This window comes from Affinirhizobium straminoryzae (assembly GCF_007004135.1).
Lineage (GTDB): Bacteria > Pseudomonadota > Alphaproteobacteria > Rhizobiales > Rhizobiaceae > Neorhizobium > Neorhizobium straminoryzae.
Genome location: NZ_VJMG01000021.1, coordinates 111,161 through 165,369 on the forward strand (window position 1 = coordinate 111,161; position 54,209 = coordinate 165,369).

General features: G+C 64.1%; 61 protein-coding genes and 1 pseudogene (2 of these 62 running past the window's edge). 31 read left to right on the forward strand and 31 right to left on the reverse strand.

The annotated features are described in order from the left end of the window. The 4 genes from FNA46_RS09465 to FNA46_RS09480 form a co-directional block, all read right to left on the reverse strand. A protein-coding gene (locus FNA46_RS09465) for a histidine phosphatase family protein (protein WP_143124941.1) crosses the window boundary here: on the reverse strand, window positions 1-558 show its 5' portion. It extends 33 nt beyond the left edge of the window; 558 of the gene's 591 nt are visible here — the first part of the coding sequence; its start codon is at window positions 556-558; the stop codon falls past the left edge of the window. A 23-nt stretch (window positions 559-581) separates the two neighbouring features. Then, the gene (gene fabI / locus FNA46_RS09470) at window positions 582-1,400 is read right to left on the reverse strand and encodes an enoyl-ACP reductase FabI (RefSeq protein WP_143124942.1); all 819 of its coding nucleotides are present in this window, start codon (window positions 1,398-1,400) and stop codon (window positions 582-584) included. A 133-nt stretch (window positions 1,401-1,533) separates the two neighbouring features. Further along, entirely contained in the window at window positions 1,534-2,760 is a 1,227-nt protein-coding gene (locus FNA46_RS09475; RefSeq protein WP_143124943.1) for a DnaJ C-terminal domain-containing protein, read from the reverse strand. A 287-nt stretch (window positions 2,761-3,047) separates the two neighbouring features. Continuing rightward, window positions 3,048-3,500 carry an RT0821/Lpp0805 family surface protein gene (locus FNA46_RS09480; RefSeq protein WP_425468698.1) on the reverse strand — a complete coding sequence of 151 codons (453 nt, stop codon included), beginning with the start codon at window positions 3,498-3,500 and terminating at the stop codon, window positions 3,048-3,050. Between the two features lie 64 nt (window positions 3,501-3,564). Between FNA46_RS09480 and pdxH the strand changes: the two genes are divergently transcribed. Then, window positions 3,565-4,185: a pyridoxamine 5'-phosphate oxidase gene (gene pdxH, locus FNA46_RS09485; protein WP_143124945.1), complete on the forward strand. Its 621-nt coding sequence runs from the start codon at window positions 3,565-3,567 to the stop codon at window positions 4,183-4,185. A gap of 21 nt (window positions 4,186-4,206) precedes the next feature. Here the strand turns inward: pdxH and FNA46_RS09490 are convergent, their stop codons facing one another. Then, complete coding sequence (locus tag FNA46_RS09490; protein ID WP_143124946.1) at window positions 4,207-5,271, reverse strand: polysaccharide deacetylase family protein; 1,065 nt, start codon at window positions 5,269-5,271, stop codon at window positions 4,207-4,209. A gap of 140 nt (window positions 5,272-5,411) precedes the next feature. Next, entirely contained in the window at window positions 5,412-6,203 is a 792-nt protein-coding gene (locus tag FNA46_RS09495; protein WP_143124947.1) for a sulfite exporter TauE/SafE family protein, read from the reverse strand. Between the two features lie 155 nt (window positions 6,204-6,358). Between FNA46_RS09495 and FNA46_RS09500 the strand changes: the two genes are divergently transcribed. Beyond that, window positions 6,359-6,661, forward strand: a complete 303-nt coding sequence (locus FNA46_RS09500; protein ID WP_143124948.1) for a pyrophosphohydrolase domain-containing protein — start codon at window positions 6,359-6,361, stop codon at window positions 6,659-6,661. Here the strand turns inward: FNA46_RS09500 and FNA46_RS09505 are convergent. From FNA46_RS09505 to FNA46_RS09530, 7 genes and pseudogenes are all read right to left on the reverse strand, one after another. Then, the gene (locus tag FNA46_RS09505) at window positions 6,648-7,334 is read right to left on the reverse strand and encodes an HAD family hydrolase (protein ID WP_342782386.1); all 687 of its coding nucleotides are present in this window, start codon (window positions 7,332-7,334) and stop codon (window positions 6,648-6,650) included. The genes FNA46_RS09500 and FNA46_RS09505 overlap by 14 nt on opposite strands. A 139-nt stretch (window positions 7,335-7,473) precedes the next feature. Continuing rightward, window positions 7,474-7,872 (reverse strand): type II toxin-antitoxin system VapC family toxin, encoded by a 399-nt coding sequence (locus tag FNA46_RS09510; protein WP_143124949.1) that lies wholly within the window; start codon window positions 7,870-7,872, stop codon window positions 7,474-7,476. After that, a complete protein-coding gene (locus FNA46_RS09515; RefSeq protein WP_143124950.1) occupies window positions 7,869-8,120 on the reverse strand; it encodes an AbrB/MazE/SpoVT family DNA-binding domain-containing protein in 252 nt (83 codons plus the stop codon). Before FNA46_RS09515 ends, FNA46_RS09510 begins: the two co-directional genes overlap by 4 nt. A 40-nt stretch (window positions 8,121-8,160) precedes the next feature. Next, window positions 8,161-8,622 (reverse strand): bleomycin resistance protein, encoded by a 462-nt coding sequence (locus tag FNA46_RS25990; RefSeq protein ID WP_185969789.1) that lies wholly within the window; start codon window positions 8,620-8,622, stop codon window positions 8,161-8,163. Window positions 8,623-8,634: 12 nt separating this feature from the next. Next, window positions 8,635-9,102: pseudogene (locus FNA46_RS09520) on the reverse strand (GrpB family protein); the annotation flags it as partial. A gap of 9 nt (window positions 9,103-9,111) precedes the next feature. After that, complete coding sequence (gene tldD / locus FNA46_RS09525) at window positions 9,112-10,527, reverse strand: metalloprotease TldD (protein WP_143124951.1); 1,416 nt, start codon at window positions 10,525-10,527, stop codon at window positions 9,112-9,114. 105 nt (window positions 10,528-10,632) lie between these two features. Continuing rightward, window positions 10,633-11,214, reverse strand: coding sequence for an invasion associated locus B family protein (locus FNA46_RS09530; RefSeq protein WP_143124952.1), 582 nt, complete (start codon window positions 11,212-11,214; stop codon window positions 10,633-10,635). 318 nt (window positions 11,215-11,532) lie between these two features. Here FNA46_RS09530 and coxB point away from each other — a divergent pair, with 318 nt between their 5' ends. The 14 genes from coxB to FNA46_RS09600 all read left to right on the forward strand — a co-directional run bounded on the left by coxB (window position 11,533) and on the right by FNA46_RS09600 (window position 22,397). After that, window positions 11,533-12,411 carry a cytochrome c oxidase subunit II gene (coxB, locus tag FNA46_RS09535; protein WP_143124953.1) on the forward strand — a complete coding sequence of 293 codons (879 nt, stop codon included), beginning with the start codon at window positions 11,533-11,535 and terminating at the stop codon, window positions 12,409-12,411. 14 nt (window positions 12,412-12,425) lie between these two features. Further along, on the forward strand, window positions 12,426-14,120 hold the full coding sequence (ctaD, locus tag FNA46_RS09540) for a cytochrome c oxidase subunit I (RefSeq protein WP_143124954.1): 1,695 nt from the start codon (window positions 12,426-12,428) through the stop codon (window positions 14,118-14,120). A 63-nt stretch (window positions 14,121-14,183) separates the two neighbouring features. Beyond that, complete coding sequence (locus FNA46_RS09545) at window positions 14,184-15,140, forward strand: heme o synthase (RefSeq protein WP_143124955.1); 957 nt, start codon at window positions 14,184-14,186, stop codon at window positions 15,138-15,140. Continuing rightward, window positions 15,137-15,274: a hypothetical protein gene (locus tag FNA46_RS09550; protein WP_185969792.1), complete on the forward strand. Its 138-nt coding sequence runs from the start codon at window positions 15,137-15,139 to the stop codon at window positions 15,272-15,274. The genes FNA46_RS09545 and FNA46_RS09550 overlap by 4 nt, the downstream gene beginning before the upstream one ends. 22 nt (window positions 15,275-15,296) lie before the next feature. After that, the gene (locus FNA46_RS09555) at window positions 15,297-15,917 is read left to right on the forward strand and encodes a cytochrome c oxidase assembly protein (protein WP_143124956.1); all 621 of its coding nucleotides are present in this window, start codon (window positions 15,297-15,299) and stop codon (window positions 15,915-15,917) included. 58 nt (window positions 15,918-15,975) lie between these two features. After that, a complete protein-coding gene (locus FNA46_RS09560; RefSeq protein ID WP_143124957.1) occupies window positions 15,976-16,851 on the forward strand; it encodes a cytochrome c oxidase subunit 3 in 876 nt (291 codons plus the stop codon). Window positions 16,852-16,944: 93 nt separating this feature from the next. Next, window positions 16,945-17,328 (forward strand): DUF983 domain-containing protein, encoded by a 384-nt coding sequence (locus FNA46_RS09565; RefSeq protein ID WP_143124958.1) that lies wholly within the window; start codon window positions 16,945-16,947, stop codon window positions 17,326-17,328. Then, window positions 17,297-18,082: an SURF1 family protein gene (locus tag FNA46_RS09570; protein WP_143124959.1), complete on the forward strand. Its 786-nt coding sequence runs from the start codon at window positions 17,297-17,299 to the stop codon at window positions 18,080-18,082. The genes FNA46_RS09565 and FNA46_RS09570 overlap by 32 nt, the downstream gene beginning before the upstream one ends. A 51-nt stretch (window positions 18,083-18,133) precedes the next feature. Then, window positions 18,134-18,499, forward strand: coding sequence for a DUF1304 domain-containing protein (locus tag FNA46_RS09575; protein WP_143124960.1), 366 nt, complete (start codon window positions 18,134-18,136; stop codon window positions 18,497-18,499). Window positions 18,500-18,509: 10 nt separating this feature from the next. Next, entirely contained in the window at window positions 18,510-19,508 is a 999-nt protein-coding gene (ispH, locus tag FNA46_RS09580) for a 4-hydroxy-3-methylbut-2-enyl diphosphate reductase (RefSeq protein ID WP_425468701.1), read from the forward strand. 457 nt (window positions 19,509-19,965) lie between these two features. After that, a complete protein-coding gene (locus tag FNA46_RS09585) occupies window positions 19,966-20,937 on the forward strand; it encodes a homoserine kinase (RefSeq protein ID WP_143124962.1) in 972 nt (323 codons plus the stop codon). Further along, on the forward strand, window positions 20,934-21,374 hold the full coding sequence (gene rnhA / locus FNA46_RS09590; protein WP_143124963.1) for a ribonuclease HI: 441 nt from the start codon (window positions 20,934-20,936) through the stop codon (window positions 21,372-21,374). Before FNA46_RS09585 ends, rnhA begins: the two co-directional genes overlap by 4 nt. Before the next feature lie 41 nt (window positions 21,375-21,415). Then, window positions 21,416-21,724: a Dabb family protein gene (locus FNA46_RS09595; protein ID WP_143124964.1), complete on the forward strand. Its 309-nt coding sequence runs from the start codon at window positions 21,416-21,418 to the stop codon at window positions 21,722-21,724. 202 nt (window positions 21,725-21,926) lie between these two features. After that, entirely contained in the window at window positions 21,927-22,397 is a 471-nt protein-coding gene (locus tag FNA46_RS09600) for a GNAT family N-acetyltransferase (RefSeq protein WP_143124965.1), read from the forward strand. Window positions 22,398-22,471: 74 nt separating this feature from the next. On the opposite strand, the gene FNA46_RS09605 is transcribed toward FNA46_RS09600, so the two are convergent. From FNA46_RS09605 to FNA46_RS26530, 4 genes are read right to left on the reverse strand one after another with little or no spacing between them, the layout of a single operon-like run. Beyond that, the gene (locus FNA46_RS09605) at window positions 22,472-23,371 is read right to left on the reverse strand and encodes a metal ABC transporter substrate-binding protein (protein WP_143124966.1); all 900 of its coding nucleotides are present in this window, start codon (window positions 23,369-23,371) and stop codon (window positions 22,472-22,474) included. A 19-nt stretch (window positions 23,372-23,390) separates the two neighbouring features. Beyond that, window positions 23,391-24,263, reverse strand: coding sequence for a metal ABC transporter permease (locus FNA46_RS09610; RefSeq protein WP_143124967.1), 873 nt, complete (start codon window positions 24,261-24,263; stop codon window positions 23,391-23,393). After that, window positions 24,260-25,030, reverse strand: a complete 771-nt coding sequence (locus FNA46_RS09615) for a metal ABC transporter ATP-binding protein (RefSeq protein WP_143124968.1) — start codon at window positions 25,028-25,030, stop codon at window positions 24,260-24,262. The genes FNA46_RS09610 and FNA46_RS09615 overlap by 4 nt, the downstream gene beginning before the upstream one ends. Beyond that, entirely contained in the window at window positions 25,027-25,149 is a 123-nt protein-coding gene (locus FNA46_RS26530; RefSeq protein ID WP_280177820.1) for a hypothetical protein, read from the reverse strand. Before FNA46_RS26530 ends, FNA46_RS09615 begins: the two co-directional genes overlap by 4 nt. Window positions 25,150-25,269: 120 nt before the next feature. On the opposite strand from FNA46_RS26530, the gene FNA46_RS09620 reads away from it, so the two are divergent. Together FNA46_RS09620 and FNA46_RS09625 are read left to right on the forward strand one after the other, a co-directional pair. Continuing rightward, window positions 25,270-25,683, forward strand: a complete 414-nt coding sequence (locus FNA46_RS09620; RefSeq protein WP_143124969.1) for a MarR family winged helix-turn-helix transcriptional regulator — start codon at window positions 25,270-25,272, stop codon at window positions 25,681-25,683. A gap of 126 nt (window positions 25,684-25,809) precedes the next feature. Next, window positions 25,810-27,105 carry an MFS transporter gene (locus FNA46_RS09625; protein ID WP_143124970.1) on the forward strand — a complete coding sequence of 432 codons (1,296 nt, stop codon included), beginning with the start codon at window positions 25,810-25,812 and terminating at the stop codon, window positions 27,103-27,105. A 73-nt stretch (window positions 27,106-27,178) separates the two neighbouring features. On the opposite strand, the gene FNA46_RS09630 is transcribed toward FNA46_RS09625, so the two are convergent. From FNA46_RS09630 to FNA46_RS09640, 3 genes are all read right to left on the reverse strand, one after another. After that, complete coding sequence (locus tag FNA46_RS09630; RefSeq protein WP_143124971.1) at window positions 27,179-29,122, reverse strand: methyl-accepting chemotaxis protein; 1,944 nt, start codon at window positions 29,120-29,122, stop codon at window positions 27,179-27,181. A gap of 297 nt (window positions 29,123-29,419) precedes the next feature. Continuing rightward, on the reverse strand, window positions 29,420-29,905 hold the full coding sequence (locus tag FNA46_RS09635; RefSeq protein ID WP_143124972.1) for a peroxiredoxin: 486 nt from the start codon (window positions 29,903-29,905) through the stop codon (window positions 29,420-29,422). A gap of 60 nt (window positions 29,906-29,965) precedes the next feature. Continuing rightward, window positions 29,966-30,811: a protein-disulfide reductase DsbD domain-containing protein gene (locus tag FNA46_RS09640; protein WP_143124973.1), complete on the reverse strand. Its 846-nt coding sequence runs from the start codon at window positions 30,809-30,811 to the stop codon at window positions 29,966-29,968. Between the two features lie 243 nt (window positions 30,812-31,054). On the opposite strand from FNA46_RS09640, the gene FNA46_RS09645 reads away from it, so the two are divergent. The 3 genes from FNA46_RS09645 to FNA46_RS09655 all read left to right on the forward strand — a co-directional run bounded on the left by FNA46_RS09645 (window position 31,055) and on the right by FNA46_RS09655 (window position 33,108). Further along, window positions 31,055-31,660, forward strand: a complete 606-nt coding sequence (locus FNA46_RS09645) for a YqgE/AlgH family protein (RefSeq protein ID WP_143124974.1) — start codon at window positions 31,055-31,057, stop codon at window positions 31,658-31,660. A 107-nt stretch (window positions 31,661-31,767) separates the two neighbouring features. After that, window positions 31,768-31,959, forward strand: coding sequence for a CsbD family protein (locus FNA46_RS09650; RefSeq protein ID WP_143124975.1), 192 nt, complete (start codon window positions 31,768-31,770; stop codon window positions 31,957-31,959). 87 nt (window positions 31,960-32,046) lie between these two features. After that, a complete protein-coding gene (locus FNA46_RS09655) occupies window positions 32,047-33,108 on the forward strand; it encodes a zinc-binding metallopeptidase family protein (protein ID WP_143124976.1) in 1,062 nt (353 codons plus the stop codon). A 168-nt stretch (window positions 33,109-33,276) separates the two neighbouring features. On the opposite strand, the gene FNA46_RS09660 is transcribed toward FNA46_RS09655, so the two are convergent. The 4 genes from FNA46_RS09660 to thrC form a co-directional block, all read right to left on the reverse strand. Continuing rightward, entirely contained in the window at window positions 33,277-36,177 is a 2,901-nt protein-coding gene (locus FNA46_RS09660; RefSeq protein ID WP_185969790.1) for an EAL domain-containing protein, read from the reverse strand. A gap of 2 nt (window positions 36,178-36,179) precedes the next feature. Further along, window positions 36,180-36,794: a GNAT family N-acetyltransferase gene (locus tag FNA46_RS09665; protein ID WP_143124978.1), complete on the reverse strand. Its 615-nt coding sequence runs from the start codon at window positions 36,792-36,794 to the stop codon at window positions 36,180-36,182. Between the two features lie 61 nt (window positions 36,795-36,855). Further along, a complete protein-coding gene (locus tag FNA46_RS09670; RefSeq protein WP_143124979.1) occupies window positions 36,856-38,154 on the reverse strand; it encodes a M16 family metallopeptidase in 1,299 nt (432 codons plus the stop codon). A 26-nt stretch (window positions 38,155-38,180) separates the two neighbouring features. Continuing rightward, on the reverse strand, window positions 38,181-39,587 hold the full coding sequence (thrC, locus tag FNA46_RS09675; protein WP_185969791.1) for a threonine synthase: 1,407 nt from the start codon (window positions 39,585-39,587) through the stop codon (window positions 38,181-38,183). Between the two features lie 209 nt (window positions 39,588-39,796). On the opposite strand from thrC, the gene FNA46_RS09680 reads away from it, so the two are divergent. Together FNA46_RS09680 and FNA46_RS09685 are read left to right on the forward strand one after the other, a co-directional pair. Continuing rightward, a complete protein-coding gene (locus FNA46_RS09680) occupies window positions 39,797-40,423 on the forward strand; it encodes a PilZ domain-containing protein (RefSeq protein ID WP_246102982.1) in 627 nt (208 codons plus the stop codon). A gap of 342 nt (window positions 40,424-40,765) precedes the next feature. Next, window positions 40,766-43,474: an autotransporter outer membrane beta-barrel domain-containing protein gene (locus FNA46_RS09685; RefSeq protein ID WP_143124981.1), complete on the forward strand. Its 2,709-nt coding sequence runs from the start codon at window positions 40,766-40,768 to the stop codon at window positions 43,472-43,474. Window positions 43,475-43,486: 12 nt separating this feature from the next. Here the strand turns inward: FNA46_RS09685 and FNA46_RS09690 are convergent, their stop codons facing one another. After that, on the reverse strand, window positions 43,487-44,176 hold the full coding sequence (locus FNA46_RS09690) for an HAD family hydrolase (protein ID WP_143124982.1): 690 nt from the start codon (window positions 44,174-44,176) through the stop codon (window positions 43,487-43,489). A gap of 115 nt (window positions 44,177-44,291) precedes the next feature. Beyond that, a complete protein-coding gene (locus FNA46_RS09695; RefSeq protein ID WP_143124983.1) occupies window positions 44,292-44,990 on the reverse strand; it encodes an ArsR/SmtB family transcription factor in 699 nt (232 codons plus the stop codon). Window positions 44,991-45,064: 74 nt separating this feature from the next. On the opposite strand from FNA46_RS09695, the gene FNA46_RS09700 reads away from it, so the two are divergent. Beyond that, on the forward strand, window positions 45,065-45,394 hold the full coding sequence (locus tag FNA46_RS09700; RefSeq protein ID WP_143124984.1) for an NIPSNAP family protein: 330 nt from the start codon (window positions 45,065-45,067) through the stop codon (window positions 45,392-45,394). Beyond that, entirely contained in the window at window positions 45,391-45,762 is a 372-nt protein-coding gene (locus FNA46_RS09705; protein WP_143124985.1) for an antibiotic biosynthesis monooxygenase family protein, read from the forward strand. Before FNA46_RS09700 ends, FNA46_RS09705 begins: the two co-directional genes overlap by 4 nt. On the opposite strand, the gene FNA46_RS09710 is transcribed toward FNA46_RS09705, so the two are convergent. Together FNA46_RS09710 and FNA46_RS09715 are read right to left on the reverse strand one after the other, a co-directional pair. Then, complete coding sequence (locus FNA46_RS09710; protein WP_185969785.1) at window positions 45,678-46,085, reverse strand: HepT-like ribonuclease domain-containing protein; 408 nt, start codon at window positions 46,083-46,085, stop codon at window positions 45,678-45,680. The two genes, FNA46_RS09705 and FNA46_RS09710, sit on opposite strands and share 85 nt — an antisense overlap. After that, window positions 46,085-46,381, reverse strand: coding sequence for a nucleotidyltransferase family protein (locus FNA46_RS09715; protein WP_143124987.1), 297 nt, complete (start codon window positions 46,379-46,381; stop codon window positions 46,085-46,087). The genes FNA46_RS09710 and FNA46_RS09715 overlap by 1 nt, the downstream gene beginning before the upstream one ends. A 148-nt stretch (window positions 46,382-46,529) precedes the next feature. Here FNA46_RS09715 and FNA46_RS09720 point away from each other — a divergent pair, with 148 nt between their 5' ends. Further along, the gene (locus tag FNA46_RS09720; RefSeq protein WP_143124988.1) at window positions 46,530-47,660 is read left to right on the forward strand and encodes a site-specific DNA-methyltransferase; all 1,131 of its coding nucleotides are present in this window, start codon (window positions 46,530-46,532) and stop codon (window positions 47,658-47,660) included. 563 nt (window positions 47,661-48,223) lie between these two features. Here FNA46_RS09720 and FNA46_RS09725 read toward each other — a convergent pair. The 3 genes from FNA46_RS09725 to mutY are packed head-to-tail and all read right to left on the reverse strand — an operon-like array spanning window position 48,224 to window position 50,305. Then, window positions 48,224-48,526, reverse strand: coding sequence for a putative quinol monooxygenase (locus FNA46_RS09725; protein WP_143124989.1), 303 nt, complete (start codon window positions 48,524-48,526; stop codon window positions 48,224-48,226). Window positions 48,527-48,544: 18 nt separating this feature from the next. Next, window positions 48,545-49,153 (reverse strand): HAD family hydrolase, encoded by a 609-nt coding sequence (locus FNA46_RS09730; protein ID WP_143124990.1) that lies wholly within the window; start codon window positions 49,151-49,153, stop codon window positions 48,545-48,547. Between the two features lie 42 nt (window positions 49,154-49,195). Further along, window positions 49,196-50,305: an A/G-specific adenine glycosylase gene (gene mutY, locus FNA46_RS09735; protein WP_425468699.1), complete on the reverse strand. Its 1,110-nt coding sequence runs from the start codon at window positions 50,303-50,305 to the stop codon at window positions 49,196-49,198. A 67-nt stretch (window positions 50,306-50,372) separates the two neighbouring features. On the opposite strand from mutY, the gene FNA46_RS09740 reads away from it, so the two are divergent. The 5 genes from FNA46_RS09740 to FNA46_RS09760 all read left to right on the forward strand — a co-directional run. Continuing rightward, the gene (locus FNA46_RS09740) at window positions 50,373-51,122 is read left to right on the forward strand and encodes a glycosyltransferase family 25 protein (protein WP_143124991.1); all 750 of its coding nucleotides are present in this window, start codon (window positions 50,373-50,375) and stop codon (window positions 51,120-51,122) included. 165 nt (window positions 51,123-51,287) lie between these two features. Next, entirely contained in the window at window positions 51,288-52,523 is a 1,236-nt protein-coding gene (locus tag FNA46_RS09745) for an O-antigen ligase family protein (RefSeq protein WP_143124992.1), read from the forward strand. A gap of 18 nt (window positions 52,524-52,541) precedes the next feature. After that, window positions 52,542-53,039, forward strand: a complete 498-nt coding sequence (locus FNA46_RS09750) for a DUF721 domain-containing protein (RefSeq protein WP_246102984.1) — start codon at window positions 52,542-52,544, stop codon at window positions 53,037-53,039. 154 nt (window positions 53,040-53,193) lie between these two features. After that, window positions 53,194-53,898 (forward strand): DsbA family protein, encoded by a 705-nt coding sequence (locus tag FNA46_RS09755; protein ID WP_143124994.1) that lies wholly within the window; start codon window positions 53,194-53,196, stop codon window positions 53,896-53,898. Between the two features lie 105 nt (window positions 53,899-54,003). After that, a protein-coding gene (locus FNA46_RS09760) for a chromosome segregation SMC family protein (protein ID WP_143124995.1) crosses the window boundary here: on the forward strand, window positions 54,004-54,209 show its 5' portion. 3,256 nt of this gene lie beyond the right edge of the window; only the first 206 of its 3,462 coding nucleotides appear in the window; it begins with the start codon at window positions 54,004-54,006; the stop codon falls past the right edge of the window.

Consider the following 54,209-nt stretch of genomic DNA (forward strand, 5'->3'; position numbering starts at 1 on the left):
GATGATCAGCACGCGGTCCTGATGGATGTCGCAGCGTGCCGCGTCCAGCTCGTTCCAGCCGCCGACCAGTTTCAGCACGGAGCGGATGACGCCGCCATGGCTGACGCAGACGGTCGGCTGTTCCACCGCCTGCAGAAAGGCCGCGACCCGCCAGGAGAGGATTTCATAGCTTTCCGCATCGACTCCGGGCGGAATGAAGTTCCATTTCTGCCGGGAACGCTCCTTCAGCCGTTCCGGTGCGAGCGCCCGGATTTCGTCCAGCGTATGGCCTTCCCAATCACCGAAGGACAGTTCGACGAGCCGCTCGTCGGTACGATAGGCCAGCGGATCGAGACCGATGGCCGTTCGCGCGATCTGCATGGTCTCGCGCGTGCGGGAGAGAGGGGAGGCCACGAAATCGAAGGCCTCCACCTGATCGGCAAGCAGCGTGCGCAGCGTCTCGCCGTTGTGGCGCGCCTGGGCGCGCCCCGTGTCATTGAGGCCGATATCCTTCTGGCCCTGCAACCTGCCTTCGGCATTCCAGTCGGTCTGTCCGTGACGGATCATATAGATGAGCACGGCGGCCGCTCCAGCGGTTGGCGTCAATCCTTGGCGACGGAAATATCCGGCGCATCGACCGCCTTCATCCCGACGACGTGATAGCCGCTGTCGGCATGGTGGACCTCGCCGGTCACCGAGCGCGACAGATCGGACAGCATGTAGAGGCCGACATCGCCGACTTCCTCGATGGTGACGGTGCGGCGCAGCGGCGCATTGTACTCGTTCCACTTCAGAATATAGCGGAAATCGCCGATGCCGGAAGCCGCCAGCGTCTTGATGGGGCCGGCCGAGATCGCGTTGACGCGGATGTTCTTCGGGCCGAGATCGACGGCGAGATATTTCACGCTCGCCTCGAGCGCGGCCTTGGCAACGCCCATGACATTATAGTTCGGCATCACCTTCTCGGCGCCGTAATAGGTCAGCGTCAGCATGGAGCCGCCGTCCGTCATCAGCTTTTCGGCGCGACGGGCGACCGAGGTGAAGGAAAACACCGAGATCTGCATGGTCTTGGAAAAGTTTTCCGGGGTCGTGTCGATGTAGCGGCCGGTCAGTTCGTCCTTGTCGGAAAAACCGATGGCGTGCACGAGGAAGTCGATCTTGCCCCAGCGCTGCTCGATCTCGGAAAAGACGGCATCGATGCTCGCCTCGTCGCTGACATCGCAGTGGCCGGCAAGCGTTGCGCCGAGTTCCGCTGCCAGAGGCTCGACACGCTTCTTGATCGCATCGCCCTGGTAGGTGAACGCCACTTCGCCGCCCTGTGCATGAATGGCCTTGGCAATTCCCCAGGCGATCGAACGATTGTTCGCCACACCCATAATGATGCCGCGTTTGCCTGCCATGAGGCCGGTTGCCTGAGCCATACTCTATCCTCTGAGACTTTAGACGAATTTTGCCTATGGCATAGCCCGCCCCCGCGTTCAAGCTTGACGCAGATCATCTCCTGTAAGGCTCCGTAACAATGGGTGCGCGACCTTGGATAACGTCGCAAAAGCGTCACACGAAGAGGCCATAGCGCATGTGGCGCATCAGGTCGATCACCTTCGGGTCCGGCTTTTCCCAGAGAATGACGCGCACCTCCACCACGAGGTCGCCCCGTTCGCCGGCGCTCGCATGCAGGCCGAGCCGTTCGATGCGCACGCTCTGGTCCGAACCCGTCCAGGCGGGAATGGACACAGGCACCCGTCCGCCCGGTGTTTCCACCTCGGCTTCCGTGCCGAGCACCGCGTCCTCCAGAGAGATCGGCAGTACCGTGTGCAGGTCAAAGCCCTCGACGCGGAAGCGCTCGTCGCGCGCCACCTTCAGCGTCACCACCAGATCGCCGCGCGGGGCGCCCGGAATGCGCAGGCCCTGACCCGAAAGGCGGATCACATGACCATCGGTCATGCCGGCTTCCAGGGCAAAGCGCACATCGCGTCCGTCCGATAGCGACACGGTGACCGGCGCCAGCTGCAGCAGGTCGTTCAGCGACACGGTGGCCGTCGCCAGCAGGTCCGGCGCCTTTTCCGGCGGCGTCGGGTTGCCGCGGATGCGGCGCATCAGGCCGGTCAGAAGTTCTATCGCCTGAAGGGGAAGCGGCGGCTGCGGCTTCTGCGGTGCCGTCTGGCCCGTCTCAGGCTTTGCCTCCGCGCCGCCCGGGGCGCTGGCCGTTGTCTCGGCGGTTGTCTCCGGGGGTGGCGGCGCCTGCCGCGCCTTGCCCTGGGAGGCGCCCGGTGTCTGGGAGTGTGTCTGGGACCGCGCCTGTGACTGTGATCCGCCGGCCTGCGCGGAGGCTGGTCCGGCGCCCTGGCCCGCTCCGAAGATGCGGTTGATCATGTCCTCGGGGCTTTCCTGATCGCGGCCCATGGTGCTTGCACCGCTGCTGCCCTGATCATGGGCCTGGTTCTGGGCCTGGGCGCGCTGCGCATTGGCGCGCGCCAGTTCCTCCATCACCCGTTCGGCATTGGCGCGGGCGGCGCGGGCGCGTTCCTCTGCCTGACGGGCCGCCTCGCGCTGCTGCATGATGGTCTGCTGCGTTTCGAGCGCGCGGTCGTAGCGCCGGCGACGTTCCGGATCCTTCAATACCTCATAGGCTTGCCCTACCTCGGCGAAGCGGCGGCTCGCCAGCGGGTCGTCCCGGTTGTGATCCGGATGCAGGGTCTTGGCCTTGGAGCGCCAGGCAGCCTTGATCTCGTCGGGTCCTGCGTCTTTCTGAACGCCAAGGAGGGAATAGGGGTCGCGCATCAATATCCACCAACTCGGTTTCCTGGCACGCGCGCCGCATGACGGGCCGCATGACAAGGTCAAACAACTCGTGCCGGCCCGGACCGTTCCCGTGGAAACGTGGCAGGACATCGGCTTATGCGAGGAGAATAGAGGCGGGAGTCTCTAAAGAGGATTTACGTCGCGATGACAGTAGAATTAAGCTTAAGAGAACGTAACACGTCGGCCTGCATTGCGCCGATCAGGCGCATGACAAAGTGGCCGCCAAAGAAACCGCGGGCTGCGCCGTCCTTGCGACAGGGGCACCGTTACTGGCGTTCGAAGGAGGTCAGCAGCCAGTCACCGCTGTCGGCCATGCAGGCCTGCCCGGTGAACTTGGCAATGCCTTCGTAGGAATGGCGGGTGGTCACGAAACCGCGGCACAGCTGGCCGGCCACCCGTGCCTCGCGGATCTTCGAGACGACGCCGGCGCTGCCGGTGGCGGTGTTGGCCCAGGGAAGCGGATTGGCTCCCATCTTCGACAGGTCGGCAGAGGTTACGGCATTGCGCACGGTCACCTCGTCGGATACCGCTTCTTCCGACCGCTTCGGGATGGTCGATGTGGAAAGGCTGCGGTCCACCTTGGGCGAGGTGTCGAACAGGTCGAAGGCACCGCTCGTGCATCCGGAAACGGAGCCGGCGAGGAGGACGACAAGGGCTGTTTGAAGCATAAGCGACAGCGGTGTCCGGGTGCGGTTGTTTGTCTTTGCTGTCACTTCCACCTTGCGTCCAGTTCGGAAACGGTTCACGAGTCGATTTGACCAGATCGGGAGCATTTTAGTCAATATGTCTGAAGATGGGTTAACAAGCGGTGACTTTACCGAGGAAAGCGAGCCCTTCGCCCTGTTCGCACAATGGCTGAAGGACGCGGAAGGTTCCGAAATCAATGATCCGAATGCGGTGGCACTGGCGAGCGTCGATGAGCAGGGCCTGCCCAATGTGCGCATGGTGCTCCTGAAGGGTTTTGATGCGCGGGGCTTTGTTTTCTATACGAATTTCGAAAGCCAGAAGGGTCGCGAGATCCTTGGCCAGCAGAAGGCGGCCATGTGCTTCCACTGGAAATCGCTGCGCCGGCAGGTGCGTCTGCGCGGACCGGTGAGCGTCGTTTCCGACGAGGAAGCGGATGCCTATTATGCATCGCGCCCGCGCGGCAGCCGCATCGGGGCATGGGCGTCGAAGCAGTCGCGACCTCTGGAAAGCCGCTTTGCGCTGGAAAAGGCGGTGGCTGAATACACCGCACGCCATGCGATCGGCGAGATCCCGCGGCCCGCGCACTGGTCCGGTTTCCGCATCGAGCCGACCTCCATCGAGTTCTGGCACGACCGGCCCTTTCGCCTGCACGACCGCGTCGAATTCCGCCGGCCGGCGCCGGATGGCGACTGGTCGAAGGTGCGCATGTATCCCTGAGCGATCACGGCACGGGCATCCTCAGGGTGCCCGCTGCCCCGTCAGCCGGAAGGGAATGCCCGCCGCAAGCGCCGTCACGTAGCGCGGCCTCTGATAATAGCCGTTCAGTGAAATTCGGGGCAGGGCGGTCAGCTGCGCCGCATGTGCGCGCGTCACCACGCCGGGCTGTGTGGTCACTGCAGCCGTGAAGCCGGCCGTCCGGGCAAGATCCGGTTCGCGTGCCGAGAGGGTGGCGGCAGAACCATAGGGATAGGCAAGCGTTGCCGGACGCCGGCCGGTCAGCGCTGCCAGCCAGTCTGCCGACCCCTGCATTTCCGCCCGCGACTCGTCCTCGGCCAGACGTCCGAGTGCGCGGTGGCTGAGGGTGTGGGCGCCGAGCGTGACCAGCGGATGGCGCGCCAGTTCAGCGAGCTCGCCGCCATCGAGCGTCAGGCGCCGGGTGATCTCCAGCGGATCGATCCCGTGCCGGCTTGCCAGCCCATCCAGCCATGCCACCGTCTCGGTTTCGTCGCCCTGCCGCAGCCGGCGGGCAAACCGGTCGAAGGCATCCAGCCTCGCCTTGGCGGTGGAAAGGTTGATGTCTTCTTCGCCGCGGCCGAGATCTGCGCGCAGCCTGGTCCTTGCGTTCAGCAGGTCCGCCAGCGTTTCCCACCAGATACTGTGGGTGCGTTCCGCAAAACCGCGCGTGACGAACAGCGTGAAGGGCACGCCATGCCGTTCGAACACCGGCAGCGCATGGTCGCGGTTGTCGCGGTAGCCATCGTCCAGCGTGAAGCAGGCAAACGGACGGGACTGCGGCGTGGTGAGCCGCTGCGGCACGTCCTCCAGCCGGATGACGTCATATCCCTCTTGCGCCAGCCGGCATATCACCGACTCCAGGAAATCAGGCGTGATCTCGAGATGCCGGTTGGGTGCGCTTGGTCGCTGCTCAACGGGGCGGACGTGATGGAGGGCGAAGATGGCGCCCGCTCCGCCGAAGCGCTTCCCGATGCCGGCACGCGCCAGCAGGGCAGATGCTTCCAGCCCGCAGACGATCAGCCCGCGGCGGAGGCGGCGGCGCCAGAGCGCATCAATGCTGTTCCTCATGCCTGCGCCGCTTTCCGCACTGATCCTGCCTGCCTTCGTGTCGGGAGAGCCCGCCGGGCATGGCTCATGCCGGACCTTATCGCGTGCAGACTTAAGTCTTCCTGAAAAATGAAGGGGCAGAAGCCGGGCCTGCCGGGCCGTCAGTGCAGCAGCCCGTCCAGCGCCGGCAGGCTGACGATGCCCGCACTGGCGATCAGCGTGTAGCAGATGCGGCGGAAGGTGGTTTCGCTCGCCAGTCCGAACAGGCGCGCGCCGATGGCGATGCCGAGCCCGTAGCCGGGGCCGACCACGGCGGCAAGCATGAGCGTATCCAGCCGCAACAGGCCGGCCGCGACATAGGAGGTGCCCGATATCACGGAGGAGAGCGCGAAATAGACCACCAGATTGGCCCGGACTGTCAGGCGGTCGATGGCGCCGCCGAGCCAGTAGGCGACCACCGGCGGGCCGGAGAGTTGCGCAACGCCCCCGAACAGGCCCGCCATGACACCCGTCGCGATGCTGAGCGCCGGTTTCGGTTGCCCTCGATAGCGCCAGCCGGAGATGAGGAAGGCAAGAAGCGCGAACACGATCAGCGAAATGCCCCAGCGCAGGCCAAGCTGCGGCGCAAACGCCAGAAGCGCCGTTCCGGCGGGTACGCCGGCAAGCGCCCCGATCAGCATGGTGCCCACCTCGCGCCGGTTGGCGCGCCGCCAGGCATCCGGCAACAGGCCGAGCGTCATGATGAAATCGATCACCAGCAGCAGCGGCGAGGCCACCTGCGGGCCGGCCACGGCCCCTGCCAGCGGCACGAAGATCAGCGCGCCGCCGAAGCCGGAAAAGCCGCGCGCCAGCCCTCCGATGAGCGCGGCTGCGACCAGCACGAGGATCTGGGCGGGCGGATGCAGCGCCAGAAAGGTCTGCGCCTGGGCGGCAAGGAGATCGGTGACGGACATTAACGTGGAACCGGCTGATAAAGCGCTTGTCTGGAGGGCTCCCCACGGCCTGTCAAGCCGGCTCACGCCACGATGTCGCGTCTCCATGCTGTTCCGGCAGGTGTGGACCTTTCTGCCGAATCGGGTTCATCTGACGAAAACAAATGGAGAACGAAATGCTGGATGACCTGATGAAGGCTTTTGACGCGGCCTCCCGCCGCTATGCCGAGGCCCATGGCCTGACGCGCGATCCCGACTGGTTCGTGCTGAAGCTGCATGAGGAGGTGGGGGAACTGACCCAGGCCTGGAACCGGCTCAGCGGGCGCGGCCGGCCCAAGGGCCGCAGTGTTGAGGACATGCAGCGGGACCTTGCCGACGAGGCCGCCGATGTGCTCGGCCACATCCTGCTGCTTGCCCATGCCAACGGTCTCGATCTTGCCGCGGCGGTGGAGCGCAAATGGCTGTTCAGGCCGGCGTGACGACGGCCGGATGACGATCGAAGAAGGCGCGGCAATGGTCAAGACTGTCGGCCACGGCCGCGCAGAGCGCCCGGATTTCCGCTGTCGGCTGCAGCATGTCGGGCACCATCACCGCCATGGTGCCGGCGGTGGCGGCGCTGCGGATGCCGTTGTAGGAATCCTCCAGCGCCAGACAAAGCGCCGGCGCGACGCCGAGCCGTGCCGCGGCCGTCAGATAGGGATCGGGCGCCGGCTTGCCGCGGGCATAATCGCCATGCGCCACCACATGGTCGAAGCGCCCGAGAATGCCGAGTTCGCCGAGGTGATGCTTGACCTGGAAATGGGCCGAGGAGGTGCAGACGGCGCACGGAATGGAGAGGGTATCGAGCAGATCCAGCATCTGCGTCACCCCCGGCTTCAGCCGCAGGTCGGTTTCCAGCAGCCGGTCGAAATGCGCAAGCCACACCGCCCGGAAGCCATCGGCATCGAACGCTTCGCCGTAATGCTCCCGCAAAAGATCGGCGATGCTGACCCAGGGCCTGCCCAGCATGCCCTCATAGATCGAGGGACCGATCGGCAGGCCTTTCTCCGTGGCGGCGGAAATGATCGAGCGGCGATAGAGGATTTCGGTATCGAGCAACAGGCCATCCATATCGAAGATGACGGCCTGCGGCAGGCGGGGAAGTATCGGCATATCGGTCCTGTATCGAAGGCGTCTGCGGCAAAGGGGGTTGCCTGGAACGCCCGGTTTCACTGTTCACGTTCTGCTCCGGCTACCATGCCGGTGCCCGTTCTCGCGCGGATGCGCTTATCGGCACAGCACTGCAAGCGGGTCAGGAAGCAAGGCGTGCCAGGCGGCCCTGTGCCTCTAGCACTTCGACAGCCTTCTGATCAAACGACACGAAGGTCTCACCGCCGAGCCACTGTCCCTCATGGGCGATGACGCCGTCTGCGAAATCGCCGCCCGCTTCCAGAACCGCCAGTCCGGCCTCCACGGCCGGGCGATCCATCGCGACATTGCCGGCCTCCAGCAGGTCGCGAAGGGAGCGCGCAACCTCCTGCCGGGAAAGTCTCGCGCCGCGCAACAGCACCCAGACAAATTCGCAGAGACAGGATGACGAGATCGCAATCAGCGAGGCCTCCTGCAACAGACGAGCCGCGGCAGCACCTTGCACCGCATCGTCCTGCAGCACGGCGCGCACCAGAATGTTCGTGTCGACGGCAATCTTCATTCCTCGCCAGCCCAGCCGGCGGCGGCTATCCGGTTCATCTCCTCGATCGACAGGGGTCTTGCCGCCTTGCCGGCATGGCGCCCGATAAAGCCTCCGATGCTGCCGGTCGGCCGCACGGCCTTCAGACGCAGTTCTCCGCCCGGAAGCCTGTCGAGTTCGATCTGTTCCCCCGGCCGGACACCCAGATGGTTCAGAAGCTCCCGCCTGAGGGTGATCTGCCCCTTGGCGGTCACGGTCAAAGAGGCCATGGCACATCTCCTTTTGGCTTTAAGGTAATGGAATTTTTCCTTACCGCAAGCCGTCCGGTGCGTCTCCGGTGCGAAGGCGACGGCCAAGATCCTCGAAGGGCCGCAGGAGGTAGCCGTCGGGATCGGCGACGAGGCACTGGCGGTTGCCGACCTCGTGGTCGTCGCGGCGATACCATGTGTCCTCGACCGGAAGGACGAGCGGATGGCCGGCGCGTTCCAGACGTTTGACGAGGGCCGAAAGGTCCGGCACGCGAAGTTGCAGGTTGAGGCCGCGGCCGAGCGGGGGCGTGAGCGGTGTCGCGTCATCGAAGGTGCGGCCGGTGCCGATCTGGTCGATCATCAGCTGGGCGTTTCCGAGCGTCAGAAAGGAAAAGCTCTCGTCCGGGCGCTCGTAGAGAACCTGAAAACCGATGAGATCCACGTAGAAGGCGCGGCTGCGCCGAAAGTCCGTCACCGCGAGTTCCGGAACCAGCGCGTTTTCGGAGGCGGTTGTCCCGGCTATGGCGTCGCGGATGAAGTCGCCCTTGGCGGCGGTGTAGCGGTCGCCGTCCTCTGCATAAAGGCCGGCCAGCTCCTGCTTCAGGACGCGATAGGCAAAGGCGAGATGCGGATTGGCCCGCAGGGCATCGCGGAAGGTGACGCGCTCGCGATGGGTCTGGCTGTCGGGCGGACAGAGATAGACCCGCCGGCCGGGATCACCCGGCATCAGGAAGGCGAAGACACCGTCGCCGTGGCGCGATCCGCGCGGCTGGTATCCGGCGTTTTCCAGGCGTGTCGCAAGATCCGGAATGGTGCCCGGATCCGCCACCGTCACATCGATGTCGATCAGCGGCTTGGCGGCAAGGCCGGGCACGGCCGTGCTGCCGACATGCTCGATTGCCGAGGCCGGCAGGGACAGAAGCCGTTGCAGTTCCCCGCCTGCCCGTTCGAATGCCAGCGGCCAGGCGGGGTCGTAATCGATGATCCTAACCCGCGTCGCCATGGCGCTCCGTCAGGCCTTGGTGCCGCCGACGGTGATCTGGTCCATCCGCAGATGCGGCTGGCCGACGCCCACCGGCACCCATTGGCCGGCCTTGCCGCAATTGCCGATGCCGGTATCGAGCTTGGAATCGTTGCCGACCATCGAGACGCGCTTCATCGCATCCGGGCCGTTGCCGATCAGCATGGCGCCCTTGATGGGCGCGCCGATCCGGCCGTTTTCGATCAGATAGGCTTCCGTGCAGCCGAACACGAACTTGCCGGAAGTGATGTCCACCTGCCCGCCGCCGAAGGAGACGGCATAGATGCCCTTCTTCACGGAGGCGATGATTTCCTCCGGCGTCTTGTCGCCCGAGAGCATATAGGTATTGGTCATGCGCGGCATCGGCTGGTGGGCATAGCCCTGGCGGCGGCCGTTGCCGGTCGGCGTCATGCCCATCAGGCGGGCGTTCTGCCGGTCCTGCATGTAGCCCACAAGCTTTCCGTTCTCGATCAGCACATTGTAGGCGGACGGCGTGCCCTCGTCATCGATGGTGATCGAGCCGCGGCGGTTGTCGATCGTGCCGTCATCGACCACGGTGACGCCGGGGGCTGCCACCATTTCGCCGAGCAGACCGGCAAACGCGGATGTCCTCTTCCGGTTGAAATCGCCTTCCAGCCCGTGGCCGACGGCCTCGTGCAGCATCACGCCCGGCCAGCCGTTGCCGAGCACCACATCCATGGTGCCGGCCGGCGCCTCGATGGCCTCCAGATTGACCAGCGCCTGCCGCAGCGCCTCGTCGGCGCCCGCCTGCCAGTTTCCGCCGGTGACGAAATCGCCGAAACCGATGCGGCCGCCGGTGCCGAAGGAGCCGCTTTCCTGCCGGTCGCCGTCGCCGGCCACCACCGAAATGCTGATGCGCGTCATCGGCCGCACGTCCTGCACGCGGTGACCATCGGCGCGCAGGATATCCACCACCTGCCAGCTGGCGGCAACGGTTGCCGTCACCTGCCGCACCTTCGGATCCTTGGCGCGCAGATAGGCGTCGATCTCGGTCAAAAGCGCCACCTTCTGTTCGAAGGAGGGCTGGCCGATCGGGTTCTCGTCGCCATAGAGCTTCTTGTTGGTGCGCTGGGGCGCTGCGCCATAGGAGCCGGAATAGCCGCGGGTGACGGCGCCGACCGCATCGGCCGCGCGCGACAGGGCGGCGGCGGACAGTTCGCCCGCATGCGCATAACCCACCGCTTCGCCGGCCACGGCGCGCAGGCCAAAACCCTGGTCGGTGTTGAAGGAGCCGCCTTTCAGGCGGCCATTGTCGAAGGAGAGCGATTCGGCCTGCGCATGTTCGATGAACAGCTCTCCGTCATCCGCGCCAGTAAGCGCGTCGGCAAGGATCCGGCGCAGGCGCGTCTCGTCGCAATCGAAGAGGGAGATCAGGTCGGTGGTCATCGGCAGCTCCTTGGTGCCGGATGCTTCGCCCGGCCGTGTTGTCCGATGTAGGACTGCCGGCGGCGGGACGCAACCCCGCAGGACCGGCGCGGCCGCTGCGCCGGATCAGGGAAGCGCGTCGTAGCCTTCGCCGAAGCCGCTGAGTTCGATCGGGATGCCGATGCGGTCCTGGTCGGCCGATTCGCGCAGCGCGAAGACGGCGCCCTTGCCGGCGCGCAGGATGCGCATCAGCTCGTCATCGATGCCGACTTCCACATAGCAGCCCTCGGAAAAGCAGCGGGTGAAGCCGGCGCGGCCAATGTTCTTGCCATCGACGTAAAGCTCCATGCCGTCCGTCAAAAGCACGCCAAGCGGGGCGAGGATGCGCAGGATGCGCGCCTTGCGGTCGGCAGTCTTCAGGATGACGACGGAGAGGCCCACTTCCGGCCGGTCGTCGGCCACCACGTTCTGCATCAGGGCGCACTGCTCCACCGAGGAGCCGGCGGGCTTGTCGCAGAGGATGGACCACGCGCCATGATTGCCGCGCACATTGCCCTGCTGCTGCGGAGAGAGCGGCTGCGGCTGGGCGGTCTGCGCACGAGGCTGCTTGTCTCCCGCAGGCGGCGTTTGTGCCAGGGCCACGTGGGCAAGCAGGAGCCCCGGAACGAGGGCTGCCAGCGTGGCGGCACGCAGGAAGGGAGAACGCATGAATACCTCTGTCTTTCGAATCAGTCGTGCTATTCTTGTCGCCGGTCCGGATAATGAAAAGCCCTGACGTCTTTTCAGCCGAGTGCGGCGAAAATACGGAGCCCGCGGCAAGCTTGCGGCAACCGCCATGAACCATCCTTCCCGTGCATTCCGGCGGCCTGAATTGACAACGCGCAAAAATGCCGCACGGACCAACGGGGATGAACCCTCTGGCGCATATTGCGGCAGTTGGCAAACTGTGATTGAACCAATAGGCTATAGCTTGGGAATATGCGTGGCGATCTGATCCAGATCAAACGCTTGGGGAGAGAAATCGTGATGAACAGAGCCTTAGCAGCCTTTGCTGCGACGATCTGTCTGCTCTTCGCTTCGGGGGCGGGAGCGGACCAGCCTGTACCGTGGCAGCTGGACCTGCAGCAGCCGGTAACGCCGATCATGCATGAGATCAAGTGGTTCTCGCATTATACACTCTGGTTCATCGTGCCCATCACGCTGCTGGTGCTGGCGCTTCTGGTCTGGGTCGTCGTGCGCTATCGCGCCAGCGCCAACCCGGTGCCTTCGCGCACCAGCCACAACACCACGATCGAGGTGGTGTGGACGCTCGGCCCGGTGCTCGTGCTGCTGTTCCTCGCCATTCCCTCCTTCAACCTCCTGAACGCCCAGCTCACCATGCCGGAAAAGCCCGACGTGACGGTGAAGGCCACCGCTACCCAGTGGTTGTGGAGCTATGAGTATCAGGGCATGGAAAATCCGGTCGGCTTCGACAGCTACCTGCTGCCGGACAAGGATCGCGAAAAGGCCGGCAAGGTCGACAAGGCGCGCTATCCGCGCCTGCTCGCGGTGGACAACGAGCTGGTGCTGCCGGTCAACAAGACCGTGCGCATGCTGGTGACGGCCGCTCCCACCGACGTGATCCACGCCTTCGCCATGCCCGCCTTCGGCATCAAGATCGATGCCGTGCCGGGCCGCCTGAACGAGACCTGGTTCCGCGCCGAGAAGGAAGGCCTCTATTATGGCCAGTGCTCCGAACTCTGCGGCAAGGACCATGCCTTCATGCCGATCGCCATCCGCATCGTCTCCGACGATCAGTACCAGGCCTGGCTTGCCTCGGCCGGTTCCGATCTGCCCGGCGCCTATCGCAAGCTGATGGCGGCAACCGATGCGCCGGCACGTACCGTCGCCGTCGCGTCCAAGTAAGGGGAGTGAGGACAATGGCTGGACATTCGACCGATCACGGTCATCACGCCCGCGTCGCGGACGGGGCGCACGCACATGACGATCATCACGATCACAAGCTGAGCTTCTTCGAGCGCTGGTTCAAGTCGACCAACCACAAGGACATCGGCACGCTCTACCTGATCTTCGCGATCTTCGCGGGCATCATCGGCGGCCTCTTGTCGGTGGCCATGCGCATGGAACTGCAGGAACCCGGCATCCAGATCTTCCACGGCCTTGCCGCCATGGTCTACGGTTTCGAAGGCGATGCGGCGATCGACGGCGGCAAGCACATGTACAATGTGTTCACCACAGCGCATGCGCTCATCATGATCTTCTTCATGGTGATGCCGGCGATGATCGGCGGCTTCGCCAACTGGATGATCCCGATCATGATCGGGGCACCGGACATGGCCTTCCCGCGTTTGAACAACATTTCCTTCTGGCTGATCGTGCCGGCCTTCATCCTGCTGCTGCTCTCCATGTTCGTGGAAGGTCCGGCAGGCGCCTATGGCGTGGGCGGCGGCTGGACGATGTATCCTCCGCTTGCCACCTCCGGCCATCCGGGCCCTGCGGTCGATCTTGCGATCTTCGCCCTGCACATCGCCGGTGTGTCCTCGATCCTCGGCGCGATCAACTTCATCACGACGATCCTCAACATGCGCGCCCCTGGCATGACGCTGCACAAGATGCCGCTGTTTGCCTGGGCCGTGCTGGTCACCGCCTTCCTGCTTCTGCTGTCGCTTCCGGTTCTCGCCGGCGGCATCACCATGCTGCTGACGGACCGCAATTTCGGCACCACCTTCTTCGCACCGGAAGGCGGCGGTGACCCGATCCTCTACCAGCACCTGTTCTGGTTCTTCGGTCATCCGGAAGTCTACATCCTGATCCTGCCGGGTTTCGGCATCATCAGCCACATCATCTCGACCTTCTCGAAGAAGCCGGTCTTCGGCTATCTCGGCATGGCCTATGCGATGGTGGCAATCGGTGCCGTCGGCTTCATCGTCTGGGCGCATCACATGTACACGGTCGGCCTGTCGCTTGATGCGCAGCGCTACTTCGTGTTCGCCACCATGGTGATCGCCGTTCCGACGGGCGTGAAGATCTTTTCCTGGATCGCGACGATGTGGGGCGGCTCGCTCTCCTTCCGCACGCCGATGATCTGGGCGATCGGCTTCATCTTCCTGTTCACCGTCGGCGGCGTCACCGGCGTCCAGCTCGCCAATGCCGGCCTCGACCGCTCGCTGCACGACACCTATTACGTTGTGGCCCATTTCCACTACGTTCTGTCGCTCGGCGCCGTTTTTGCCATCTTCGCGGCCTGGTACTACTGGTTCCCGAAGATGACCGGCTACATGTATTCCGAAAAGCTCGGCAACCTGCATTTCTGGGTGATGTTCGTGGGCGTGAACCTGGTGTTCTTCCCGCAGCACTTCCTCGGTCTTGCCGGCATGCCGCGCCGCTACATCGACTATCCGGATGCCTTCGTCGGCTGGAACTACGTCTCCTCGATCGGTTCCTACATCTCCTTCGTCGGTGTGCTGATCTTCCTCTTCTCCGTCTGGGAAGCCTTCGCCAAGAAGCGCGTCGCCGGCGACAATCCGTGGGGCGAAGGTGCGACCACGCTGGAATGGCAGCTGTCCTCGCCGCCGCCCTTCCACCAGTGGGAGCAGCTTCCCCGCATCAAGTAAACGAAGTCCGGCGCGGGTGTTGCAGCCCGCGCCGCTGAACGACGACAAACAGCAGGAATGACCATGGTCACCATCGACAATCACGCAGATCTCCGGGCAGAGGAGCAGGTTCGTCTCTCCGAAGCCGGGGCGCGCGATTTCTTCGAGCTTCTGAAGCCGCGCGTGATGTCGCTGGTGGTGTTCACCGCCTTTGCCGGGCTGCTTCTGGCGCCCGGCAGCATCAATCCGGTGATCGGGGCCATTGCCATTCTCTGCATCGCGGTGGGGGCAGGGGCCTCCGGCGCGCTCAACATGTGGTACGATGCCGATATCGATGCGGTGATGACGCGCACGGCCCGTCGTCCCATTCCTGCCGGCCGCATCCGGCCGGAAGAGGCGCTGGCCTTCGGCCTGACGCTCTCGACCTTTTCCGTGGCGATCCTCGGCCTGGTGGTCAACTGGTTCGCGGCCGGGCTGCTCGCCTTCACCATCTTCTTCTATGCCGTCGTCTATACGATGTGGCTGAAGCGTTCGACGCCGCAGAACATCGTGATCGGCGGGGCATCCGGCGCATTTCCGCCGATGATCGGCTGGGCCTGCGTGACGGGCGGCGTGTCTCTCGACAGCGTCGTGCTGTTTCTCATCATCTTCCTGTGGACGCCTGCGCATTTCTGGGCGCTTGCCCTCTTCAAGATGCGCGATTACGGCTCCGTCGGCATTCCGATGATGCCGAATGTCGCCGGCGAGCGGGCTACCAAGCACCAGATCGTCGCCTATGCCGTGCTGACCGCTGCCGTCGCCGTCGTACCCGCCATGACCGGGCTTGTCGGCTGGGGCTATGGCCTGTTTGCCGCAGCCCTTGGCGCCGTCTTCATCGTCTGTTCCATCGCCGTCTGGCGCATGCCGGATGGCGACCAGAAGATGATCGCCGCCAAGCGCATGTTCGCCTATTCGGTGCTCTATCTCTTCGCCATCTTCTCCGCGCTGATTGCCAGCCATTACGCCGAACTGCTCGTCGGCCGCTTCGGAGGGATGCTGTGATCGAGACTATCAAGCCGACGGAGGCGCAGAAGAAATCGCGGCGCGGGCGCAATGTGGCGCTCGGCGTCGTGCTTGCAGCACTGGTGGCCCTCTTCTACGTGGTCACCATCATCAAGCTGGGCGGAATGGGCTGAACGGGACGGGGAGGAGAACGGGATGGCCAATCAGCAGCAGGACACGGCAAACGGGGCGGCCAAGGGGAAGGTCAGCAATGGCGTGATCCTGGCAAGCTGCGTCGTCTTCGTCTGCGGCATGGTGGGGGCTGCCTTCGCATCCGTGCCGCTCTACCGGCTGTTCTGTCAGGTCACCGGCTATAACGGCACCACGCAGCGCGTCGAACAGTATTCGGAGACGGTGCTGGACCGCACGATCCGCGTGAGCTTCGATGCCAACACCTCCAGCGGCCTGAACTGGGACTTCAAGCCGGTGGACAGGATGGTGGAGCCGAAGATCGGCGAAACGATCCAGATCAGCTACAAGGCGACCAACCGTTCCGCGACGCCCACCACGGGCACGGCCGTGTTCAATGTCACGCCGATGGAAGCCGCCGTCTATTTCAACAAGGTGCAGTGCTTCTGCTTCACCGAAACCACGCTGCAGCCGGGCCAGACGCTCGACATGCCCGTGGTGTTCTTCGTCGATCCCGAGATCGTCAAGAGCGAGGAAACCAGGAACATCAAGAATATCACGCTGTCCTACACCTTCTATCCCAGCCAGGGGGCAAAGCCGGTTGCCGGCTTGAAGGGCGAGAAGGCCGACAGCGCGAAGAAGTTGTGAGAGAGGGTCCTGCCGCGCGAGCGGGAGGGCTTGAGGAGAAACATCGGGGACTGATCACATGGCGCAAGCGCACCAGAAACAACACGATTACCACATCATAGACCCGAGCATCTGGCCGCTGATGGCCTCGATCGGCGCCTTTGTCGTCACGTTTGGCGGTGTCGGCTACATGCGCTACCTGCATGGCGGCACGTTCCACATCTTCGGCCTGAACCTTGCCAATCCGTGGCTGTTCTTCATCGGCCTCGCGATCCTCGTCTACACCATGGTCGGCTGGTGGGCGGACACGATCAAGGAGGGGCGCGAAGGGCACCATACCAAGGTGGTCTCCCTGCATCTGCGCTACGGCATGATCATGTTCATCGCCTCGGAGGTGATGTTCTTCGTGGCCTGGTTCTGGGCCTTCTTCGATGCGAGCCTCTTTCCGCACGAGGCGATCCAGGCAAGCCGCGTTACCGCCACCGGTGGCCAGTGGCCGCCGAAGGGCATCGAGGTGCTCGATCCCTGGCACCTGCCGCTCTACAACACCGTAATCCTGCTGCTCTCCGGCACCTGTGTCACCTGGGCGCACCATGCGCTGTTGCACAATGACCGCAAGGGCCTCATCAACGGTCTGGCGCTGACGGTGGCGCTCGGCGCGCTGTTCTCCTTCGTGCAGGGCTATGAATACGTGCATGCCCCGTTCGACTTCAAGAACTCGATCTATGGCGCCACCTTCTTCATGTCGACGGGCTTCCACGGCTTCCACGTGCTGGTCGGCACCATTTTCCTGCTGGTCTGCCTGATCCGCGCCATCAATGGCGGCTTCACGCCCACCAAGCATTTCGGCTTCGAGGCCGCCGCCTGGTACTGGCACTTCGTTGACGTGGTCTGGCTGTTCCTGTTCTTCGCGATCTACATCTGGGGTGGCTGGGGCGCGCCGCTCGCCCATTGAGCGGCAGCCGCATCCGTTGAACGATACGAAAGGGGCGGCACGACCGCCCCTTTTCCATCCGGGCGCCGCCCGGGTTCAGGGAAGGAGCAAAGCATGCCACACGATCACGCGCAGTATCCGCCGCAGGATGCCGTGTCCACCGGCCTGCGTGGGGCCTGCCCCCGCTGCGGCCAGGGCCGGCTGTTCGAGGGTCTCCTGAAGGTTCGCCCCGCCTGCACGGCCTGCGGTCTGGATTACGGCTTTGCCGATGCGGGGGATGGACCGGCGGTCTTCGTGATGCTGATCCTCGGCTTCCTTGTGGTGGGCTTTGCCCTATGGTTCGAATTCACGTTTCACCCGTCGATCTGGCTGCATTTCGTGGTCACGCTGCCCTTTGCCGTCATCGTCTGCCTCGGCAGTCTCCGGCTGCTGAAGGGGCTGCTGATTGCCTTACAATACAAGCACAATGCCAGCGAGGGCCGGATCGATCGTGACTGATATCGTGCGCGACACCGAGGCAGATAAGCCCCCGATGAGCCGCGGAAAGCGGATCGCAACCGGTGCGGTCGTCCTCATCGCGCTGGGCATCCTTGTGTCGCTCGGCACCTGGCAGGTGCAACGGCTGCACGAGAAGGAAGCACTGCTGGCGCAGATCGAAAGCCGCCGCCACGGCGCGCCTGTCGATCTCACGCTGGCTGAGCAGACCATGGCGCGCGGCGAGGATGGCGAATATCTGCATGTGCGGGTCACCGGTCGTTTCGATCACAGCCGCGAGCGGCATTTCTTCGCGACCTTCGAGGGCGAGAGCGGCTTTTATGTCTATACGCCGCTGACGCTGGCCGACGGTCGCATCCTGCTCCTCAACCGCGGCTTCGTGCCCTATGAGCTCAAGGATCCCGCCCGGCGGGCTGCCGGTCAGGTATCGGGAACGGTGACGCTGGCCGGCTACGTGCGCAACCGGCTGGCGAAAAAACCCTCCTCCATCCTGCCGGACAACGATCCCGCCAAAAACATCTTCTACTGGAAGGACTGGCAGGCGATGGTGGCCAGCAGCGGCCTCGACGCCGCCCGCGTGCTGCCCTTCTTCGTGGATGCCGATGCGACGGTTGCCAATCCCGGCGGCTTGCCGAAGGGCGGCGTCACACAGTTCGATCTGCCGAACAACCATCTGCAATATGCCCTGACCTGGTATGGGCTCGCCGTCGCGCTGGTGGCGGTCACCGGCCTCATGCTGTTTCGGCGCAAGACATAACGGCGGTTCGGGGAGGGCCGGCCGCCGGGCTTCATCGGATCGGGGGACATCATGACGGTCGTGGCGGCTTTTCTCGTGGCGCTGGTGGCGCTCGAGCATTTTTACATCCTCGTGCTGGAGATGTTTCTCTGGACGAAGCCGGCCGGGCGGCGCGCCTTCGGTCTTTCGCCGGAACGGGCGGCGGCGACGAGGGTGATGGCCGCCAATCAGGGCCTCTATAACGGTTTTCTCGCCACAGGCCTCGTCTGGGCACTGCTGCATCCGGACGCGGGCTTCGCCTTCCAGCTCAAATTGTTTTTTGTTGGCTGCGTGCTGGTGGCTGGCCTATATGGGGGAGCGACCGCCGCGCGGAAGATTTGGCTCATCCAGGCCCTTCCGGCGGCGCTTGCCCTGATTGCCGTCCTCATCGCAGGCTGACCGAATGAACATGCAGGAAATCCGACCGCCCCTGACCATCCGCCTGTGCGGGCCGCGCGGCTTTTGCGCGGGCGTGGACCGGGCAATCCAGATCGTGGTGCTGGCGCTGAAGGCCTATGGTGCGCCGGTCTATGTGCGCCACGAGATCGTCCACAACCGCTATGTGGTGGAAGGGCTGGAGGCCAAGGGCGCGATCTTCGTCGAGGAACTGAACGAGATCCCGGAGGAGCATCGCCAGCAGCCGGTGGTGTTTTCCGCCCATGGCGTACCGAAATCGGTGCCGGAAGATGCGCAGTCGCGCAATCTCTTCTATCTGGATGCCACCTGTCCGCTGGTATCGAAGGTGCACAAGCAGGCCATGCGCCACCAGCGCCTGGGACGCCATGTGATCCTGATCGGCCATGCCGGCCACCCGGAAGTGATCGGCACCATGGGCCAGCTGCCGGAGGGCACGGTCTCGCTGATCGAGACGGTCGAGGATGTGGATGCCTACGAGCCCGCCGACCCGGACAATCTCGGCTATGTGACGCAGACGACGCTGTCGGTGGACGATACCGCCGGCGTGATCGCCCGCCTGCAGGAGCGTTTTCCCAATCTCACGGCGCCTGCGGCCGACAGCATCTGCTATGCCACGACGAACCGGCAGGAAGCTGTGAAGCAGGCCGCGCCCGGCTGCGATCTCTTCATCGTCGTCGGCGCGCCCAATTCGTCCAATTCCAAGCGGCTGGTGGAGGTGGCATTGCGCGCCGGCGCCACCCGCTCGCTTTTGGTGCAGCGCGCGGCCGAGATCGACTGGGATCAGGTGGGAAAAATCCGCACGCTCGGCATCTCCGCCGGCGCATCCGCCCCGGAAGTCATCGTCGACGAGATCATCGAGGCCTTCCGCGCCCGCTTCGACGCTACCGTGGAGCTCGCGATCACGGCGGAGGAAAACGAGCACTTCCTCGTCAACCGCGAACTGCGCAGCATCGAGCTCACCCGCGAAGACATGGCCTGGGTGAATGGGTGAGGCGCGGCCGGGCGCTCTCGCGCCCGGAGAAATCGATCCAGCGATCGATTTCAGCGCCGAACGCCCTGAGCTCAAGCGAAGGGCCGGGGCGTCAGCCAGGAACGGTCAGGCGAAGCCTGAGAAATCGATCCAGTGAATCGATGTCAGTGACGAACGCGCCGGGCCTGAAGCGAGGCACCGGGGCTTTCCTCCAGTGCGACGGCGCCAGCCAGCAAAACGCTCCGGTGGAGCGTTTTGAGTTGCGAACGCCCTGAGCTCAAGCGAAGGGCCGGGGCTTCCGCCAGTGCGACGGCGGCGCTGACCTCTGATACCCTCCTGCTTTGCCGAACGACGCCATGCCCACCCGCAAATCCTGTGCCCATCCCGCTCCCGGGGCTAGCCATCATCCCGTCCCCCTGTGTATGCCTTGTGGCAGACGGGCTGGGCGATCAGCCGCGAAGCTGCAGGGACAAGAGAATTGGCCGTTTACACCGATATCAGCGAGACCGATCTGCGGGCCTTCCTCGCCCAGTATGATGTGGGCGAGCTCACCTCCTACAAGGGCATTGCCGAGGGGGTGGAGAATTCCAATTTCCTCCTGCACACCACCAGGGACCCGCTGATCCTGACGCTTTACGAGAAGCGGGTGGATGCCGGCGACCTGCCGTTTTTCCTTGGCCTGATGCAGCATCTGGCGGAGAAGGGCCTGTCCTGCCCGCTGCCGCTGCCGCGCCATGACGGCAGGCTGACGGGCGAACTCTCCGGCCGGCCGGCGGCGCTCATCTCCTTCCTCGAAGGCATGTGGCTCAGAAAGCCGGAGGCCGCCCATTGCGGGCAGGTGGGCCGCGCGCTGGCCGAACTGCATCTCGCCGCCCAGGATTTTTCGATCCGCCGGCCGAATGCGCTGTCGCTCGATGGCTGGCTCGATCTTTGGGCGAAGGCCGGCCCGCGCGCCGACGAGGTGCAGGAGGGGCTTCAGGCGGAGATCTCTGACGAGCTGGATCACCTCTCCGGCCACTGGCCCAAAGATTTGCCGACCGGCGTGATCCATGCCGATCTCTTCCAGGACAATGTCTTCTTCCTCGGCGACCGGCTCTCCGGCCTCATCGATTTCTACTTCGCCTGCAACGACATGCTGGCCTATGACGTGGCGATCTGCCTGAATGCCTGGTGTTTTCAGCCGGATGGCTCCTACAATTTTGCGAAAGGCGCGGCGCTGCTTGCCGGTTACCAGTCGGTTCGGCCGCTCTCGGCGAACGAGCAGGCGGCGCTTCCCATTCTCGCGCGCGGTTCGGCGCTGCGCTTCTTCCTCACCCGCCTCTATGACTGGCAGACGACGCCGGAAGGCGCGCTGGTGGTGAAGAAGGACCCGCTCGAATATCTGCGCAAATTGCGCTTCCACCGCGCCATCGTCTCGCCCTCCGAATACGGACTGGAGATTGCGTCGTGAAGCAGGTGGAAATCTTTACCGACGGCGCCTGCTCCGGCAATCCGGGCCCCGGCGGCTGGGGCGCCATCCTGCGCTATGGCGAGGTGCAGAAGGAGCTTTATGGCGGCGAGGCCGATACCACCAACAACCGCATGGAGCTGCTTGCGGCGATCACCGCGCTGAATGCGCTGAAAAGCCCCTGCGAGGTCGATCTCCACACCGACAGCAAATATGTGATGGACGGCATCTCCAAGTGGATCTTTGGCTGGAAGAAGAACGGCTGGAAGACCGCGGACAAGAAGCCGGTGAAGAATGGAGAACTGTGGCAGCAGCTCGATGCCGCCAACCAGCGCCACAAGGTCAAATGGCACTGGGTCAAGGGCCATGCCGGCCACCCCGAAAATGAACGTGCCGATGAACTGGCGCGTCTCGGCATGGAGCCGTTCAAGAAGCGGTGACGACAAGAACAGGGCGGTTTTGCCCGTTGAAGGAGGAAGCCATGATCCTGCACTGCGTGTTCCTGCGCCTGAAGGCCGCGCTGCCGGCTGCCGACAAGCAATCGATCTACGAGGATCTGGCAAAGCTTCAGGCCGTCATCCCCGGCATCGTCAGCATCAGGACCGGCCCGAATGTCTCGCCGGAGGGCTTGAGCGGCGGCTTTCGCGACGGTTTTGTCGTGACCTTCGAGAATGCGGCGGCACGTGATGCCTATCTCGATCATCCCGAGCACAAGGCGGTGGGTGAGCGCATCGTTGCCGCCTGCGATGGCGGCCTTTCCGGGCTTCTGGTGTTCGATCTGGAGGTGTGAGAGACGTCGGAGAACCCCTCCCCACAAGGGAGAGGGGCTAACCCGGCCGCTCCGCCTGGTACCCCATCACCGACAGCGGAACGATTTATTTGGGCAACTCGGTGCCCCTCGCGGTCTCCCCCCTTGTGGGGGAGATGGCGGCAGCCAGAGGGGGAGCTTGCACCCACAGTCGGACAAAACGCCATAGAAGGCAGATGAGGGGATGCGGTTTCATATCAGCCTGGCCCAGCATGAAGATGTCGCCTCCTGGCTTCGCCTGGCAGAAGAGGTGGTGCCGCTTTTCGGACCCATGCCGGATTTCGAGACTGTCTTGACCCGCAAGATCGCACAACGCCAGGCCTTCTGCGCAAAAGCGGAGTCTATGAACCTGAATGTTCTGGGAGGCGTACTCTTCGGCGGCAGCGGCACGGACTACGCCATCCGCTGGCTCGCCGTTTCATCGCAACATCAGCGGCTCGGCATTGGCAAGGCCCTCATCAATGCGGCCCTTTCAACCATGCCTCCGGAGTGCATCGTTCAGGTCGATACCTTTGTCGAAGGCAGTCCGGGAGCAGGGCCCGCCAGAGGACTGTACGAGAGCTGTGGTTTTGTGCCGGGAGACGTTTCTTGCGAAGGGGAGACCGTTCGCCAGCGGTATGTTCTGCGGCCGCGCATGATCGAGCATGATCTCTGAGCGTGTATCGGCGCGTGTCCTCTCTCCCCGCAATGCGGGGAGAGGGTTAGGGTGAGGGCCCCCCCTGAAAGCTCTTAGCTGCCCTTGGTCATGGCGGCGGCGAGCTGGTCCACGTTGTAGCGGAACATCTTTTCATAAGTGGGCGCCGGGCCCTTGGCCTTGGAGAGCGATTCCACGTAAAGCTCGCCGCCCGGCTCGGCACCGGTGGCCTTGGCCACCTGCTTGACGAGACGCGGATCGTTGGAGTTTTCGAAGAAGTAGGTCTTCACGTGCTCGGCCTTGATCTGGTCGATCAGCTTGGCAACGTCGGTGGCGGCAGCCTCGCTTTCGGTGGAGATGCCGAGTGGCGCCAGGAAGGTTACCTTGTATTCGCGGCCGAAATAGCCGAAGGCGTCATGGCTGGTCAGCACCTTGCGGCGGTCCTCCGGCACCTTGCCGATCTTGTCGCGCGCATAGGCGTCCATGGCGTCGAGCTTCTTGGCATAGGCTTCGGCATTGGCCTTGAAGGTAGCGGCGTCGGCCGGATCGGCGGCGGAAAGCGCCTTTTCGATATTGGCGACCCAGACCTTCACGTTGACCGGGCTGTTCCACACATGCGGATCAGTGACGGTCTTGCCGTCCTCTTCCATGGTGCGGGTGTTGACGCCTTCCGAGGCGGTGACCGGCTTGCCCTTGAAGCCGGACGCCGTGATCAGCCGATCCATCCAGCCTTCCAGGCCTTCGCCGCTGACGAAGACGACATCGGCTTCCTTCAGCTTCTTGGCGTCGCTTGGCGACGGCTCGAATTCGTGGGGGTCGCCATCGGGGCCGACTAGGCTTGCGACATGCACCTTGTCGCCGCCGACCTGATGGACGACATCGGCCAGCACGGTGAAGGAGGCCACCGCCTTCAGCTCCGCCGCAGAAACGGGCGCGGAGAGGGCAAGCAGGGCAGGACCGGCCGCAGCGGCCAGCAGCAGGGAACGGAGGGACATCGGAAGATTCTCCTTCGGGTTAGCCCGTCAGATGCGGGCGGGGGAAATAGCGCCGGGCAAGGCCGGAGGGCGCAATGAGGATCGAGAGGCCGTAGAACAGCGCGGCGGTGACGATGATCGTCGGGCCGGAGGCAAGCTCCAGGTGATAGGAGGCGATGAGGCCGAGATAGCCGGAGAGAAGGGCGGTGACGGAGGCGATCGCCAGCATCACCGGCAGGGTGCGCGACCACAGCTGCGCGATCGCCGCCGGCAGCATCATCAGGCCAACCGCCATCAGCGTGCCGAGCGCCTGGAAGCTCGCAACGAGGTTCAGCACCACCAGCACCAGGAAGGCGACGTGATAAAGCGGCCCGCGACCGCCAACGGCGCGGAGAAAACCGGGGTCGAAGCATTCGGCAACGAGCGGTCGGTAGATCAGCGCCAGCGCCACCAGCGTGACGGAGGTGATGGTGCCGATCTCGATCAAGGCATCGGAATCGATCGCCAGAATGGTGCCGAACAGCACGTGCAGCAGGTCGATGTTGGAGCCGCGCAGCGAGACGATCAGCACGCCGAGCGCGAGCGAGGTGAGGTAGAAACTGGCAAAGCTCGCATCTTCGGCAAGGCTTGTGGCGCGGCTGACGACGCCGGCCAGCAGCGCAACGGAGAGGCCGGCGATCAGCCCGCCGATCCCCATCGCCGTCAGCGAGAGCGAGCCCGCGACGAGATAGCCGATGGCCGCGCCCGGCAGCACCGCATGGCTCAGCGCATCGCCCATCAGGCTCATGCGCCGCATCATCAGGAAGACGCCGATCGGCCCGCAGCCGAGCGACAGGCAGAGGCAGGCAACCAGCGCCCGGCGCATGAAGCCGTAATCGGCAAGGGGCGCGAGAAAGAGATCGTAGAGGCTCATGCGGCGGGCTCGCAGACGGGGGCGGTCTCGTCCCAGCGCTCGGCCATGGCGCGCGCCTTCAGAAGATTGGCGGGCGCCATCACCTCGGTGGTCGGGCCCCAGCCGATCAGTTCGCGGGCAATCAGCAGGGTTTCCGGAAAATGACTGCGCACCTGCTCGAAATCATGCAGCACCGCCACCACCGTGCGGCCTTCGCCATGCCAGCGGCTGACCAGCGCCAGCAGGTCGTGCGTGGTGCGGGCATCGATTGCGGTAAAGGGCTCGTCCAGCAGGATCAGCCGCGCCTCCTGCATCAGCAGCCGGGCAAACAGCACGCGCTGGAACTGGCCGGCCGACAGCGAGCCGATCGGCCGGCGCTCGAAGCCGTCGAGGCCGACGGTGGACAGCGCCTCCTGCGCCCGCTCCCGCGCCGCCCTTGCCACACGTCCGAAGGCGCCGCTCTGGTGCCAGTCGCCGAGAAGCACGGTATCCAGAACATTGATCGGAAAGCGCCGGTTGATCTCGGCGGCCTGCGGCAGGTAACCGATGTCGCGGGCTGCAAGTCCATGCTCGATGCGGCCTTCCGCCGGGCGAAGCTCGCCGACGATGGCCTTCAGCAGCGTGGATTTGCCAGCACCGTTCGGCCCGGCAATCGCCGTCAGGCTGCCGGCCTTCAGCGTGCCGGACACATGATGCACGGCCGGATGGCGATCATAGGTCACCGTCAGGTTTTGCAGGGTCAGCGCCGCGCCGCGCTCCGCTGCGGCTTTCGTCGTCGCGCCGCTCATGGCAGGGCCACCGCCCAGGAGATGGCAAGCCACAGGCCGCCGATCAGCACGAGGGCGACAGCTGCCCGGGAAAGCGCTGCCTGCTGCAACAGGCTGAAGGGGGAGGGGGATCGGGACATGCAGTGCCTTCGTCATGTAACTTTGTAACATTGGTTATGTTATAACGATTGCGGCGGAAACATGGCTGGCTCTGTGTCTTCCTCTTGCATTTGTCAAACTGCGGGTATATGCACGTATCTATGTCCAATGCCTCCTGCCACTGCATCGCGCTACGCAAGGCGACCCGCAAGCTGTCTTCGCTTTACGATGCGGCGCTTGCACCGCTCGGCATCAATGTCGGTCAGTTCAGCCTGTTGAGGCGTGTCCGGCGGTTCGGGCCGGTCTCGCTGACGGATCTGGCCGAGTATCTGGATCTCGACCGCTCCACGGTGGGACGCAATACGAAGGTGCTGGAGCGCATGGGCCTTCTCACCGTCGCGACCGGACGGGACCAGCGCGAGGCCCTTCTGTCGCTGACGGACGCCGGCCGGCAGGTGGTGGAGGATGGCGCGCCGCTCTGGGATGCGGTGCAAGGCAATATCGAGACGCGGCTGGGGGCGGAAAGGCTCGCCCAGCTGCATGACATTCTGAACGATATCCAGACCGACTGCTGAACCATCGCCCGCACCTTTAAGCGGGCATATGCCCGTAAAATCCGGAACACACCCGCCCTGCCACGGCCCCGCTGCAAAGGCTCCTCTGCCTCGGCCCCTCTGGCGAACACGCAAAGGACGAACATCATGATTTCCACCCGTGTCGCCCGCTGGATGGCGCACCGAAACCTGCATTATGGCTGGGTGGTCGCGGCGACCACCTTTCTCACCATGCTCGCCACGGCCGGCGCCATGGGCTCGGCCGGCGTGATGATCCAGCCGCTGCATCAGGAATTCGGCTGGGACATTGCCGAGATCTCCACCGCCATGGCGGTGCGTCTCGTGCTGTTCGGCCTGCTCGGCCCGTTTGCCGCCGCCTTCATGAACCATTTTGGCGTGCGCCAGGTGGTGGCGACGGCACTGTCCCTGATCTTTGCCGGCATCGTCGCCTCGATGTTCATGACGAAGGTCTGGCAATTGCTGCTGCTGTGGGGCGTCGTGGTCGGCGTCGGCACCGGCATGACGGCGCTCGTGCTGGGCGCCACCGTCGCAACCCGCTGGTTTTCCAAGCGGCGCGGCCTCGTGGTCGGCCTGATGACGGCGAGCAATGCCACCGGCCAGCTGGTCTTCCTACCGATCCTCGCCGCGCTGACGGAAGCCTATGGCTGGCGCGCGGCGCTGACGCTGTCTGTCACCGTCATCGCGGCCGCCATGCTGCTGGTGCTTGCCCTGATGCGTGATCATCCGGCCGATCTCGGCCTTGCCCCCTATGGCGAAACGCAGGTGACAAAGCCCGTCAGGCAGGATCACAAGCTTCTGGCCACGCTCGCCTCGCCGCTGATCACGCTGAAAAGCGTCTCGAACAATCCGGTGTTCTGGGCGCTGTTCGGCACCTTCTTCGTCTGCGGCCTCTCCACCAACGGCCTCATCCAGACGCACTGGATCTCGATCTGCGGCGATTTCGGCATGGCGGCGGTGACCGCGGCCGGAACGCTTGCCGTCATCGGCATGTTCGATTTCGTCGGCACGATCTTCGCCGGCTGGCTGTCGGACCGGTTCGACAACCGCGTGCTGCTGTTCTGGTTCTATGGCCTGCGCGGCCTCTCGCTGATCTACCTGTCCTTTTCCGGCTTCAGCGTGATCGAGCTGTCGGTCTTTGCGGTTTTCTATGGGCTGGATTGGGTGGCCACCGTGCCGCCGACGGTCAAGCTCGCGGCGGAAAACTTCGGCCGTGAAAAGGCGGGTCTCGTGTTCGGCTGGGTGTTTACCGGCCATCAGATCGGTGCGGCCACCGCCGCCTTCGGCGCCGGCTATTTCCGCAGCGATTTCGATACCTATATGCCCGCGCTGCAGATTGCTGGCGTCATGTGCATCCTGGCGGCACTTGTCGTCATGCTGCTGAAGAAGCCGGCACGGCCGCAGCCGCTCCCGCAGGCGGCCTGAGGAGGCACAATGCGGAAGGGGGAGAGGCATCGCCTCTCCCCCTTCCTTGTTTGCGTCAGCGTCGGGCGAGCGCTCAGAACTCTTCCCAGCTTTCGGCGGCTGGACCGCCGCCGCCAGTGATCGCGCCGGCGACCTTGGCCATCATGCGGCGGGCCGGGGAGGGGGCGGCAGCCGGGGCATGGCCGGCCCGCACCGCTTCCGGCCGGCGGGGAAGGCCAGCATCACTGGCGCCAAGGCGGAAGTCGGCGATGATGTCGCGCAAACGGCGCACTTCGCCAGCAAGCGAGGAACTGGCGGCGGTGGATTCTTCCACCATCGCGGCGTTCTGCTGCGTGGTCTGGTCCATCTGGTTGACGGCGGTGTTGACCTCGGCGAGACCGACCGACTGTTCCTTGGCAGAGGTGGCAATTGCATCGAGCTGGGTGTTGATCGCGATGACCTGGTCCTCGATCACCTTCAGCACGTCACCGGTTTCCTGAACCAGCCGCACGCCGGTGGAGACTTCGTCGACCGAGTTGCGGATGAGATCCTTGATCTCCTTGGCAGCCTGGGCGGAGCGCTGGGCAAGCTCGCGGACTTCCTGGGCAACGACGGCAAAACCCTTGCCGGCTTCACCGGCGCGCGCCGCTTCCACGCCGGCATTCAGCGCCAGCAGGTTGGTCTGGAAGGCGATCTCGTCGATCACGCCGATGATCGAGGAAATCTGGTTGGAGGACTGCTCGATACGCTGCATGGCGGAGACGGCATTGGAGACCACCTCGCCGGAGCGGCGGGCCGACTTGTTGGCTTCCATCGCGACGTGACGGGCTTCCTCGGTGCGCTTGGAGGCATTCGCCACATTGGTGGTGATCTGATCCAGGGCGGCGGCGGTTTCTTCCAGCGACGCGGCCTGCTGCTCGGTGCGTTTGGAGAGATCCTCGGCGCTCTGGCTGATCTCGCGGGCGCCGCTGTCGATCGAGCCGGTGGCATCGGCGACGGTGCGCAGGCTGTCGGCGAGCTGCTTCACGGCGGCGTTGAAGTCGGCGCGCAGCGTTTCGAAGTCGGAGGCGAAGGGCTCGTTGAGGCGGAAGGTCAGGTCACCGCTGGAGAGATGCTTGAGACCCTCGGCGAGACCGGAGGTGGCCTGCGCCATCTCCTTGGCGCGCTGGCGCTCTGCTTCGGCGGCGCGGGCGCGTTCGGCCTCGCTGGCGCTGCGGTTGCTCTCTGCGTCGCGTTCCATGTCGCGGGCCCTCAGGCCATTGTCCTTGAAGACCTGCACGGCCTTGGCCATGCCGCCGATCTCGTCGCCGCGATCGGTCTCGTTCACGACCACCGTCAGATCGCCCTTGGCAAGCGTCTTCATCGTCTCCGACAGCGTGCCGATCGGACGCGTGACCCAGGCGCGGATGGCGAAATAGCCAAGCGCCAGAACGATCACCAGCGCACCGACGACCACCGCCATGGTGAAGACGGCGGAACGGGCCACCATGTCGGACAGGCGGTCGCTTTCTGCCGCGGACGAATCCACCACCGCCGTCGTGACCGCCGTGAACTTGGGCGAGATCACGCCGAAGGACGGCTGGCACTTTTCCAGGAACAGTTGCTGGGAAGCGATGATTTCGGGTTCCGTCGTCGAGGCGCGGCCTGCGGCAATGGCGGGCGCGCAGATCTCGTTGATGATGCGCAGACCCTCCGCCTTCAGCTGCGGGATTTCCGTCTTGGAAGGCAGGGCAGCGGCGGCGATGTCCATATACTTGATGAACTGGTCCTGCACATCCTTCAGCGATGCGTCTGCCTTGTTGTTCAGCTCTTCGCTGCGCGACATCAGGATGTCGCCGATGTTGCCGCGCACGGCCTGCAGCGCGCGATTGGAGCGCGCGAGATAGATGCCGGCCTTGGCTTCGCCGTCCAGGAGTTGGCTATAGCTCGTATCCACCATGAACAATTGCCGGTTCTGGTAGAAGGAAATGCCAAGGGTCATCACGCCGAAGCCGGCGATGATGAGCAGAAACTTTCCGATGATCGATAGGTTGCGCACGTTGACCTCTGAATCTGGCGGGCATGGGCAGCCGTCGAGATGTCATTCCCGGTCTGGCGGCTGGATGGTGCGCTGCCCTGTCTCAGTGCCGGTGCCACGAGGCCCCGCACATGCCGGAACGCACGCCAAATCGCATTGCCTGATGCAATATCGTATTTTAGCGATACCTATATTAGGTAGACAAGCTTAGGAAATGCTTAATGTCGCCCGAGGCGTCATGCGCGCGCAGGGGGCGTGTCGCAACGAAAAAAGCGGCCCTTGCGGACCGCTTTCTGTCGGCAAACCCGGCCTTCGGGCTCAGAGCTGTTCCAGCATGGCCGCGGCGCCGGAAACAGTCGCCTGACCGGCATTTTCCTCGATGTTGAGCGACTTCACCACGCCGTCCTCGACCAGCATGGAATAGCGCTTGGAGCGCGTGCCGAGACCGGCTGCCGACAGATCCATGTCGAGGCCGAGCGCCTTGGTGAAGGAGGCGTCCCAGTCGGACAGGAAGTGGATCTTGCCCGCGCCGCCGCTCTTTTCCGCCCAGGCGCCCATCACGAACCAGTCGTTGACGGCGAGAACCGCGATGTCGTCCACGCCGCGCTCCAGCAGCGCATCGCGGTTTTCCAGATAGCCCGGAAGGTGGTTCATGGAGCAGGTGGGGGTGAAGGCGCCCGGCACCGCAAACAGCACCACCTTCTTGCCCTTGAACAGGTCCGAGGTCGTGACCTCGACCGGGCCATCGCTGGTCTTTTCCTTGAAGGTGGCGGCAGGCAGGGTATCGCCGACGGTAATCGTCATGATGGTCTCCTTGATGGCAAATGGCAGGCAGGCAATGTCGACCGCGACTATAGAGCGGGCTCAATCGAAGGCAAGCTTGGTTTCCATGGCACGGTTGCCGGCAATCACCAGAATGTCCCAGTGCTTGTCGGTGGTGGCGCTTTCTCCGGGCGGATGCTTGCCGAATGGCATGTCCACGACATACAATCCCTCGATGCGCCGCGGGCTTGCCTGGTCAAAGAGAACCCGTCCGCCGGGCGTCGCCACGAAGATCTGCGGCTTCTCCACGCCTTCCGGCAACCTCAGGGCCAGGCTCAGTTTCTCGCGTCCATTCGCAACCATGTAGTGGGTCACGCTGAAATCGTCGGAGGGCTTTTCCGGCAGCTTGCGCCGGGCCTCGTCGAGGATCAGGTTTTCCTCCAGCGGCAGGCCGTTCGCCCGGGTCAGATCCACCTCGAAATCCGCCTGGAAGGGAATGCAGATGTTGCGGCAGAGCCCGATGAAGGCGCTGGCATGGATCTTCAGCGGCGCTGAGGGGTCGGCCACCTTCAGGGTGAAGGGAAGGGTGACCGCATGGTCATAGCCGAGATCCTTGATCCCGCCGGCATCGAACAGGCTGGGCACCGGGAAATCCATCTTTTCCAGCGTGATTCCGTTGCCGGGCGACACCACGACCTGCGGGGGGATGCCGGCCTGGCCGGGTTCCTTCCAGTAGGTGATCCAGCCGCGCGTCGGCTCGATCTGCAGGGCGCCCTGCACGGTTCCGTCAGCGGTTGCCGGCAGCGCGATGATTCGCATGCGCCCGCCATCATTCTGCGCCCAGTTGCTGGTGGCCGCCTGCGTGCCATGTGCCGGAAGCAGGGCTGTCGCCGCCAGCAGGGCAGCACTCGCATGACGACGGAAAGAAAGGCGCAGTTTGATGCTCATGTCCCGAGATTTAGCCGAGCGATACGGCCGCTTCCAGTCACAAGCGTGAAAGCGGCATCATTTTCGGTTGATTGCAGATAAGGCCTGCCCCATGTTGGTTGGGTGTGGATTGTTCGGCACGCGCTGGATGCGGGTTTTGCGATCCGCCGCATCCGGTGCCCGCCCCCGGATCCTGGTGTCCGGGATCCACATTTGTTGAAGCCGCCCCGCCCGAGGGCCGGGCCTACCGCTCAAGGAGGCACGATGGCATTGTCGATACTCACGGACAGGCAGGAGCGGGGATTTCTGGATGGCCAGTTCCTGATCGCCATGCCGGGCATGCAGGACGGAAACTTCGAACGTACGGTGGTTTATGTCTGTGCCCATTCCACGGCCGGTGCCATGGGCTTCATCATCAACCGCCCGCAGCCGATCTCCTTCACCGAAATCCTCTTGCACCTCAAGCTGGTGGACCAGCCGGAAGCCATCATGCTGCCAAGCCAGACCCGGGATTTTCCGATCCTTGGCGGCGGCCCGGTGGAAACCGGGCGCGGCTTCGTGCTGCACTCGGACGATTATTCGAGCGACAGCAGCATTCCCGTCAGCGACGACATTTCGCTGACGGCCACGCTCGACATCGTGCGCGCGATCTATAACGGCCGTGGTCCGAGCCGCGCCACCATGCTGCTCGGCTATGCCGGCTGGGGGCCGGGTCAGCTGGAGGCGGAAATCGCCGCCAACGGCTGGCTGAACTGCCCGGCGAGCGAGGATCTGATCTTCGATACCGCCCTCGAGGGCAAATATGACCGGGCGCTGGCGCTGATGGGGGTGCGGCCGGAGCTTCTGTCGCGCGAGGCCGGCCACGCCTGACCCCGGCCCGCCGGCGGTTGGTTGCATCCTGGGCGGAACCAACCATCGGTCGGATGCGTTTTTCTCCCGAACGCCATCATGACGATGGCACAACGAGGAGAAGACCCATGAGCAGCATGAGCGACAAGGTAAGCGGCAAGGCCAACGAAATTGCCGGCAAGGCCCGTCAGGCGGCCGGCGATATGACGGATGACCGCTCGATGAAGGCCAAGGGCGCTGTCCAGGAAGCCAAGGGCAAGGCCCAGCATGCCAAGGGTGAAGCCAAGGATGCCGTGAAGGGCCTCGTCGATCGCGCCTGATGGACGCTTCATCCCTGATGCCAAGCCTGCTCCGCGCTGCCGCGCGGGGCAGGCTTTCTTCTGACCCGCTGCTTGGGATCTCACCACATGCGTCTCTATCAATGCGATCACTGCGGCCAGTCGATCCATTTCGACAACCGCGACTGCGTCAATTGCGGCCATCGCCTTGCCTTCGTCCCGCAGCGGCTGGCCATGCATGCACTCAGCGAATGCCCTGACGGCACCTGGCGGCTGGTGTCCGATCGCTGGCAGGCCGTGCGGCCCTGCGCCAATGCGGTCAACGACATCTGCAACTGGACGGTGCCGGCGGAAGGGGAGGAGACCTTCTGTCTTGCCTGCCGCCACAATCGTCTGCTGCCCGATCAGTCGATGGAAGAGGGGATCTTGCAGCTGCGCCGCATCAGCCAGGCGCAGCGGCATCTGTTCTATTCGCTGCTGAGATGGAACCTGCCGCTGACGACGCGCACGGAAGATCCCGAACACGGACTGGTCTTCGACTATCTCGTCGATGAGGTGCTGCCGGACGGCAGCGTCAAGCCCGCCATGACCGGCCATGAAAGCGGTGTCATCGCCATCCGCGCCGCGGAAGCCGACGACGTGACGCGCGAAAAGGTGCGTGTCTCCATGAACGAGCCCTACCGCACGCTGCTTGGCCATTTCCGCCATGAGACGGGGCACTACATCTGGGAAAAACTGGTGCGGGACCGCGACCGTCTTGCCCCGTTCCGCGATGCCTTCGGCGACGAACGGCAGGACTATACCGAAGCACTGCGCCGCAACTACGAGGCGGGGCCGCCGGCCGACTGGCAGGAGCATTTCATCAGCACCTATGCCAGCAGCCATCCGTGGGAGGATTTTGCCGAGTGCTTCGCCCACTATCTGCATATCGTCGATACGCTGGAAACCGCGCGTGCCTTCGGCCTGGTGGTGGAACCGCACGGCCATGAGGATCTTGCCACGGAAGTGGCCTTCGATCCCTATCGCGCCCGCAGCGCCGCGCAGCTGGTCGATGCCTGGGTGCCCTTCAGTGTGGCGCTGAACAGCATCCATCGCTCGCTCGGCGTCCCCGATCTCTACCCCTTCATCCTGACGCCGACGGTGGTGGCCAAGCTGGAATTCATCCACGGGCTGGTGCAAGGGCGGACGTGAGGCGACGGCCCGGCTGGCATGCCGGCAGGGCGACTGGCGGTGCCGGTTGCCTTTCTCCTTGCCCGGATGAACATGCCGCGCTGCGGCATCTGCGGCATCTGCGGCATCCGGACGGCGCCGGCCCGCGCTGCTGCGCGCGCCGGCGGTGACGCGAGGTGCCGCGAACGGCTACGCGCGCTTGGTCAGCGGAAACCGTTCCTTCAGCAGGCGCTGCACGGCGTCGGGCGCCATGGGCGCACCGAACAGGAAGCTCTGGCCGAACTGGCATCCCATCTTGGCCAGTTCCACCGCCGCCTCGTCGGAGGCGATGCCCTCGGCCACGATCGACATGTCCATGGCGCGCGCCATGGCGATCACCGAGCGCAACACCACCAGCCCCTTGTCGCTGTCGTTGGTGACAAGCGACTTGTCGAGCTTGATGGTGTCGAAGGGGAACTGGGTCAGCTGGCCAAGCGAGGAATAGCCGGTGCCGAAATCGTCGATCGCAAGGCTGATGCCGAGATCCTGCAGCTTGGCAAGCACCAGTCGCGCCTGTTCCGGATTTTCCAGCATCATGGATTCCGTCAGCTCCAGCTTGAGCCGGGCAGGATTGACATCGGTACGGGCAAGAAGCGCGCGGATTTCTGTGTAGAGATCCGCATTCAGCAGCTGCGCGCTGGAGAGGTTCACCGACAGGAAGATCGGCAGTTCGCCCGCCTGCTTTTCCCAGCTCGTCAGATCGGCCGTTGCACATTCCAGTGCGAAAAGCCCGAGCGGCCCGATCAGCTCGCACATCTCGGCGATCGGGATGAATTCGGCTGGCGGAATGCTGCCGCGCTTGGGGTGCTCCCAGCGCATCAGCGCCTCGAAGCCCGCCAGTTCGCCATCCTTCAGCCGGATGATCGGCTGATAGGCGAGCGACAGTTCCTTGCGTTCGATGGCGCGGCGCAAATCCGTCTCGATCTGCAGGCGGTCGGGCGTCGCATTGGTGCGGAAGGCGGGGCGGAAGGGCTCCACCCGGTTGCCGCCGGCGCGTTTGGCCCGGTACATCGCCAGTTCCGCATCGCTGAGAAGGCTGGCCGCACTTTCCTGCTGGTCCACCCAGGAGCAGAGCCCGACCGAGGCGGTCAGGATCACTTCGCGATTGGCGAAATTGATCGGCACCATGATCGCCTGGCTGACGGCCTCGGCGAAATCGGCCACCTTGCCGGGATCGCGCTCGGAGACGAGGATGAGGCCGAACTGGTCGCCGGAAATGCGCGCCAGCGTATCCTGCGGCTTCAGAAGACGGCGCAGGCGCCGCGTCAGCGCGATCAGAATATTGTCGCCAGCGGCAATCCCGAGCGCATCGTTGACCTGCTTGTAGCGGTCGATGTCGATCGCCAGCACCGTCGGGCGCACGCCATCGCTGGTGGCGGCAATGGCCAGCACCGATTGCAGGCGGTCGAGGAAGACCTGGCGGTTCGGCAGGCCGGTCAGGTTGTCGTGCATCGCATCGACCAGCAGCCGTTCCACCGAATTCTTCGGCTCGGTCACGTCGACGATGGTGCCGACGCAGCGGATGATTTCGCCATTGGACCCCAGCACCGGCCGGGCGCGGATCTGCAGCCAGTGGAAATGCCCGTCCTCGGCGCGGATGCGGAACTCGTGGTTCAGCTTTCCCTTGCGATGTTCCAGCAGCACGTCCAGCGTCGCCTTGAAGCGGTCGCGGTCGTCGGGGTGAAGACGCGGCAGCCAGTTGCGCGCCGGTCCGTGCATCGAACCCGGGGAGAGGCCGAGCTTCAGGGAGATATCGGGTGTCGTCACCAGCCGGTCACGCGCCACGTCCCAGTCCCACACCGTGTCGCCGCTGCCCATCAACGCCAGCGACTGGCGCTCCAGATCGGAAAACAGACCCTGCTGGTAGGCGCCGCCGGCAAAGGCATGCTGCATCACGGTAAAGCCGATCAGCAGAACGATGAGGACGAGGCCGCCGCCGAGCGCCGGCTGGATGATGTCGTTGTCAAGCTTGCCGGTCACCGTCAGCCAGCCGCCGAACAGCCAGACGAGAATCAATGCCCAGGTCGGCACCAGGAGGATGGCGCGGTCGAAGCGGTTGAGACCGAGATAGATGATGAGACCGATGCCGACGGTGGCCGTCAGCGCCAGAGAAATGCGGGCAATGCCGGAGGCGATCGAGGGGTCGTAGATCGCCACGCCGAACAGCAGGCCAAGCCCGACGATCCAGGCAAAGGTGGCATAGCCCAGATGCACGTGCCAGCGATTGAGGTTGAGATAGGCAAACAGGAAGATCACCAGCGAGGAGGCGAGCGCCACCTCCGCACCCGCCCGCCATATTCGCTCGTCGCTGGAGCTGATGGCGATCAGTTTCTCGAGGAAGCCGAAGTCCACGCAGATATAGGCAAGCACCGCCCAGGCAAGCGCTGCCGCCGCCGGCAGCATGGAGGTGCCCTTCACCACGAAGAGAATGGTGAGGAAGACCGCCAGCAGGCCGGCAATGCCGAGCACGATGCCGCGGTAGAGCGTGAAGGAGTTCACCGTATCCTTGTAGGCGTCCGGCTCCCACAGATAGATCTGCGGCAGGTTCGGCGAGGTGAGTTCCGCCACGAAGGTGATGACCGAACCGGGGTTCAGGGTGATGCGGAAGACATCCGCATCCGGGCTCGGCACGCGATCGAGCGCAAAGCCCTCGGAGGGGGTGATGGCATTGATGCGCTGCGAGCCGAGGTCCGGCCAGATCATGCGCGAGCCGACGAGACGGAAATGCGGGGCGACGATGACGCGCTCCAGCTGTTCCTCGGAGACATTGGCCAGCGCAAACACCGCCCAGTCGCCCTGATGGCCGGGGGTTGCCGAGCGCACCTCGATGCGCCGTCGAATGCCGTCGGTGCCGGCGGCCGTCGAGACCTGGAAGGCCTCGCCCTGGTTGGCATAGATATCAGTGGTGGCGGTCAGGTCCAGCGCCCGGTCGTCGCGGGAGATCTTCACCGGTTCGAAGGCGAAGGCAAAGGCCGGCGCGAGGATGAACAGGAGGCAGGCGGCCAGCATGGCCAGCGCCCGGGTGAACAGCGGGGAAATGGGGGAGGCCATGCTCATTGTGCGGCCTGCATCCCGGTATCCGCCTGATCGCCCGCCAGCAGCGAGTATAGGGTGTGATCCCGCCACTCTCCGTTGATTTTCAGATATTTGCGCAAGAGACCTTCCCGTTCGAAACCGGCCTTTTCCAAAAGCCGCACGCTCTTCCAGTTCTCCGGGATACAGGCTGCCTCGATGCGGTGCAACTGAAGCCCGGAGAAGATGTAGGGTACTACAAGGCGGAGTGCGGCAAACATATGACCTTGCCCGGCATGTTTTTCGCCCATCCAGTAGCCGATCATGCAGCTTTGCGCCGCGCCGCGCCGGATATAGCCAATGGTCAGGCCGCCCAGCAGGGCCTTGTCCTCGCGCCGGAACAGAAGAAGCGGCACGGCAAGGCCGGAGGCGAATTCCTGTGAATTGCGGGTGACGCGCGCCCGGAAGGACGCCTCCGTCAGTTCGTCATGTCGCCAGCTCGGCTCCCAGGGCTGCAGGAAGGGTCGGCTTTCCGAACGCAGCGCATACCACTCGCGATAATCGGTGTAGCGCGGCAGGCGCAGCAGGTGCCGGTCGCCATAAAGCTCCGGCGTCTCCGGCTGACGTGACAAAAACCGAAACACCGACCGCGTCATCCTATGTCCCGTTCCACCCCGTCCAGCGCGATCGCTGAACGGAATGGCAAAGCCCGCGTGATCAGCCGGTCGCTTTCTGCGTCCTGATATGCGGCGAGGAAAGTGCCGCCGTGATATCCGAAAGCGGTGCCAGCTTTTCGACCGGCCCGATGGCGGACAATGTCGGAACTGTATCGAAAAACAGCCGCCCGGCAAGATCGGTCAATCGTGACGTCGTGATGCCCGCGAGGCGTTCCATCATTTCCACGTTGGGAATGATGCGGCCGTAGAGAATCATCTGCCTTGCGATCTGGCCGGCGCGGGCGGCCGGGCTTTCCTGGCCCATCAGAAGCTGGGCGCGGATCTGGGCGCGGGCGCGGTCGATTTCCTGCTGCTCGATCACGTCGGACGACTTGCGCAGCTCGTCGAGGATGACAGGCACCAGTTCCGGCAGGTCTTCGCCGCCGGTCGCGGCATGAATGCCGAACACGCCGGTATCGGAAAAACCCCAGTGGAAGGCGTAGACCGAGTAGCAGAGGCCGCGATGCTCGCGCACCTCCTGGAACAGGCGGGACGACATGCCGCCACCCAGGATGTTGGCCAGAATCTGCGAACAGTAGAAGTCCCGCATGTGATAGGCCTTGCCCTCGAAGCCGAGCAGCAATTGCGTGTCCATGAGGTCGCGCGTCTCGCGCACCTCGCCGCCGAGATAGCGGGCGGCCTCGAAGACCGGCGGCGCGGAGGGTTTCGTCGGCAAAAGCGCGAAGCGTTCTTCGACCTGCCTGACCAGCGTGTCGTGATCGACGGCGCCAGCGGCCACGACGAACATGCGGTCGGTGGTATAATTGCGGGACAGATAGCCGCGGATCTGGTCGGGTGTGAAGGACTGCACCGTTTCCGGCGTGCCGAGGATCGGCCGGCCGATGGTCTGGCCACGATAGGCGGTTTCCGAGAAGCGGTCGAAGACCAGATCGTCGGGCGTATCGTTGGCCGCGCCGATCTCCTGCAGGATCACATGCTTCTCGCGCTGCAGTTCCTCTTCATCGAAGGCCGATTCGGTGAGGATGTCGGCGAGGATGTCGATCGCCAGTGGAACGTGGTCCTTCAGCACCCGGGCATAATAGGAGGTGGTTTCGGTGGAGGTGGCGGCGTTCAGTTCGCCGCCGACATTCTCGATTTCTTCGGCGATGTCGCGCGCCGAGCGGCGCGCGGTGCCCTTGAAGGCCATGTGTTCGAGAAGATGGGCGATCCCGTGCTCGTCGACGGTTTCATTGCGCGATCCCGACTTGATCCAGACACCCAGCGCCACGCTTTCGAGGTGCGGCATGTTCTGCGTCACGACGGTCAACCCGGAGGCAAGCCGGGTGATTTCAACATTCATTGTCGGTCTTTCCGGCACTGCGGCCCTTACGCTTTTGCCCGCGCATGCTGGTGGATGAAGGTTTCCACCGCCTTAAGCTCGGGTTCCAGCAGGTCGTAGCGCTCCTCCCTGTTCATCAGATCAGCAAGCCATGATGGGAGGGACGGATGAATTCCGCAAGCGGATTCTACCGAGGCGGGGAACTTGGCCGGGTGCGCGGTGGCGAGCGTCACCATCGGACTTGCGGTCCGGGCATTCTTCGCCGCGACGAAGACACCGGTCGCCGTGTGCGGGTCGAGAAGGTAGCCGGTCTCGGCAAGCGTTGCGCGGATCGTCTGCGCCACCTGCTTCTGCGTGGCGCGTCCGGCGCGGAATTCGCGGCGGATTGCCTTGAGCGCTTCCGGCTGGATCTCGAAGGCGCCGGACTGGCGAAGCCCCGACATGGCGGAGCGTACGGCAGCGGGCTCGCGGCCATAGGCCTCGAACAGCAGACGCTCGAAATTGGACGAGATCTGGATGTCCATGGACGGCGAGGTGGTGGCGATCACCGGCTTCATCTCGTAGCGGCCGGTCTTCAGGGTGCGGGCGAGAATGTCGTTGTCATTGGTGGCGATCACCAGCCGGTCGATCGGCAGGCCCATGCGCTTGGCCACATAGCCGGCGAAGATATCGCCGAAATTGCCGGTCGGCACCGTGAACGAGATCTTGCGGTCCGGGCTGCCGAGCGAGACGGCTGCGGTGAAGTAATAGACCACCTGCGCCATGATGCGGCCCCAGTTGATCGAATTGACGCCGGACAGCTTCACGCTTTCGCGGAAGGCGACGTCGTTGAACATGGCCTTCACCAGATCCTGGCAATCGTCGAAATTGCCCTTCACAGCCAGCGCATGCACGTTCTTGTGCGTCGAGGTGGTCATCTGCCGCTGCTGCACGGGCGAGACCTTGCCATGCGGGAAGAGGATGAAGATGTCGGTCCGCTCGCGTCCGGCAAAGGCATCGATCGCCGCCCCGCCCGTATCGCCGGAGGTCGCGCCGACGATGGTGGCGCGCTCGCCGCGCTCTGCCAGCACATAATCCATCAGCCGGGCCAGCATCTGCATGGCCACGTCCTTGAAGGCGAGCGTGGTGCCGTGGAACAGTTCCAGCACGAAATCATTGGGGCCGACCTGCACCAGCGGCACCACGGCCGGATGCCGGAAGGTGGCGTAGGCCTCATCGATCATCGCCTTCAGGGCGGCATCGGGGATCTCGCCATCCACGAAGCGGGTCATCACCGCAAAGGCGACCTCCTGGTAGGACTTGCCCCGCAGGCCGCGGATGTCCTTCTTCGTGAAGACCGGCCATTCCCGCGGCAGGTAGAGACCGCCATCACGGGCGAGACCCGCCAGAAGAGCATCACGAAAACCGAGAGCGGGCGCATCGCCCCGTGTAGAAATATAGTCCAAGACAGCTATCCCTGGATGCGTGTTCGATGGTCCGAAGCGGACGATGGCGGTGGATCACGATCAGGCCCGAGGCCGGCCCCCTTTTGGGGGCGATTGCGTCGGCCGGGAGGCACATTCGCGCCAGGGCTTCCGGTCCAGACAAAATTCGGCTGCAATCCCAATCGATTTTTCCGTGCGCCGCTGGTATAGACCATCAAAATTTACCGTGAAAGCCCGGAATGTCCGTTCTGTGGCGGCTGGGAAGAAAAGGGTCGCATTACGTGTTTCGCAAGTCTTCGCTCAGGTTCAGGTCTTCGCTCGGGTTTCTGTCGCTCTCCCTTCTTGCCGCTCTTGCCGGGTGCAATTCTTCCTCACCGCTGGGCGGTCTGACCCAGAGCGAGCCGGCAGCCCAGCCTGTGGCGCCCGTGGTCCAGGCCTTCTGCCCGCCGGTCGTGCTGAGGGATGACACCGCCATCCGCAGTGCCTATGCCGGCAATGCGAAGGACGATCCGGACAAGCTGATCTACCGCGCCTCGCTGGCCGAGGCGACCCGCGCCTGCACCGCCAACGACACCACGCTGACGATCAACGTGATGGCACAGGGGCGCCTTGTGCTCGGTCCGGCCGGCAAGGCCGGCGCCGTCAACCTGCCGGTGGTGGTCGAGGTGCTGGACGGTGACAAGGTGATCTACTCGAAGTCGGTGAGCTATCCCGTCACCGTGCCGCCGGAAGGTTCCACGCAGTTCCTGTTCAACAAGCCGGATGTCGCAATCCCGAACACCGTCGGTGGGGCGTCGCGCTTCACCCGCGTCCGTCTCGGCTTCGAAGAGGTGGCCGTCGGCAAGAGCGCACGCCGCAAGGGCTGAGGCGCATCCCGGCTCTCAACACCTCGCTGCCGTTTCACTGGCATTGACCATGGTGAGGCAAGGCATGTCCGGCGACCGCAGTGTCGCCAGGGATGCCTTGCCTCTCTGTTTTACGTATCGCCCAGAAGCTGGACGATACACACGCCGATGCCGAATATTTGGCCAGCATATCTTGCGGTTCATTGGCTATATCTCTCGGGAAAGACTGGATTTTTCTTGAGATGAGACAGGTTTGTCCATTCCTTGTGCATCATTAACCCGTCGTTAACCCACTGCTTCTACCCTGATGCAGCATGAAGGAGCGATGCAGCTCCTGTTTGCTCCGATGACAGGGAGAATGACATGGCGGTGGGCAGACTGGGTCCCGGCGGGGCCCGGCTTTGGCTTTCGACGGCGCTGGCCTCTGGCCTCACCGTTCTTGCGGCGCCACCGGCTGTTGCTCAAAGCATTTCCTCCGTCTGGACCGGCACGTCCGATAGCAGCTTCACGAATGGCGCCAACTGGTCCACCACGCCCAGAGCACCGGGAGCAGCCGATGCCGCCGAGATCGGCACCGGCGTTGCCATCGTGTCATCCGGTGCTGCCGTTTCCACGCTTGCGGTCGATGGCGGTACGCTGCGTGTTCCCTCAACTCTCACTGTCGGCAACGGCACCAGCCTGTCGTCAGGCCTGATCGAGGTGCTTGTGGGCGGCAGGCTTGCCTCCGATGTCACCGTCACCGGCGGGGTTCTCTCGAATTCTGGCACGCTGGATGGCGACCTCAGCCTTTCCGGCGGCAGCGCCGTGAATGACGGAACGATCAGCGGCGATACGCGCATTGCGGCCACCTTCACCAACAACGGCACGCTCGGGACGCTCATCGTCACGTCGGGCGGCATCGCCACCAACAATGCGACGGGCCATGTGCTGGGCGCCACGGATCTTGCCGGCGGCACGCTGACCAACAATGGCACGCTGTCGTCCGTTTCGGTGGCAAGCGGCGCGATCTTCGTCAACAACAGTGGTGCCACCGCCGGCACGCTCACCAATGCGGGCACCGCCTCCAACGGCGGAAATCTGGCGGCCCTGGTGAATACGGCCGGCAGTTTCACCAACAACACCGGCGGTACCGTTTCGGGCGCGAGCAGCGTGACCGGTGGCACGCTGACCAACAACGCCACGCTTGCCGCCGTGACCGTCGGTCCGGATGGCCTCTTCACCAACAATGCCGGTGCAACGGCGGGCGCCATCAGCAATGCCGGCAACACCACCAATTCCGGCACCCTTGCCAGCCTTGCCAATACCAGCGGCCGCTTCACCAACAATACCGGCGGCAGCGTGACCGGCACCACAAGCATTACCGGCGGCACCGTCACCAACAATGCAAGCCTTGCTTCGGTGAGCGTCGGTGCCGGCGGCAGCCTCGTCAACAACAGCGCGGGTTCCACGGGCGCCGTGGTAAATGCCGGCAGCATGACGAATGGCGGCACGGTCGCATCGCTCACAAACACCGGCGGCGACTTCGACAACACCGGCAGCATCACCGGCGCGGCGAGCGTCAGCGGTGGTATGCTGACCAATGACGGAACCGTGCTCGGTGCGGTCACGGTGTCGGGCAGCGGCATTCTCTCGGGCACGGGCAGCGTCGCTTCGCTTTCCGTCGGTTCGGGGGGCACGCTGTCTCCCGGGCCGGGACTTGCCACGCTGTCCGTCACAGGCAACCTCACGCTTGGCGCCGGCTCCACCTATCAGGCGGACATTGCCTCGACCGGCGTGTCGGACCGCATCACCGTCGGCGGAACCGCAACGCTCGGTGGCACGCTGGCCCTTGAGGCCGCAAGCCAGGTCTACGATCCCTCCGTCAGCTACACCCTGCTGACCGCGACCGGCGGCGTGTCGGGTACCTTTGCCAGTGTCACCTCCGACTTCGCCTTCCTGTCGCCGCTGGTCACCTATGGCGCTGGCAGCCTGACGCTCGATCTCGACCGCAACGCGGTCGCCTTCTCCTCCTATGCCTCGACCGCCAATGCCAGGGCAGCGGCGAATGCCGCGGATGCGCTGCCGGCCAATGACGGGCTTCACCTTGCGGTCCAGTCGATGTCGCGTGCGGATGCCGCGACCGTCTTCGAGCGGCTGGATGGCGATCTGCATGCCTCCCTGAAGAGCCAGCTTCTGGAAGACGGCCAGTTCCAGCGCGAGGCCCTGCGCGAGCGCATGCAGGTGCGCCACGAAGGCAAGGACGGTTTCTGGGCCGCCGTGTTCGGTGGCAACGGCCATATCGATGGCGATGGCAATGCCGAGGAGGTCAAAAGCAGGCTGAAGGGCGCGCTTCTGGGCGCCGATGCCCTGCTGTTCGACAACAGCCGGTTCGAGGGTGGCCGTGTCGGCGTCGTGGTCGGCGCCAGCCGCAGCCATGTCTCCGAACCGCAGGGTGGCGATCACGCCGATGTGGATGCCTATCACGCCGGTCTCTACGGCAGCACCTGGTTCGGCCCGGTCACCCTGAGCGGCGGCGCCCTCTGGTCCGGCAACAGCATCAGCACCCGGCGCAGCATCGATGTCGGCAGCCTGTCGCAGGTGCTGACCAGTGACTATCACGGCGATACGGCGCAGGTCTTTGCCGAACTCTCCTCCGATATTCGCGCCGGCGATGCGACGCTCACTCCCTTCGCCAATATTGCGCATGTGCGGCTCTGGACGGACGGATTTGCGGAGCAGGGGGGCTCGGCGGCGCTGTCCGGATCGAACAGTATTGACGAGGTTACCGTCTCCACGCTCGGCCTGCGCGTGGCAACCGATCTGCCGGTTGCCGAGTTGCCGATGGCGCTGACCGCCGAACTTGGCTGGCGGCACGTGTTCGGCGACCTGTCGCCAGACACGACGCTCGCCTATGGCGGCGGGCAGCGCTTCACCGTGGGCGGCGTGTCGCTGCCGCGCGACGCGGCGGTGCTGAAGGCCGGCATCGAGGCGAGGCTTTCATCTGCCATGCGGCTGACCTTCAACTGGAACGGCATCTTTTCCGCCGACGAGATCAGCAATACCGCAAGGCTTGCGCTCTCGGTATCCTTCTGACGTCGCGCCGGATCAGACGGCGCCCACCCATTCGCCCAGCGCTGTGATCGTCGCGGGCAGGTCACTCATGCGAGAAATCACGGTTTCGGCGCCGGCATCGGTCAACCGGTCGGCATGGCTCGGATAGGTGTGCGAGGCGCCTGTAAAGCCGATCACCCGGCAGCCGGCGGCCACCGCGCCGTGAATGCCGTGTACCGAATCCTCGATCACCACGGTGCGGGACGCATTCACCTTGAAGGTGTCGATCGCGTGCAGGAAAATGTCCGGACGCGGCTTCACCCGGTCCGGCCCGAGATCCTTGGCCGAGAAGATGTTCGGTGCGAAATAGGGCTTCAGCCCCACCTTCGTCAGCATCATGTCGAGGCGCTGGCTTGAGGAATTGGAGCAGATGCAGGCCTGTGTGGTGATCTTAGACAGGGCGAACTTCACGCCGTCGATCACCTTCACGTCGCGCTCCAGCCGCGCGTCGAGCAGCTTTTCCGACTTGTCGATCAAGGAGGCGGAGAGGGGGATGTCCACCTCCTGCTCGATGGCAAGCAGGATGTTCTTCCAGGTCATGCCGGCGAAGCGCTCGCCCATTTCCTCGACGCTGATGGGGTAGCCGGCTTCCGTCAGCAGGCGGGATTCCACCTGGGCCGCGATGATTTCCGAATCGACCAGAACGCCGTCGCAGTCGAAGATGATGAGGTCGAATCCGCTCATGTCAGAAGTGCTCTTTGCTGGGATCTTCACGTGGATGTTGAAGGGGGCGCCGTATCGTCAGGCCCCGGTAGGTGCGGGATGATGCCTGACTACACGAGGATGGCGACAAGAACAATCAGGCCGCGTCGGCGTCCTGGACCGGGAAGAGGGCGAGAAAACGGCGCTCGCCTTCACGGGTGAAGCGGATGGCGCGGCTCTCGGGCTCCCGCTTTGCCAGACCTTCGGCCAGGATGTGCTGGAAGATCGCCTTGCCGAGCGCGCCGCCGAGATGCGAGCGGCGCTCGCTCCAGTCGAGGCAGGCGCGGCAGAGCGGCCGGCGCGGCGTCTTCAGCGCGTCCACATCCACGCCGATTTCGCAGAAGAAGCGGTGGCCGCTCTCCGTCAGTTGCAAGGCCTCGCCGTCGGCCATGATCGCGCCGCGTCCGATCAGGCTGTCGAGCATGCGCACGCCGAAATCGCCGGCCAGATGATCATAGCAGATGCGTGCACGCCGCAGCGCCGGGTCGCGGGGCCCGGGGCGATGGCGCAGATGCCCGCGCGTCGCGGCAAGGCCGGCCAGGTTTTCCAGCAGGCCGGCAACGGCGCTGTCGGCCAGCGCGAAATAGCGGTGGCGCCCCTGGCGGCGCTGGGACAGCAGCCCGCCATCCTCCAGCTTGGAGAGGTGCGCACTGGCGGTTGCCAGCGTCACGCCGGCGGCCCCGGCCAGTTCGGTCGCGGTCAGCGCCTGGCCGCCCATCAACGCCATCAGCATGTTGGCGCGGGCCGGGTCGCCGATCAGCGTTGCGATGCGGGCAATGTCGGGTCCTTCTTTCATGGTTTGATCGTAACCGAAGCATCATTGCCGTGCAATGGGGCAGTGTGCGCGCATCGCAACCAGAGAGGAAGACGATGATCACCTGTTTCATCCGCTACGAGATCGACCCGTTCAAGCGCGATCGCTTCGCCGATTATGCGCGCGCCTGGGGGCAGGCCATCCCGCGCTGCGGTGCCGATCTGATCGGCTATTTCGCCCCGCACGAGGGATCGGCGACCACCGCCTACGGCGTCTACTCCATCGAAAGCCTCGCGGCCTACGAGGCCTATCGCGCGCGCCTCGCCGAGGACCCGCTCGGCCGGGAAAACTATGCCTTCGCCAGCCGCGAGCGCTTCATCCTGAAAGAGGAACGCCTGTTCCTGCGCAATGTCTCGCTGCCGCATGGCCCGAGGATGCCTGAATGATCGCCGTCATTTTCGAAGTGGTACCCTATATGGGCGAGCGCCATCGCTATCTCGACCTTGCCGGCGAACTGCGCCAGGACCTGGAAAGCATCGACGGCTTCATCTCCATCGAACGCTTCGAAAGCCTGTCGATGCGCGGCAAGCTTCTGTCGCTGTCCTTCTGGCGTGACGAGGCGGCCGTGCAGGTGTGGCGCACCCGGGAAGCGCATCGCGCCGCGCAACGGGCCGGGCGCCGCGAGATCTTTGCCGACTATCGCCTGCGCATCGGCCATGTGCTGCGCGATTACGGCATGTTCGAACGGGCGGAGGCGCCGGTGGACGCCGAGGCGGTACCTGTGTCCCCCTCATCGCCCTCGAGCGTGGCCTGAATGGCGGCGATGGCGACGCGGAGTTTCGGCAATTCATCCACGATCACGCCCCAGAGGATGGTTTCGGACAGTCCATAATATTCATGTCGCAGAATGTTGCCGATGCCCCGGATCTTCGGCCATGGAATTTCGGGGCGAAGGTTCTGGATCTCCTCAGGGATCCGCCGGCTTGCTTCGGATATGATCTCGATTGCCCGCTCGCTTGCCAGTTTCAGAAAAGCGTCGGCTTGGTAATCGGCAAGGGTCTTGCCGGTCACGGCCGACTCGATCGCGCTGATCGCCAGTTGAATATCGTACAGGAAATGGCGAATGTCTCGCGCCATCAGAAGACCCGCTCGGCGGAGGCAATGATCCGATCTCGCAGGACGGGATGCAGGCTGTCGCGGGTCGTCACATCCACGGGAATCGACAGATCTTCTTCCAGAAACAGCTTGATACCGACGAGATCTAACGCGTTGAAGCGCGAGCGGGGATCATAATCGATGAACAGGTCGAGATCGCTCGTTTCCCTGGCCTCGTCGCGCACAACCGAGCCGAACAGGTAGAGCGCGGTTGCGCCGAGTGCCCGGATGGCATCGGCCCGCGCGGTCAGCTGTCGGATGGCCTCGTCCTTCTTCATGGGCGAAAGGATAGCGCAGATCGGGCTTTGACACCATCCGTGCCACAATTTTCGCGTCAGGCGGTGCCGCCTTCAGTCTTTGGTAACCAAACTGGGTAACCATAACAGTCTGTAAACGTATTCCGAGTCAGCGTTCAGCGAGTATCAGATGGCATCCGTTCTTCCGCTTGCGGCCTTGAGGGCCGAACCGCGTCCCGATTCCTGGCTCAACAGCATCATCAAGGGCGATTGCGTCGCCGCATTGGAAGCACTGCCCGACCAGTCGGTCGATGTCATTTTTGCCGATCCTCCCTACAATCTGCAGCTTGGCGGCATGCTGCACCGGCCGGACCAGTCGCTTGTCGATGCCGTCGATGACGAATGGGACCAGTTCGAGAGCTTTCAGGCCTACGATGCCTTTACCCGCGCCTGGCTGCTGGCCTGCCGGCGCGTGCTGAAGCCGAATGGCACGATCTGGGTCATCGGCTCCTATCACAACATCTTCCGCGTCGGTTCCATGCTGCAGGATCTGCGCTTCTGGCTGCTGAACGACATCGTCTGGCGCAAGACGAACCCGATGCCGAACTTCAAGGGCCGTCGCTTCCAGAACGCGCATGAGACGCTGATCTGGGCGAGCCGCGATCCCAAGGCGAAATCCTACACCTTCAACTATGATGCGCTGAAGGCCTCCAACGATGACGTGCAGATGCGCTCCGACTGGCTGTTTCCGATCTGCAGCGGCCACGAGCGGCTGAAGGACGACGACGGCAAGAAGATCCATCCGACGCAGAAGCCGGAAGCGCTGCTGGCCCGCATCATCATGGCCTCCACCAGGCCGGGCGACGTGATCCTCGATCCCTTCTTCGGCTCGGGCACCACCGGTGCCGTCGCCAAGCGTCTCGGCCGCAACTTCGTCGGCATCGAGCGCGAGCAGGATTACATCGATGCGGCCTCCGCCCGCATCGCGGCGGTGGAACCGCTCGGCAAGGTGGAACTCACCGTTCTCTCCGGCAAGAAGGCCGAGCCGCGCGTGGCCTTCAACACGCTGGTGGAAAGCGGCATGGTGAAGCCCGGCCAGGTGCTGACGGATGCCAAGCGCCGGGTCAGCGCCATCGTGCGCGCCGATGGTACGCTGGTTTCCGGCGGCGAGGCCGGCTCCATCCACCGCGTCGGCGCAAAGGTGCAAGGTTTTGACACCTGCAATGGCTGGACCTTCTGGTATTACGAGGAAGAAGGTGTCTTGAAGCCCATCGATACGTTGCGCGCCATCGTGCGGCGGGACATGGCTGCGCTCGACTGAAGACCGGACTGAGTGCTTGACTACACAAGGCCGTGATGGGCGCCGACCATGCTTTTGCCTGATTCGACGCTCTCTCTGGACGAAATACTCGTTGCACGGAGATAGTCGATCCACCGCCCCCGTCAATGAGGCCTCTCGTCGGTTCCAGTCCCGTCAGAGGCAACGACGCCCGGATCCGCAAGGACCCGGGCGTTGTTTTTTGAAGACCTGTTTGGGTCTTGGTGCCGAGCTCCGCACCGCGAGTGGGTGCGCGCATCACTCTTTGCAACCCTTGGTGATTTCCGTTCCGCCTGCTACCGTTCCGCTGTCGGGAGCGAAGCGGCAGGCGCCGTGCCAGCCGGCGTCGACCGGTGAGGATGAGCCGCACCGGCCGAGGCAGAGGCTCTGCTCCCGAGCAGGAGTGATGACGATGGGGATGCCTGTCTTAATCACGCTTGAGATAAGAAAAACCCGGACAGGCTGGTCAGTGCGCGTCCGGGTTCAATTCTTAAGCTAAGCGAAACGAGGTCAGGAGTTCCAGCTCCTGACCTCACTCCTGAAGCATACCACATCCGCGCAGGCTTTCAACGCGGCGGGGTGTCTCCCTCGACCCGGATCGTATAATCACGCGGAATGCCGGCGGTCACCTGAAACCAGTCGGAGGATTTGGTGCGGGCCTGATGGGCGTCGAAGGCGGCCTGGTCGGTGAAGATCTCCGAAACCAGGAGGCGGCCTTCCACGGTGCCGCAAGCCGTCACCTCGAATTTCAGGCAGCCGGGTTCGGCCCGCGTCAGCGCGATGTGAACGGGAAGGGCGGCGTCCACGGCCGCCCGCCGGTCGGCGGGTACGTCGATATGGCCGTCGAGATAGACTTGTCCATCGCTCATGCGGGTGGCCTTTCCCGGTCAGACGGTGATGCCGAAGGCGGCGAGATCGGCGCGCAGCCGCTCGGCATCGATGAACTGCACCGCCTGCCAGCCGGCGGCCTTGGCGCCCTCCACATTGGCGGCGGAATCGTCGATGAAGATCGTCCGGGCCGGATCGAGGCCGAAATTCTTCGCGTGCAGGCGGTAGATCTCCACATCCGGCTTGATCAGAAAGATTTCGCCGGACACGGTGACGCCGCGCGGCCGGTTGAGGAAGGGGAAAAGCTCGCGCGCATGGCGGAAGGTGTCGGCGGCGAAATTGGTCAGCATGGTCACGTCGCGGCCGGCGTCGATCAGGCTTTCCAGAATGGCGACGCTGCCCTCATAGGCATGTGGCACCATTTCGTGCCAGTGCTTGCGGAAGGCGCGGATCTGCGCCTCGCGCTCGGGATACTGTGCAATCAGCTCGGCCTCGGCGACCGGCCATTCGCGCCCGCGATCCTGTTCCACGTTCCAGTCATGCGTGCAGACATTTTCGAAGAACCAGCGCCGCTCCTCGGCATCCGGAATGATCCGGCTGAAGGGAATGTTCGGATCGTAATGGATCAGCACCTTGCCGATGTCGAAGACGATATGGTCGATGGTCATGAAAACTCCTCCTGGGATTTGCGAAAAGGATCTGCGGCATGCTCAGCTGTCTGGCGCCGTCGATGCCGGTGAAAAGGCGCGTGGAATGGCCAGAGTGATTGCCTTTTTCATCACGGTGGGCAAGGCCTGTGCTTCCAGTTGTTCCACCGGCTCCCACCAGCAGCCCTGCATCAGCGGTCGGGTGGAGATCAGGGCGCGAAATACCGTCAGCCTGAGTTCGAAATGGGTGAAGACATGGGTCACCACGCCGGCAGGCTGCCAGTCGGCGGGGAAGGGGGCGTGATCGGGCGTCGTGCCGCCATCCTGCCGCGATGTCCAACTGGTGGTCGGCACCTCCGTCATGCCGCCGAGCAGGCCCGATGCGGGGCGACGGCTGAGCAGCACCGCGCCGTCGGCGGAGACGGCGACGAAGGCGGCGCCCTGCCGGATCGGCTTTTCCTTCTTCGCCGCCTTCACCGGAAAGCGCTCGGGATCGTCGCGGCCAAGCGCCAGACAGTCGTCGCGGAAGGGACAGAGCACGCAGCTTGGCCGCTTCGGCGTGCAGATGGTGGCGCCGAGATCCATCATGCCCTGTGCAAAATCGCCCGGCCGCTCAACGGGCGTCAGCGCCCTGACGCGGGCTTTCATCACCGGTTTCGAACCGGGCAGCGGCGCGTCGATGGCGTAGAGGCGCGAAATGACGCGCTCCACATTGCCATCCATCACGGCGGCCGGCCGGTTAAACGCGATGGCGGCGACGGCGGCAGCCGTATAGTCGCCGATGCCGGGCAGGGCGCGCAGGCCATCCTCCGTATCGGGAAAGACGCCACCATGCAGGCTCGCCACCGCCTCGGCGCATTTCTTGAGGTTTCGGGCTCGCGCATAGTAGCCAAGTCCCGCCCAGGCGGCCATCACATCCTCGACCGGTGCACTGGCCAGATCCGAGACATCAGGCCATCTCTCCAGAAACTTTCGGAAATAAGGCTTGACCGCCTGCACGGTTGTCTGCTGGAGCATCACTTCCGACAGCCAGACGTGATAGGGGTTGGCTCGCAGTCCCTGACGGTGCGCGGTCGGTGTCACCCGCCAGGGCAGGTCGCGGTGATGGCGATCGTACCAGTCGAGCAGATGGCGGGTGAGGCGAGTTTCGAACGGGTCCGGCATGGAATGCATGGGGCCTTGTCTTGATGAGCGGTCGAGCAGTCGGCCGGAGTGATAGAATGCGGTGACGTGGAAGCCAATGGCGCAACAGATGGAATTGCCGGTCTTTCTGATCAATATCGAACGGGCGGCTGCGCGTCGCCGGCTGATCGAACAGCAGGCCGCTGAGCTTGGCATCACCCTGGAACGGGTCGCGGGCGTCGATGGCAGCCTCGTGCCGCAGGCCGACTGGGCCGATGCGGATGTTGATCTGTTCCGCCGGCGCAATGGCCGCCCGATGATGGCCGGCGAATATGGCTGCTACCAGAGCCACCTGAATGCCTTCCGCCAACTGGCCGACAGCGGCCGCCCGGCGGCCCTCGTCATCGAGGACGACGTCGCCCTCAGTGCCGACCTGATGCAGCGGGCGCTCTCCATTCTGGAGGTCGTGCCTGACGATTGCGTCGTCAAGCTCGTCAACCACCGCACCGTAGCCTTCCGGCCGCTCTTCACCAGCGCGCGCGGCGATCGGGTCGGGTTTTCGCGCTTCGGGCCGCAGGGCTCGTCTGCCTGCTATCTGCTGACGGCCAAGGCGGCGGAAAGACTTGCCACGGGCATGCGACCGCAATCCCTGCCGCTCGACAGCGCGCTGGAACGATCATGGCAGCATGGCGTGCCGATCTATACCAGCGAGAAAAACCTCATCGATTTTGGCGCGCTGCGCAACGAGACACTGATCGCCAGCCAGGCCGATTATCGCGGGCTGAAGTTGCGGGGCTGGAAGAAAATGCCAACTCACCTGTTTCGCGTCGGCGAAGCGCTGCGGCGCGCCGCCTACACGTTTTTCTAGAGGCTTGCAGCGGATGCCCGCGGAGAGCCTTTCGGTGGGGAGCCGGTGGGGAGCGGGTTCCTTCAAAACGACACAGTCGGCGAACACATCGGGTCCCGTCGGGAAGAGACCACGCGGAGAACTCCGTATCCTGATCGGTGGGCTGTCCGGAGCAATGAAAGGCGCATGATGACGGTAAAGCGATTGCTGCTGCTTCGCAGACGGATCGACCCGCTCCTTGTCGGCCTTTCGGCCGTGCTCTTTCCACTCTACATGCCGGCACCCGTGGCGGTCGCCGTCATCTTCGGTGCCTGTGGCCTTTATGTCGCCTTCTCCAGCCGCCGCAGGCTGCGTCGCCAGATGACGTCGCCGGCCGGCATGGTGATGGTCTATACGTTGTTTTCCGCAGCGCTGATGCTGGTGCGCGGCGAGTTCAATCTGGATAACCGGCAGCTTGGCTTCATGGGCCTCCTGCTCGGGGTTTCCTTCATTTCTCCCGGCCTGTGTCTGGTGCGCCGGCCGCTGCGCCACTTCGTCATTGGCGCGCGCCTTGGCTCGGTCGCCACGTTCCTGCTGGCGCTCACGGTGGCCATGATCCTCGCCCACGCACCGGATCGCTATGGTGGTGGCGGCAATGCGGCGATCATGGCCTTTCTGGTGCTGATCGGGGCGCTGGTGGCGAGCATCGATCTTGAAAAGCCGCCGCGCTTCCTGCCGAACGGCATGCAGTATCTGGCGCTCTCCAGCTTTCCGGTGTTCCTGACGGAAACGCGGGCCGTTCTGGTGCTGGTGCCTGCGATCTTCCTCGTCGAGTTCTTCTGCCGCACGGAACAGTGGCGCCCGCATCTGCGCAAGACCCGTTTTGTCATGCTGCTGGCCGGACTTGTCGCCCTGCTGCTGCTGCCGCAGGTGAGGGAGATGCTCATCGAGCGCTTTTTCAGCGTCTATGACTATTACATCGACGGGGGCGAGCATGCCGACATGGTGTCCGGCGACATTCGCCTGACCATGTGGCAGGCGGCGCTGGTGGTGATCGGCGACCACCTGTTGTCCGGTGTCGGCCTGATGCGCATGTTCGGTCTGATGACCGAGGCGGCCGGCGACCACGCCTCGCTGATCGAGGGCTACAAGCACGTGCACAATTTCGTGCTGCAGGAACTTCTCGCCAACGGCGTGATCGGCCTTCTGCTGCTGGCCTCGATCCCTGTGGTGTTTCTCGCCACGGTCTGGCGCAAGACCCCGGATGCGGTGCTCAGGCGGTCCGCCGTCTATGTCCTTGGCAGTCTCGGCGCCTTTGGTCTTCTGCATGATCCGTTCTATCATGAGCTCTGCCTGTCGACGATCATGCTGTTCGTCGGCGTCTGCCTCGCGCAGTTCCATCGCTGGGACATGCTGACGCCGGCGGCGGCGAAACGACTCTGACCTGAAACGAGCCCGATGATGAGCAAGCGTCCAGTCCCCCTGCAGATTGCCGAGATCGCCAATGGCATCATGGATCCGGTGCTGGCGCGCCGCGCCGGAATCTCGACGGCGCTGCTCGGCTCCTGGGACGAGATCGCCGGAGAGGATTTTGCCGATTGCACGCGCCCGGAAAAGATTGCCTGGCCGCGCCGTGACGGTGGGGACGAGGCGGGCTACCAGCCGGGCGTGCTGACGATTGCCTGCGAGGGCGCGCGTGCCCTGTTCCTGTCGCATGCGCAGGGCGAACTGATCGAGCGCATCAACGGCTTCTTCGGCTTTCCGGCCATCCGCCAGGTGCGCATCGTGCAGAAGCCGGTGTCCGTCCAGCTGCGTCACCGTCCTGCGCCGCAGCCGTTGCGCGGCGAGGCCGCCCGCCGTCTCGACGCGATGATGGAGGGGATCGAAAGTGATGCGTTGAAACGCGCCGTCCAGCGCCTCGGCACGGCCGTGCTGCAGCCGAAGCGCGGCCGGCGCTGAATATCGCCATCCATCGGTTTTGCTCTTGATTCATCGCAACTCTCTCACAATTGTTTGAGAGATGTGCGCTTCCTGGTGCTTGTCGCCCGGCGCGGGGCGGGCTACGGACAAACCCAGGGACTTTCGCGCTCCACTGAACAATAGGTGTTGATACATGCCGATCCGCTCTTTCGCCCTCTCCAGACGCCATCTGCTCGGCGGCGTCGCAGCTTCCGCCGTCGGCCTGTCGGTTGCCGGCCTTGCCACACAGGCTTTCGCGGACGACAAGCCCGAATCCTCCGGCAAGGTGGACATGGCGAAGGTGCTGCAGCCCGGCACGCTGCCGGAAATGGCCATCGGCGATGAGAAGGCCAAGGTCACCATCGTCGAATACATGTCGATGACCTGCCCGCACTGCGCGCATTTCCACGCCACCACCTTCGATCCGATCAAGGAAAAATACGTCGATACCGGCAAGGTGCGCTTCATCCTGCGCGAATTCCCGTTCGATCCGGTCGCAACCGCCGCCTTCATGCTGGCCCGCTGCAACCCGGTGAAGCCGCAGGAACTCTCCGGTCCCAAGGAATACTTCGCGATGGTCTCGATGCTGTTCAAGCAGCAGCGCGCCTGGGCGGCCCCGGCAGACGGCAATGTGCGCGCCGCGCTGCTGCAGAACGCCAAACTGGCCGGTTTTACACAGGAGAGCTTCACCGCCTGCTTGACGAACCAGAAGCTTCTCGATGATGTGAATGCCACGATGAAGCGCGGCGCGGACGAATTCGGCGTGAATTCGACCCCCACCTTCATCATCAACGGCAACCGCTATTCCGGAGACATGTCGGTTGAAGCCATGTCTGCACTCATCGACAGCTTCCTCTGAGTCGGCCGTTTTCTCTGATGCGGGCGCCGGTGGTTCACCTGCGCCCGTTTTCCGTTTGATTGCCTGCCTTGCCCCGCCGTCGTTCATGACGGGGAGGGGGGCGCCATGAAGTTCAACAAGCTGCGCCTGGTCGGCTTCAAGTCCTTCGTTGAACCGACAGAATTCATCATTGAGCCGGGTCTGACGGGCGTGGTCGGACCGAACGGCTGCGGCAAGTCGAACCTCGTCGAGGCCCTGCGCTGGGTGATGGGGGAAAACTCCTACAAGAACATGCGCGCGTCCGGCATGGACGACGTGATCTTTTCCGGTTC

Excerpts from the sequence above, each read along its gene's own strand:
- FNA46_RS09560 (WP_143124957.1), top strand. The coding sequence starts at position 15,976 with ATGGCGCAAGCGCACCAGAAACAACACGATTACCACATCATAGACCCG.
- ispH (WP_425468701.1), top strand. The coding sequence starts at position 18,510 with ATGCAGGAAATCCGACCGCCCCTGACCATCCGCCTGTGCGGGCCGCGC.
- FNA46_RS09740 (WP_143124991.1), top strand. The coding sequence starts at position 50,373 with ATGGCGCAACAGATGGAATTGCCGGTCTTTCTGATCAATATCGAACGG.
- FNA46_RS09745 (WP_143124992.1), top strand. The coding sequence starts at position 51,288 with ATGATGACGGTAAAGCGATTGCTGCTGCTTCGCAGACGGATCGACCCG.
- FNA46_RS09690 (WP_143124982.1), bottom strand. The coding sequence starts at position 44,176 with ATGAGCGGATTCGACCTCATCATCTTCGACTGCGACGGCGTTCTGGTC.
- FNA46_RS09645 (WP_143124974.1), top strand. The coding sequence starts at position 31,055 with ATGGCATTGTCGATACTCACGGACAGGCAGGAGCGGGGATTTCTGGAT.
- FNA46_RS09710 (WP_185969785.1), bottom strand. The coding sequence starts at position 46,085 with ATGGCGCGAGACATTCGCCATTTCCTGTACGATATTCAACTGGCGATC.
- FNA46_RS09715 (WP_143124987.1), bottom strand. The coding sequence starts at position 46,381 with ATGAAGAAGGACGAGGCCATCCGACAGCTGACCGCGCGGGCCGATGCC.
- FNA46_RS09575 (WP_143124960.1), top strand. The coding sequence starts at position 18,134 with ATGACGGTCGTGGCGGCTTTTCTCGTGGCGCTGGTGGCGCTCGAGCAT.
- FNA46_RS09670 (WP_143124979.1), bottom strand. The coding sequence starts at position 38,154 with ATGAATGTTGAAATCACCCGGCTTGCCTCCGGGTTGACCGTCGTGACG.
- FNA46_RS09680 (WP_246102982.1), top strand. The coding sequence starts at position 39,797 with ATGTCCGTTCTGTGGCGGCTGGGAAGAAAAGGGTCGCATTACGTGTTT.
- FNA46_RS09615 (WP_143124968.1), bottom strand. The coding sequence starts at position 25,030 with ATGAGCGGCGCGACGACGAAAGCCGCAGCGGAGCGCGGCGCGGCGCTG.
- coxB (WP_143124953.1), top strand. The coding sequence starts at position 11,533 with ATGAACAGAGCCTTAGCAGCCTTTGCTGCGACGATCTGTCTGCTCTTC.
- FNA46_RS09700 (WP_143124984.1), top strand. The coding sequence starts at position 45,065 with ATGATCACCTGTTTCATCCGCTACGAGATCGACCCGTTCAAGCGCGAT.
- FNA46_RS26530 (WP_280177820.1), bottom strand. The coding sequence starts at position 25,149 with ATGTCCCGATCCCCCTCCCCCTTCAGCCTGTTGCAGCAGGCAGCGCTT.
- FNA46_RS09600 (WP_143124965.1), top strand. The coding sequence starts at position 21,927 with ATGCGGTTTCATATCAGCCTGGCCCAGCATGAAGATGTCGCCTCCTGG.
- FNA46_RS09620 (WP_143124969.1), top strand. The coding sequence starts at position 25,270 with ATGTCCAATGCCTCCTGCCACTGCATCGCGCTACGCAAGGCGACCCGC.
- FNA46_RS09720 (WP_143124988.1), top strand. The coding sequence starts at position 46,530 with ATGGCATCCGTTCTTCCGCTTGCGGCCTTGAGGGCCGAACCGCGTCCC.
- tldD (WP_143124951.1), bottom strand. The coding sequence starts at position 10,527 with ATGACCACCGACCTGATCTCCCTCTTCGATTGCGACGAGACGCGCCTG.
- FNA46_RS09755 (WP_143124994.1), top strand. The coding sequence starts at position 53,194 with ATGCCGATCCGCTCTTTCGCCCTCTCCAGACGCCATCTGCTCGGCGGC.
- mutY (WP_425468699.1), bottom strand. The coding sequence starts at position 50,305 with ATGCATTCCATGCCGGACCCGTTCGAAACTCGCCTCACCCGCCATCTG.
- FNA46_RS09650 (WP_143124975.1), top strand. The coding sequence starts at position 31,768 with ATGAGCAGCATGAGCGACAAGGTAAGCGGCAAGGCCAACGAAATTGCC.
- FNA46_RS09475 (WP_143124943.1), bottom strand. The coding sequence starts at position 2,760 with ATGCGCGACCCCTATTCCCTCCTTGGCGTTCAGAAAGACGCAGGACCC.
- FNA46_RS09660 (WP_185969790.1), bottom strand. The coding sequence starts at position 36,177 with ATGGCCTCCCCCATTTCCCCGCTGTTCACCCGGGCGCTGGCCATGCTG.
- FNA46_RS09505 (WP_342782386.1), bottom strand. The coding sequence starts at position 7,334 with ATGCCGATACTTCCCCGCCTGCCGCAGGCCGTCATCTTCGATATGGAT.
- ctaD (WP_143124954.1), top strand. The coding sequence starts at position 12,426 with ATGGCTGGACATTCGACCGATCACGGTCATCACGCCCGCGTCGCGGAC.
- FNA46_RS09610 (WP_143124967.1), bottom strand. The coding sequence starts at position 24,263 with ATGAGCCTCTACGATCTCTTTCTCGCGCCCCTTGCCGATTACGGCTTC.
- FNA46_RS09695 (WP_143124983.1), bottom strand. The coding sequence starts at position 44,990 with ATGAAAGAAGGACCCGACATTGCCCGCATCGCAACGCTGATCGGCGAC.
- fabI (WP_143124942.1), bottom strand. The coding sequence starts at position 1,400 with ATGGCTCAGGCAACCGGCCTCATGGCAGGCAAACGCGGCATCATTATG.
- FNA46_RS09685 (WP_143124981.1), top strand. The coding sequence starts at position 40,766 with ATGGCGGTGGGCAGACTGGGTCCCGGCGGGGCCCGGCTTTGGCTTTCG.
- FNA46_RS09635 (WP_143124972.1), bottom strand. The coding sequence starts at position 29,905 with ATGACGATTACCGTCGGCGATACCCTGCCTGCCGCCACCTTCAAGGAA.
- FNA46_RS09655 (WP_143124976.1), top strand. The coding sequence starts at position 32,047 with ATGCGTCTCTATCAATGCGATCACTGCGGCCAGTCGATCCATTTCGAC.
- FNA46_RS09605 (WP_143124966.1), bottom strand. The coding sequence starts at position 23,371 with ATGTCCCTCCGTTCCCTGCTGCTGGCCGCTGCGGCCGGTCCTGCCCTG.
- FNA46_RS09545 (WP_143124955.1), top strand. The coding sequence starts at position 14,184 with ATGGTCACCATCGACAATCACGCAGATCTCCGGGCAGAGGAGCAGGTT.
- FNA46_RS09495 (WP_143124947.1), bottom strand. The coding sequence starts at position 6,203 with ATGTCCGTCACCGATCTCCTTGCCGCCCAGGCGCAGACCTTTCTGGCG.
- pdxH (WP_143124945.1), top strand. The coding sequence starts at position 3,565 with ATGTCTGAAGATGGGTTAACAAGCGGTGACTTTACCGAGGAAAGCGAG.
- FNA46_RS09705 (WP_143124985.1), top strand. The coding sequence starts at position 45,391 with ATGATCGCCGTCATTTTCGAAGTGGTACCCTATATGGGCGAGCGCCAT.
- FNA46_RS09510 (WP_143124949.1), bottom strand. The coding sequence starts at position 7,872 with ATGAAGATTGCCGTCGACACGAACATTCTGGTGCGCGCCGTGCTGCAG.
- FNA46_RS09555 (WP_143124956.1), top strand. The coding sequence starts at position 15,297 with ATGGCCAATCAGCAGCAGGACACGGCAAACGGGGCGGCCAAGGGGAAG.
- FNA46_RS09565 (WP_143124958.1), top strand. The coding sequence starts at position 16,945 with ATGCCACACGATCACGCGCAGTATCCGCCGCAGGATGCCGTGTCCACC.
- FNA46_RS09640 (WP_143124973.1), bottom strand. The coding sequence starts at position 30,811 with ATGAGCATCAAACTGCGCCTTTCTTTCCGTCGTCATGCGAGTGCTGCC.
- FNA46_RS09515 (WP_143124950.1), bottom strand. The coding sequence starts at position 8,120 with ATGGCCTCTTTGACCGTGACCGCCAAGGGGCAGATCACCCTCAGGCGG.
- FNA46_RS09490 (WP_143124946.1), bottom strand. The coding sequence starts at position 5,271 with ATGAGGAACAGCATTGATGCGCTCTGGCGCCGCCGCCTCCGCCGCGGG.
- FNA46_RS09570 (WP_143124959.1), top strand. The coding sequence starts at position 17,297 with ATGCCAGCGAGGGCCGGATCGATCGTGACTGATATCGTGCGCGACACC.
- FNA46_RS09625 (WP_143124970.1), top strand. The coding sequence starts at position 25,810 with ATGATTTCCACCCGTGTCGCCCGCTGGATGGCGCACCGAAACCTGCAT.
- FNA46_RS09500 (WP_143124948.1), top strand. The coding sequence starts at position 6,359 with ATGCTGGATGACCTGATGAAGGCTTTTGACGCGGCCTCCCGCCGCTAT.
- FNA46_RS09595 (WP_143124964.1), top strand. The coding sequence starts at position 21,416 with ATGATCCTGCACTGCGTGTTCCTGCGCCTGAAGGCCGCGCTGCCGGCT.
- FNA46_RS09665 (WP_143124978.1), bottom strand. The coding sequence starts at position 36,794 with ATGACGCGGTCGGTGTTTCGGTTTTTGTCACGTCAGCCGGAGACGCCG.
- FNA46_RS09750 (WP_246102984.1), top strand. The coding sequence starts at position 52,542 with ATGAGCAAGCGTCCAGTCCCCCTGCAGATTGCCGAGATCGCCAATGGC.
- FNA46_RS09725 (WP_143124989.1), bottom strand. The coding sequence starts at position 48,526 with ATGAGCGATGGACAAGTCTATCTCGACGGCCATATCGACGTACCCGCC.
- FNA46_RS09530 (WP_143124952.1), bottom strand. The coding sequence starts at position 11,214 with ATGCGTTCTCCCTTCCTGCGTGCCGCCACGCTGGCAGCCCTCGTTCCG.
- FNA46_RS09730 (WP_143124990.1), bottom strand. The coding sequence starts at position 49,153 with ATGACCATCGACCATATCGTCTTCGACATCGGCAAGGTGCTGATCCAT.